At 54.2% G+C, this 54852-nt stretch carries 61 protein-coding genes, 1 tRNA gene and 1 pseudogene (2 of these 63 running past the window's edge); 12 read left to right on the plus strand and 51 right to left on the minus strand.

Features of this window, described 5'->3' with window-relative positions:
- Positions 1-1717 carry the 3' portion of an ethylbenzene dehydrogenase-related protein gene (locus TRICHSKD4_RS19840; protein ID WP_009468727.1) on the plus strand. The gene continues 47 nt to the left of window position 1, outside the view, so 1717 of the gene's 1764 nt are visible here — the last part of the coding sequence; its start codon lies beyond the left edge, outside the window; its stop codon occupies positions 1715-1717.
- A 33-nt stretch (positions 1718-1750) separates the two neighbouring features.
- The gene (locus tag TRICHSKD4_RS19845) at positions 1751-2779 is read left to right on the plus strand and encodes a 2Fe-2S iron-sulfur cluster-binding protein (RefSeq protein WP_009468728.1); all 1029 of its coding nucleotides are present in this window, start codon (positions 1751-1753) and stop codon (positions 2777-2779) included.
- A 76-nt stretch (positions 2780-2855) separates the two neighbouring features.
- Here the strand turns inward: TRICHSKD4_RS19845 and TRICHSKD4_RS19850 are convergent, their stop codons facing one another.
- The 7 genes from TRICHSKD4_RS19850 to TRICHSKD4_RS19885 all read right to left on the minus strand — a co-directional run bounded on the left by TRICHSKD4_RS19850 (position 2856) and on the right by TRICHSKD4_RS19885 (position 13330).
- Complete coding sequence (locus TRICHSKD4_RS19850; protein ID WP_208993139.1) at positions 2856-5777, minus strand: bifunctional diguanylate cyclase/phosphodiesterase; 2922 nt, start codon at positions 5775-5777, stop codon at positions 2856-2858.
- A complete protein-coding gene (locus tag TRICHSKD4_RS19855; protein ID WP_009468730.1) occupies positions 5752-6555 on the minus strand; it encodes a PstS family phosphate ABC transporter substrate-binding protein in 804 nt (267 codons plus the stop codon). The genes TRICHSKD4_RS19850 and TRICHSKD4_RS19855 overlap by 26 nt, the downstream gene beginning before the upstream one ends.
- Positions 6556-7033: 478 nt before the next feature.
- Complete coding sequence (gene serA, locus TRICHSKD4_RS19860; protein WP_040617123.1) at positions 7034-8278, minus strand: phosphoglycerate dehydrogenase; 1245 nt, start codon at positions 8276-8278, stop codon at positions 7034-7036.
- Positions 8279-8528: 250 nt separating this feature from the next.
- Positions 8529-9101, minus strand: a complete 573-nt coding sequence (ilvN, locus tag TRICHSKD4_RS19865) for an acetolactate synthase small subunit (RefSeq protein ID WP_009468733.1) — start codon at positions 9099-9101, stop codon at positions 8529-8531.
- A gap of 25 nt (positions 9102-9126) precedes the next feature.
- Complete coding sequence (locus tag TRICHSKD4_RS19870) at positions 9127-10902, minus strand: acetolactate synthase 3 large subunit (protein ID WP_009468734.1); 1776 nt, start codon at positions 10900-10902, stop codon at positions 9127-9129.
- 599 nt (positions 10903-11501) lie between these two features.
- A complete protein-coding gene (locus TRICHSKD4_RS19880; protein WP_009468737.1) occupies positions 11502-12116 on the minus strand; it encodes a DUF1826 domain-containing protein in 615 nt (204 codons plus the stop codon).
- Positions 12116-13330: a GTP-binding protein gene (locus TRICHSKD4_RS19885; protein WP_009468738.1), complete on the minus strand. Its 1215-nt coding sequence runs from the start codon at positions 13328-13330 to the stop codon at positions 12116-12118. Before TRICHSKD4_RS19885 ends, TRICHSKD4_RS19880 begins: the two co-directional genes overlap by 1 nt.
- Positions 13331-13617: 287 nt before the next feature.
- Here TRICHSKD4_RS19885 and TRICHSKD4_RS19890 point away from each other — a divergent pair.
- Positions 13618-13693, plus strand: a tRNA-Lys gene (locus TRICHSKD4_RS19890).
- A 166-nt stretch (positions 13694-13859) separates the two neighbouring features.
- On the opposite strand, the gene TRICHSKD4_RS19895 is transcribed toward TRICHSKD4_RS19890, so the two are convergent.
- The 4 genes from TRICHSKD4_RS19895 to TRICHSKD4_RS28435 all read right to left on the minus strand — a co-directional run bounded on the left by TRICHSKD4_RS19895 (position 13860) and on the right by TRICHSKD4_RS28435 (position 18851).
- Positions 13860-14786: a restriction endonuclease gene (locus TRICHSKD4_RS19895; protein ID WP_009468739.1), complete on the minus strand. Its 927-nt coding sequence runs from the start codon at positions 14784-14786 to the stop codon at positions 13860-13862.
- A gap of 521 nt (positions 14787-15307) precedes the next feature.
- A complete protein-coding gene (locus TRICHSKD4_RS19905) occupies positions 15308-16657 on the minus strand; it encodes an IS5 family transposase (RefSeq protein ID WP_009465529.1) in 1350 nt (449 codons plus the stop codon).
- Positions 16658-16739: 82 nt separating this feature from the next.
- The gene (locus TRICHSKD4_RS19910) at positions 16740-17207 is read right to left on the minus strand and encodes a hypothetical protein (protein WP_050763481.1); all 468 of its coding nucleotides are present in this window, start codon (positions 17205-17207) and stop codon (positions 16740-16742) included.
- A 48-nt stretch (positions 17208-17255) separates the two neighbouring features.
- Positions 17256-18851 (minus strand): type IIL restriction-modification enzyme MmeI, encoded by a 1596-nt coding sequence (locus tag TRICHSKD4_RS28435; RefSeq protein ID WP_371256854.1) that lies wholly within the window; start codon positions 18849-18851, stop codon positions 17256-17258.
- Positions 18852-19018: 167 nt separating this feature from the next.
- Here TRICHSKD4_RS28435 and istA point away from each other — a divergent pair, with 167 nt between their 5' ends.
- A complete protein-coding gene (istA, locus tag TRICHSKD4_RS19920; protein ID WP_009469599.1) occupies positions 19019-20548 on the plus strand; it encodes an IS21 family transposase in 1530 nt (509 codons plus the stop codon).
- Positions 20538-21329, plus strand: a complete 792-nt coding sequence (gene istB / locus TRICHSKD4_RS19925) for an IS21-like element helper ATPase IstB (RefSeq protein WP_009465782.1) — start codon at positions 20538-20540, stop codon at positions 21327-21329. Before istA ends, istB begins: the two co-directional genes overlap by 11 nt.
- Before the next feature lie 73 nt (positions 21330-21402).
- Here istB and TRICHSKD4_RS29575 read toward each other — a convergent pair.
- The 4 genes and pseudogenes from TRICHSKD4_RS29575 to TRICHSKD4_RS19950 all read right to left on the minus strand — a co-directional run.
- Positions 21403-22022, minus strand: a pseudogene (locus TRICHSKD4_RS29575) (transposase); the annotation flags it as partial.
- Positions 22023-22250: 228 nt separating this feature from the next.
- The gene (locus tag TRICHSKD4_RS19940; RefSeq protein ID WP_040617125.1) at positions 22251-22499 is read right to left on the minus strand and encodes a hypothetical protein; all 249 of its coding nucleotides are present in this window, start codon (positions 22497-22499) and stop codon (positions 22251-22253) included.
- 134 nt (positions 22500-22633) lie between these two features.
- Positions 22634-23383 carry a VOC family protein gene (locus TRICHSKD4_RS19945; RefSeq protein ID WP_009468745.1) on the minus strand — a complete coding sequence of 250 codons (750 nt, stop codon included), beginning with the start codon at positions 23381-23383 and terminating at the stop codon, positions 22634-22636.
- 58 nt (positions 23384-23441) lie between these two features.
- Positions 23442-23663: a hypothetical protein gene (locus TRICHSKD4_RS19950; RefSeq protein ID WP_009468746.1), complete on the minus strand. Its 222-nt coding sequence runs from the start codon at positions 23661-23663 to the stop codon at positions 23442-23444.
- Positions 23664-24501: 838 nt separating this feature from the next.
- Here TRICHSKD4_RS19950 and TRICHSKD4_RS19960 point away from each other — a divergent pair.
- The 6 genes from TRICHSKD4_RS19960 to TRICHSKD4_RS19985 all read left to right on the plus strand — a co-directional run bounded on the left by TRICHSKD4_RS19960 (position 24502) and on the right by TRICHSKD4_RS19985 (position 28337).
- On the plus strand, positions 24502-24753 hold the full coding sequence (locus TRICHSKD4_RS19960) for a hypothetical protein (RefSeq protein ID WP_009468748.1): 252 nt from the start codon (positions 24502-24504) through the stop codon (positions 24751-24753).
- A 323-nt stretch (positions 24754-25076) separates the two neighbouring features.
- Positions 25077-26267: a hypothetical protein gene (locus TRICHSKD4_RS19965; protein WP_009468750.1), complete on the plus strand. Its 1191-nt coding sequence runs from the start codon at positions 25077-25079 to the stop codon at positions 26265-26267.
- On the plus strand, positions 26267-26794 hold the full coding sequence (locus TRICHSKD4_RS19970) for a hypothetical protein (RefSeq protein ID WP_009468751.1): 528 nt from the start codon (positions 26267-26269) through the stop codon (positions 26792-26794). Before TRICHSKD4_RS19965 ends, TRICHSKD4_RS19970 begins: the two co-directional genes overlap by 1 nt.
- 64 nt (positions 26795-26858) lie before the next feature.
- Positions 26859-27671: a glycoside hydrolase family 108 protein gene (locus tag TRICHSKD4_RS28440; protein ID WP_009468752.1), complete on the plus strand. Its 813-nt coding sequence runs from the start codon at positions 26859-26861 to the stop codon at positions 27669-27671.
- Positions 27668-27919: a hypothetical protein gene (locus TRICHSKD4_RS19980; protein ID WP_009468753.1), complete on the plus strand. Its 252-nt coding sequence runs from the start codon at positions 27668-27670 to the stop codon at positions 27917-27919. Before TRICHSKD4_RS28440 ends, TRICHSKD4_RS19980 begins: the two co-directional genes overlap by 4 nt.
- A 124-nt stretch (positions 27920-28043) precedes the next feature.
- Complete coding sequence (locus TRICHSKD4_RS19985; protein WP_009468755.1) at positions 28044-28337, plus strand: hypothetical protein; 294 nt, start codon at positions 28044-28046, stop codon at positions 28335-28337.
- Between the two features lie 173 nt (positions 28338-28510).
- On the opposite strand, the gene TRICHSKD4_RS19990 is transcribed toward TRICHSKD4_RS19985, so the two are convergent.
- The 17 genes from TRICHSKD4_RS19990 to TRICHSKD4_RS20060 all read right to left on the minus strand — a co-directional run bounded on the left by TRICHSKD4_RS19990 (position 28511) and on the right by TRICHSKD4_RS20060 (position 42496).
- Positions 28511-29800 (minus strand): hypothetical protein, encoded by a 1290-nt coding sequence (locus tag TRICHSKD4_RS19990; protein ID WP_009468756.1) that lies wholly within the window; start codon positions 29798-29800, stop codon positions 28511-28513.
- The gene (locus TRICHSKD4_RS19995) at positions 29800-30477 is read right to left on the minus strand and encodes a hypothetical protein (RefSeq protein ID WP_040617128.1); all 678 of its coding nucleotides are present in this window, start codon (positions 30475-30477) and stop codon (positions 29800-29802) included. Before TRICHSKD4_RS19995 ends, TRICHSKD4_RS19990 begins: the two co-directional genes overlap by 1 nt.
- A 291-nt stretch (positions 30478-30768) precedes the next feature.
- Positions 30769-30915, minus strand: a complete 147-nt coding sequence (locus TRICHSKD4_RS29580; RefSeq protein WP_256377410.1) for a DUF5131 family protein — start codon at positions 30913-30915, stop codon at positions 30769-30771.
- Between the two features lie 158 nt (positions 30916-31073).
- Positions 31074-32057, minus strand: a complete 984-nt coding sequence (locus TRICHSKD4_RS20000) for a contractile injection system protein, VgrG/Pvc8 family (RefSeq protein ID WP_009468759.1) — start codon at positions 32055-32057, stop codon at positions 31074-31076.
- Positions 32058-32059: 2 nt separating this feature from the next.
- Complete coding sequence (locus TRICHSKD4_RS20005; RefSeq protein WP_009468760.1) at positions 32060-32296, minus strand: tail protein X; 237 nt, start codon at positions 32294-32296, stop codon at positions 32060-32062.
- Positions 32284-32694 (minus strand): phage tail protein, encoded by a 411-nt coding sequence (locus TRICHSKD4_RS20010; protein ID WP_009468761.1) that lies wholly within the window; start codon positions 32692-32694, stop codon positions 32284-32286. Before TRICHSKD4_RS20010 ends, TRICHSKD4_RS20005 begins: the two co-directional genes overlap by 13 nt.
- Positions 32691-32867 (minus strand): hypothetical protein, encoded by a 177-nt coding sequence (locus TRICHSKD4_RS30895; protein WP_009468762.1) that lies wholly within the window; start codon positions 32865-32867, stop codon positions 32691-32693. Before TRICHSKD4_RS30895 ends, TRICHSKD4_RS20010 begins: the two co-directional genes overlap by 4 nt.
- Entirely contained in the window at positions 32864-35842 is a 2979-nt protein-coding gene (locus tag TRICHSKD4_RS28445) for a phage tail tape measure protein (RefSeq protein ID WP_009468763.1), read from the minus strand. The genes TRICHSKD4_RS30895 and TRICHSKD4_RS28445 overlap by 4 nt, the downstream gene beginning before the upstream one ends.
- A gap of 144 nt (positions 35843-35986) precedes the next feature.
- Positions 35987-36358, minus strand: coding sequence for a phage tail assembly protein (locus TRICHSKD4_RS20020; RefSeq protein ID WP_009468764.1), 372 nt, complete (start codon positions 36356-36358; stop codon positions 35987-35989).
- A 102-nt stretch (positions 36359-36460) separates the two neighbouring features.
- On the minus strand, positions 36461-36973 hold the full coding sequence (locus TRICHSKD4_RS20025) for a phage major tail tube protein (protein ID WP_009468765.1): 513 nt from the start codon (positions 36971-36973) through the stop codon (positions 36461-36463).
- A 4-nt stretch (positions 36974-36977) separates the two neighbouring features.
- Positions 36978-38207 carry a phage tail sheath subtilisin-like domain-containing protein gene (locus tag TRICHSKD4_RS20030; RefSeq protein ID WP_009468766.1) on the minus strand — a complete coding sequence of 410 codons (1230 nt, stop codon included), beginning with the start codon at positions 38205-38207 and terminating at the stop codon, positions 36978-36980.
- A gap of 4 nt (positions 38208-38211) precedes the next feature.
- Positions 38212-38649, minus strand: coding sequence for a hypothetical protein (locus TRICHSKD4_RS20035; RefSeq protein ID WP_009468767.1), 438 nt, complete (start codon positions 38647-38649; stop codon positions 38212-38214).
- A 50-nt stretch (positions 38650-38699) separates the two neighbouring features.
- On the minus strand, positions 38700-39407 hold the full coding sequence (locus tag TRICHSKD4_RS28450; protein ID WP_009468768.1) for a hypothetical protein: 708 nt from the start codon (positions 39405-39407) through the stop codon (positions 38700-38702).
- Between the two features lie 68 nt (positions 39408-39475).
- The gene (locus tag TRICHSKD4_RS28455) at positions 39476-40273 is read right to left on the minus strand and encodes a phage tail protein (protein ID WP_009468769.1); all 798 of its coding nucleotides are present in this window, start codon (positions 40271-40273) and stop codon (positions 39476-39478) included.
- Complete coding sequence (locus TRICHSKD4_RS20050) at positions 40270-40932, minus strand: phage tail protein (RefSeq protein WP_009468770.1); 663 nt, start codon at positions 40930-40932, stop codon at positions 40270-40272. The genes TRICHSKD4_RS28455 and TRICHSKD4_RS20050 overlap by 4 nt, the downstream gene beginning before the upstream one ends.
- Before the next feature lie 3 nt (positions 40933-40935).
- The gene (locus TRICHSKD4_RS20055; RefSeq protein WP_009468771.1) at positions 40936-41592 is read right to left on the minus strand and encodes a phage tail protein I; all 657 of its coding nucleotides are present in this window, start codon (positions 41590-41592) and stop codon (positions 40936-40938) included.
- Positions 41585-42496 (minus strand): baseplate J/gp47 family protein, encoded by a 912-nt coding sequence (locus TRICHSKD4_RS20060; RefSeq protein WP_009468772.1) that lies wholly within the window; start codon positions 42494-42496, stop codon positions 41585-41587. Before TRICHSKD4_RS20060 ends, TRICHSKD4_RS20055 begins: the two co-directional genes overlap by 8 nt.
- A gap of 125 nt (positions 42497-42621) precedes the next feature.
- Between TRICHSKD4_RS20060 and TRICHSKD4_RS30900 the strand changes: the two genes are divergently transcribed.
- The gene (locus tag TRICHSKD4_RS30900; protein WP_168157050.1) at positions 42622-42768 is read left to right on the plus strand and encodes a hypothetical protein; all 147 of its coding nucleotides are present in this window, start codon (positions 42622-42624) and stop codon (positions 42766-42768) included.
- Positions 42769-42832: 64 nt separating this feature from the next.
- Here the strand turns inward: TRICHSKD4_RS30900 and TRICHSKD4_RS20070 are convergent, their stop codons facing one another.
- From TRICHSKD4_RS20070 to TRICHSKD4_RS20160, 19 genes are all read right to left on the minus strand, one after another.
- Positions 42833-43090 carry a toxin-antitoxin system antitoxin component Xre family gene (locus tag TRICHSKD4_RS20070; RefSeq protein WP_009468774.1) on the minus strand — a complete coding sequence of 86 codons (258 nt, stop codon included), beginning with the start codon at positions 43088-43090 and terminating at the stop codon, positions 42833-42835.
- Positions 43087-43596 (minus strand): phage baseplate assembly protein V, encoded by a 510-nt coding sequence (locus TRICHSKD4_RS20075; protein ID WP_009468775.1) that lies wholly within the window; start codon positions 43594-43596, stop codon positions 43087-43089. Before TRICHSKD4_RS20075 ends, TRICHSKD4_RS20070 begins: the two co-directional genes overlap by 4 nt.
- The gene (locus TRICHSKD4_RS20080) at positions 43586-44113 is read right to left on the minus strand and encodes a hypothetical protein (protein WP_009468776.1); all 528 of its coding nucleotides are present in this window, start codon (positions 44111-44113) and stop codon (positions 43586-43588) included. The genes TRICHSKD4_RS20075 and TRICHSKD4_RS20080 overlap by 11 nt, the downstream gene beginning before the upstream one ends.
- Positions 44113-44589, minus strand: coding sequence for a phage virion morphogenesis protein (locus TRICHSKD4_RS20085; protein WP_009468777.1), 477 nt, complete (start codon positions 44587-44589; stop codon positions 44113-44115). Before TRICHSKD4_RS20085 ends, TRICHSKD4_RS20080 begins: the two co-directional genes overlap by 1 nt.
- 3 nt (positions 44590-44592) lie before the next feature.
- Positions 44593-45042 carry a gp436 family protein gene (locus TRICHSKD4_RS20090; RefSeq protein ID WP_009468778.1) on the minus strand — a complete coding sequence of 150 codons (450 nt, stop codon included), beginning with the start codon at positions 45040-45042 and terminating at the stop codon, positions 44593-44595.
- A gap of 46 nt (positions 45043-45088) precedes the next feature.
- The gene (locus tag TRICHSKD4_RS20095; protein WP_009468779.1) at positions 45089-45532 is read right to left on the minus strand and encodes a hypothetical protein; all 444 of its coding nucleotides are present in this window, start codon (positions 45530-45532) and stop codon (positions 45089-45091) included.
- Between the two features lie 108 nt (positions 45533-45640).
- Entirely contained in the window at positions 45641-46540 is a 900-nt protein-coding gene (locus TRICHSKD4_RS20100) for a Mu-like prophage major head subunit gpT family protein (protein ID WP_009468780.1), read from the minus strand.
- Positions 46541-46552: 12 nt separating this feature from the next.
- Positions 46553-46951, minus strand: a complete 399-nt coding sequence (locus TRICHSKD4_RS20105) for a hypothetical protein (protein WP_009468781.1) — start codon at positions 46949-46951, stop codon at positions 46553-46555.
- Positions 46951-47985 (minus strand): phage protease, encoded by a 1035-nt coding sequence (locus tag TRICHSKD4_RS20110; protein ID WP_009468782.1) that lies wholly within the window; start codon positions 47983-47985, stop codon positions 46951-46953. Before TRICHSKD4_RS20110 ends, TRICHSKD4_RS20105 begins: the two co-directional genes overlap by 1 nt.
- 433 nt (positions 47986-48418) lie before the next feature.
- The gene (locus TRICHSKD4_RS29585) at positions 48419-49609 is read right to left on the minus strand and encodes a phage minor head protein (protein ID WP_009468783.1); all 1191 of its coding nucleotides are present in this window, start codon (positions 49607-49609) and stop codon (positions 48419-48421) included.
- Between the two features lie 7 nt (positions 49610-49616).
- Positions 49617-51146, minus strand: coding sequence for a DUF935 domain-containing protein (locus tag TRICHSKD4_RS20120; protein ID WP_009468784.1), 1530 nt, complete (start codon positions 51144-51146; stop codon positions 49617-49619).
- Entirely contained in the window at positions 51146-52789 is a 1644-nt protein-coding gene (locus TRICHSKD4_RS20125; protein WP_009468785.1) for a hypothetical protein, read from the minus strand. Before TRICHSKD4_RS20125 ends, TRICHSKD4_RS20120 begins: the two co-directional genes overlap by 1 nt.
- Positions 52782-53408, minus strand: a complete 627-nt coding sequence (locus tag TRICHSKD4_RS20130; protein ID WP_009468786.1) for a phage protein Gp27 family protein — start codon at positions 53406-53408, stop codon at positions 52782-52784. The genes TRICHSKD4_RS20125 and TRICHSKD4_RS20130 overlap by 8 nt, the downstream gene beginning before the upstream one ends.
- A gap of 5 nt (positions 53409-53413) precedes the next feature.
- Positions 53414-53716: a hypothetical protein gene (locus tag TRICHSKD4_RS20135; RefSeq protein ID WP_009468787.1), complete on the minus strand. Its 303-nt coding sequence runs from the start codon at positions 53714-53716 to the stop codon at positions 53414-53416.
- The gene (locus tag TRICHSKD4_RS20140; protein WP_009468788.1) at positions 53713-54018 is read right to left on the minus strand and encodes a DUF2730 family protein; all 306 of its coding nucleotides are present in this window, start codon (positions 54016-54018) and stop codon (positions 53713-53715) included. Before TRICHSKD4_RS20140 ends, TRICHSKD4_RS20135 begins: the two co-directional genes overlap by 4 nt.
- The gene (locus TRICHSKD4_RS20145; protein WP_009468789.1) at positions 54018-54233 is read right to left on the minus strand and encodes a TraR/DksA C4-type zinc finger protein; all 216 of its coding nucleotides are present in this window, start codon (positions 54231-54233) and stop codon (positions 54018-54020) included. The genes TRICHSKD4_RS20140 and TRICHSKD4_RS20145 overlap by 1 nt, the downstream gene beginning before the upstream one ends.
- 7 nt (positions 54234-54240) lie before the next feature.
- On the minus strand, positions 54241-54477 hold the full coding sequence (locus tag TRICHSKD4_RS20150) for a hypothetical protein (RefSeq protein ID WP_009468790.1): 237 nt from the start codon (positions 54475-54477) through the stop codon (positions 54241-54243).
- On the minus strand, positions 54470-54721 hold the full coding sequence (locus TRICHSKD4_RS20155; RefSeq protein WP_009468791.1) for a hypothetical protein: 252 nt from the start codon (positions 54719-54721) through the stop codon (positions 54470-54472). Before TRICHSKD4_RS20155 ends, TRICHSKD4_RS20150 begins: the two co-directional genes overlap by 8 nt.
- On the minus strand, positions 54721-54852 hold the 3' portion of the coding sequence (locus tag TRICHSKD4_RS20160; RefSeq protein WP_009468792.1) for an N-acetylmuramidase domain-containing protein. It continues 1092 nt past the right edge of the window; the window shows 132 of its 1224 coding nt (coding positions 1093-1224); its start codon lies off the right edge, out of view; it ends in the stop codon at positions 54721-54723. Before TRICHSKD4_RS20160 ends, TRICHSKD4_RS20155 begins: the two co-directional genes overlap by 1 nt.

Raw genomic sequence — 54852 nt, forward strand, 5'->3', positions numbered from 1 at the left:
ATTTCAAACGGACCCTAAGCAACAGCGTCAACAGACGACCGGAGCAAATACCAAACCCGGCGTCCGAAGCGACTTAGGAACAATTATTCTGCACTGGACGCTGACTATCGCGGTTTTCGCGAGCCTTGTGACCGGCCTGCGGCTTTCATCGGACGCCGAAGGGGCATGGTTCAGCCCACTTTTTGAACCCATCTTGCCGCAAGGCGAAATTTGGACATGGCATTTCCTCTCTGCCTTGTTCGTGTTGGGGCTAATTTTTTCCTACACGGCCTATATGTCCCTTGCTCGTTTGATGCGCCGGATTTCGGCGCAAAAGGCCAGCGTGATCACACAACACGCCAACCGAAAAATGAAGATCTCGGCTATTAACGTGATCAGCTACTGGATGCTCTTTGTATCCATTATCGTGCTGACCGTGACCGGCATCCTCCTTTATATTGGTAAGGGTGGCCTTTGGGTTGATGTTCACTACATCTCGGCCCTGTTTGTGTTCGGCTACACATTTGTGCACGTTGTCTTGCACTACATGTATGGCGGCCTTCAGGAACTGCTGCGGCTCTTCCGCCCAACCGGACTCCGTCAGGTGCCCGGAATGGCAACTTACCCTTTGGCAAAGTCACTGGCCTTGGGTGCGATTATCATGGCCGGCGTTTATGCATTGGATATCGGAACGCGAGATCAGGTTATCGTTGCTTCCGGCGACAGTCTTCCAACGCTTGACGGCGAACTAACCGACGACATTTGGCGTCAAGCACGTGTCACCACGGTCACCACAAACCAAGGCGTTGACCTTGATGACACAGGCGAATCCGATGTTGAAGTCCGTGCCGTCCAGATAGGAGACAAGATAGCCTTCGCTTTCCGCTGGGAAGACAACACCCGTTCACTTAAACGCCACCCGTTGCAAAAGACCGAAGAAGGCTGGCGGATGCTAAACAACCGCGGGAATTTATCCGACGAAACAGAGTTTTACGAAGACAAATTCTCGGTTGCTTTCGGCAAGTCAGACGCCTACGGCGGCGGCGGCTCCACTCACATGGGCCCAAAACCTCTTGCTGACCAACCAGAGACATTCCACAAGCGCGGCCTTCACTATATGACCGATGGAAGTCTGATGGACGTTTGGCAATGGAAAGCCTCTCGCGGCGGAATGCTCGGCCGCGTAGACGACATGTATTTTGGTCCACCGAAGGATGCCAATGAAGCTCAACGGGCAGGAACGAAGCGCTACAGCGCAGGATATGCGGCTGATGAAGGCAAATCCTTCTACGTTTACAATTACAAAAAGAAGCCGGGGAGCGATTATACAGGCACAGTCGACGTACGCCGCCTACCCGCTGATTTCAAAGCCATCAACGCCAAGATGGGGGAAATCAACCTTTCCATCGACGTATCTGACACAGCCGGGTCCCAATGGTGGATGTTCGACAATGAATCGATCCCATACTCCGAAGAAGTCGACGCCGAAATCCCTGTTGGCACTGTAATTCCTGGTGTGTTGATTACCGGTTCTTATGAGGGCAGTCGTGCCGACCTCGTCAGCGGAGCAAAATGGAATGACGGTTGGTGGACCTTGGAAGTTGTTCGCGATATCGACACAGGCCACAAACAGGATCTTGCAATGGAAGATGGCTTGTTCATGTATGTGTCGGTCTTTGATCACAACCAAACCCGCCACACACGTCACTCCCGGCCCATCAAGCTGGTTATGAACTAAACCACTCGCCCACGAACCGCAGGAAGTCGCATTATGTCTGGAAGCCGATGCACCTTTACAGTCAATGGAGAGGAAATTCAGGCAAATGTCGGTGACACTCTTGTAGAAGCCGCATTGGGAGGACGCATAGTCCTCCCGCATGACTGCTGCACAGGAACCTGTGAAACGTGCCGTGTTCGCGTAGTAAGCGGCGAGATTGATGATATTGGCACAGCCGAGAAAGGAACAGTTCTAGGCTGCTTATCTGTTCTACAAGGCGATGCTGAAATCACCTTTGACCCAGTCCCTCTTGTTTCAACTATCAAAGGCAAGGTGGAAACGATCAGGGACATTTCCCCGGGCTATCTGGAAGTTCGCGTTCGGATGGAAAAGAAATTTACCTGGCTTGCAGGTCAATACATCCGCGCAACTTTTGCTGGATTTCCATCCAGGGATTACAGCCCAACAACACCACTGGCACTCGATGCCGAAGAAGACGTGCTTCTGTTTCACATCAAAATTTATCCAAACAGCATCGTCTCATCGCAATTCAACAACAAGATAAAGCCTGGGCACGATGTCAAAATCAAAGGCCCATTTGGAAACGGATTTATCCGAAACCAACCCGAACCCATGCTTTTAACCTCTACGGGAACAGGATTTGCCCCCATTTGGGCGATTGCTGTCTCTGCAGTCTTGGGCCAGCCAAGCCGAGAGTTGAAAATGATCGTGGGCGCGCGGGAAACCGAAGGCCTCTACATGAAAGAGGCTATCCGCTGGTTACGAAACAGAGGTGTTGATGTCTTGGTCACCGCGAGCGACGGAGACGGAGCACAAGTACTTACCGAACGCCCATATGAGCTTATACAAGGCCTAACCGAAGATCATGTGGTCTATTCTGCAGGAGCCCCGTCGCACGTTGAGGCGACTAGACAAGTCGCCCGCATGGCTGGGGCAACGTTCTATGCCGACCCCTTCTTTGTGGCCGAAAAGAGCTCCTCCCTTTCAGGCTTAGTAAGCTCGTTCTTCAGCAAATTGAAATCACCCTTCTCACCACCACCTCAAGATCCCGATCAGAATTGACAGGACACCAAGATCTGGTCACTCAGGGGTTTGAGTATTCAAGATCAGCTTGGGTTTATGAAAAAGCTACGGTCTCTTAGGCACTTACGGCGTGGTGGCTTTCGGGGAAATGCTCACCAATGAGCTCAAGCGTGTTGGCTAGCGGCATTGGTCGTCCAAAATAGAACCCTTGGACGTCCGTACACCCAATCTCCTTGAGAATGTCGAGCATCTCACGTGTTTCTACGCCCTCGGCAGTTGTCGTCATCTTCAGGCTTTTCGCAAGCTCAATGACTGTTCGGACAATCGCCACCGCTTCTTCGGAATCGCCCATTGACCTGACGAAGGTCTGATCAATCTTGATTTTATCGAACGGGAAGCTGCGCAGGTAACTGAGCGAGGAATATCCCGTTCCAAAGTCATCCATCGACACACGAACCCCAAGAGACTTCGCCTGTCGCAATATGGAGAGGACTTCTTCTGAGTCTTGAAGCAGAACCCCTTCCGTCACCTCCAACTCCAGACGGCGCGGATTAAGACCAGAAGAGGCCAATGCGCCAACGAGTTCGGCACCAAAGCCAGCTACCTTGAGCTGGCGTGGAGACAGGTTCACTGCAACCCGGATGTCAGACGGCCACTTGGCAGCCTGCATACACGCTTCGCGCAGCACCCAAGCGCCAATTGGAACAATCAAGCCAGTCTCTTCCGCCAGCGGAATGAAGTCAGCGGGTGACACCATGCCACGTTCTGGATGATGCCAGCGCAACAGAGCTTCAAAACCACATACTTGGAAGTTTTCCATCTCGAATTGCGGCTGGTAGTGCAACTCGAGCTGGTTATGCGCTATCGCGTCGCGTAGGGCATTAAGCAGCGCCTGCCGCTCGCTAACAGCCTCACTCATATGCGGCTCAAAATACCGGTGGGTTTTCCGGCCATCATCCTTGGCTTTGTAGAGCGCAAGGTCCGCCTGTTTGAACAAGTCATCTGCAACAAGGTCATCATTTTCGGCAAATGCGATGCCGATACTCGTACCAACCGTGACTTGGTGATCAGCCAGTTGGAAAGGCTGCGACAATTGACTGATGATACAGCGCGCAAGCTCATCAACTGATTGGCGATCAACAGGAAGCTCCGTCACCACAGCAAATTCATCGCCGCCCAAACGTACGACGAGTTCGTCATTTTCCGTGATTTCAGTCAATCGAATTCCGACCTGCCTGAGCAATTCATCTCCGACCGGGTGTCCGAGGGAGTCGTTGACGACCTTGAATTCATCTAGATCTAGGCAGAGGATTGCAAACTCGCCGCCCTTCTTGCGTCGGCGCGACAGCAAGGCTTCCATGTGTTCAAGGAACTCAACACGATTTGGCAAATGTGTCAGAGGGTCATGGCGAGCAAGGAACGCAAGGCGATCCCGTGCCTCCTGTCGCTCGGTAATATCTTCCGAAATCTCAATCCACCCGCCATCAACAAGGGGCTGATTGGTTTTCAGAACAATTCTGTCTGACGGCAATTTCAACATGGACGTGCTGACAAGCAGATCGCCATTGTCCGTAGAATGGCGTTCGCCCTGCAGCTCATGACCAGAAATCTCGGTGCCGTCTTGGAGCGCCTCCAACTGCGAAGCGGTCATGCCAGGCTGAACCTGATCGTCCTTGTGCCCGAACAGTTCACCATATCGGCGGTTGGACACAATCAATTTGCCGGTCGCATCGAACATGCAAAGGCCGTGGGACATATTGTTCAAGGCCGCGTCGAACAACATGTTCTGGTCGCGCAGTTTGGTCTCCTGAGCCTTGAGCGTCCGGTTTTTCTCATGAACGCGAACACGAAGCGCATCACGCTCCTTCACAGACCGCTGCAAGAGAACAACAGATCGGGCAATGTCACCGACTTCATCATGTCGGCCGGTGCCGGCAACATCACCTTCGAAGTCGCCACCAGCAATGCCCGACAAGGCTCTGGTGATATTTGTCAGAGGTCGCGTCACCTGCCGAGCCAGCAAATAGGCAACAGCTGCAAAGGCCAAAAGAGCGGAGAATCCGATGAAGATCAGCCATTTGAGTAGTTTCCCACCTTCTTCGCGTCCAATTTCGGTCAGCTGATTTTGTGTTTCCGTGAGATATTTTGTCGGTTTGAGCGCACAGAGCTCAAACATTTGGATTGGGCGGCCGCACTTCACAATGTGCCCACCCGACGATTTTATATAGCCAGACAGACTTGCCGTTCTCCCATCAAGAACGCCGCTTGTCATTCCAGCGCTCGAAATCACTCGCCCGTCGAAAACGACTGCAATTTCAAACCCGTTGATCTTTGCCAGATCAACGAGAATCTGTTCCTTCTTGCGGAACCATCGCTGGGCCAGGAGGCCACCGATCACATCTCCAAAATCGTCAAAAACCGGAACAAAGATGACCTCAGACATCGCATTTTGATGCTCACTAGGCGCGAATGCGGAGGTTTGGGCGACCGGAAGAAGTCTAGAGAAAGTTTGTTTTTCACCTGGAAAGCTCTCCTCCATTGAGAGCATCACGTCCTTCATAAAGGACAAATTTCCAAGGGTTGTTCCTATAGCAACGAGATCGGCTTCATAAGATGAGGCACCAATTACATGCCCGCGATTGTCTAAAACTAAAATGCTGTCGACATCAGCCGTTTTAGCTGCAGGGCCAAGCAGCTCAGACATTGCTACGACATTTCGCGACTCCAAAGCAGTTTGCGTATCCGTACGCAAAGACAACGCTTCAATTCGCCTCAAATGGTCGCCAAACTGGAAGTTAAGTCGAGCTGCAGCCAGATCAACATCGGCTGCGAGCGTTTCAAGAAGGGCTTTTTCCGAGAGTTGAGCAAGCTTTGCTTCTTGCTCTCTCAGACCGTGCTCCATCTGATAGGCCACCACGGTTATCAAACCGGCAAAGGCCAGCAGGGCAGTAAAAACCGCCCCGTAGGTATAATGCCAAAGGATTGAATTGTGGCGGAACATCAAGACCAACTCAGTTGCCGATGGCGACGCCGCCATAATTTGTAATCAACTCGCGAGCTTCATCAGATGAAGCGTAGTCAATGAATGCCTTCATTTGATCATTCATTTGTTGATCCTTGTAGATCAACGCGAGTGTGACAGCGCTCGGGTAGTCCTCACTTGTCGGATGGAAACCGTCGATCTTAAGAACCGACAGTCCCTGCTCCAGCAAACGCGAGTACGGACCAAAAGCAATCGCCCCTTTCACAGAACGAGCGGTTTCAATGGCTTCCTGGGTGGTCACAGCCGTTTTCGACCGAGGGCTGATTTCAAGAACATCCCAGCCCGGCATCGATGCCCGCAAGACCTTCAAGGTGCTGTCTGCATCTTCACGGCGCACCAGACGAACCCGAAGATCAGCTCCGCCCAATTCAGCCCAGTTGCGCACCTCACCGGAGTAAACCCGATAGAGGTCTTCTGCAGTGATAGCGCTTAACCCAACCGAGGGGTTGACGAAGAATGCACTCGGTATCTTCGCAAAGGGCCTGTATTCTAGCCCCGCTTGTTGCTCGCTTTCCTTCAGCGGCCGCGCAACCCGCGCCAAACGTTCTTCATCAGAACTCACTGCAGCAATGCCACCACCCGAGCCGATACTAGGCGGAATGGAAAGTTTCACTTCTGGGTTTTTTGAGGAAAAACCTGCGCCGATTTCGCGCAACATTTCCAGACCATCGCCAGTGCCAACGACAGTTAGCTCACTTTGCGATGCGTAAGTCTGCACTGACCCAGCCAGCGCACCAAATGCGATCAATAGACCAACACGAAGTACTCTCATAACTATCACCCTTGTTAAAGGTGACTATAGACTGACTTTAGGGGGGTTAATGTTTAGTGAAAGAGATATAAAAAAATGATTACAATTACCTATAGAGTAAATCTAAAATGCAAAATAGATTTCAAAACAACTAGTAGCACTTCGATGTATTTTTTTAGGTCGTAAGAAAACAAACTCGCAAAAATCAAAACAAATGATAGAAAAACAAACAAAACACAACCATTAGCAGATATTTCATATGCCGTTGGTGTTTCAAAAAATAGCGGCCAAAAGCAACGCTAGGTTTAGAGCCAAAGAGAAAGCAATTTAATCTACAAAAGCACTATGTATTTCATCAGGTAACTATTTCGGTACTGGCGCAAAACTATAGAGCAAAAGTTACAGCGTAAGAAAATCAGAATTTAAAACAAAAGCCGCACCATCGGAAAAATGGTGCGACTTTGCTTTGCAGCATTACGTCCACGTTACCCGCCCCGCGTCAAACCCTGTTAAGGAGCCGTGCCCGGATCGTATTCGGCAGCGCCCGAATTTCTTCAAGAATCTGAACTGGGTCAGCCACAACACTGTCGACATCCAGAACAACGTAGCCGATATCCTGGTGTGACTGCATGAACTGGGCATGGATGTTCAGATCATGCCGCGTGAAGAGATCATTGAGGGTTCGCATTGCGCCCGGCGCATTATGGTGCACCTGAATGAACCGAGTGGCGTCCGTCCCTTTCGGAAGCTGAACTTGCGGGAACGAAACTGCCCCGAGCGTTGAGCCCACATCGGAATACTCAACCAAACGCTTGGATACCTCTTCGCCAATCCGCGCCTGAGCTTCTTCAGTCGAGCCACCGACATGCGGCGTCAGGATTACATTATCAAGACCGCGCAACGGGCTGATGAACTCATCCTTGTTCGACTTCGGCTCAGTTGGGAAAACATCAATAGCGGCGCCAGCCAAATGACCGCTTCTCAAAGCAGACGCCAGAGCGTCGATATCAATCACCTTGCCGCGGGCGTTGTTGATCAAAAACGCGCCCTTCTTCATCTTGGCAATCTGGTCGGCGCCAAACATGTTCCGCGTGTCATGTGTGTCCGGAACATGGAGCGACACGACGTCTGATGCTTCCAAAAGAGCATCAAGGCTTTCGGCAGGCGTGACATTGCCGTGTTGAAGCTTGTCGATGGTATCATAATAAATCACACGCAAGCCCATGGCCTCGGCCAGGTTGGACAGCTGCGTCCCGATGTTTCCATAACCGACGATGCCCAGCGTCTTGCCACGCACTTCCCGCGAGCCAACAGCCGTCTTCATCCAGCGCCCTTCGTGAGCGGCTGATGACTTCGGAAACACACCACGAAACAGCATGACAATTTCGGCAACGGTCAATTCGGCGACCGAGCGCGTGTTGGAAAATGGCGCATTGAAGACCGGAACACCCCGGATCAAAGCGGCCTCAAGATCCACCTGATTGGTGCCAACTGAAAAACAGCCCACTCCGACGAGCGTTTGAGCTGCGTCCAGCACTTCTGCGGTCACTTGGGTACGAGATCGAATGCCGAGCATGTGAACGCCCTGCAGCTTCTCGATCAAGGCATCCTTGTCGAGCGCTGTCGACAGCACTTCTATATTCTCGTAACCAGCCTTATCCAGAACAGCGTGAGCCGTTGGAGAAATGCCTTCAAGCAAGAGCCAGCGAATTTGGTTTTTCGGCCGGGAGAGACCGTGGATCATGACGGCAGACCTTTTGTCCGGTGTCGGTAGAAGATGAAACTGGCGCAGAGGAAGCACCAAACCTGAAACCGCCGCCTCCGACGCTCTCAGGCGCCGGTGTCGTATACGCGTTAACCCATGACGCGTCTAGGCAACTTGAGTAATCAAGTGTCCAGAATGGCAGGTATGCAGTTTTCTCAAGGGCATGCCCTTCAAGCCAATGAAAATCCCGGCCACTTGGGCCGGGATCAGAATTCTCATCAAGAGAACCTCAGATGCCTTCCGGGCCGCGTTGGACGGCGGCGACGCCGGTGCGGGAAACTTCCGTTAGGCCCAGCGGCTTCATGATGGAGATGAACTGCTCGACCTTGTTGGTGCGACCGGTGATCTCAAAAACGAAATGCTCGGTTGTTGCGTCAATCACCGTCGCGCGGAAGGCCTCGCCAAGGCGCAGGGCTTCCAGACGCTTTTCGCCGGTTCCAGCCACCTTCACAAGCGCCAATTCACGTTCCAACGGCTTGTCTTGGCTGGCTATTTTTGCCTCAACGGTCAGGTCCGTCACCTTATGTACCGGCACCAGACGATCTAATTGGTGGCGGATTTGCTCAATGATCATCGGCGTACCGGTTGTCACTATGGTGATCCGGGACAGGTGCTTTTCGTGTTCGGTCTCAGACACGGTGAGGCTGTCGATATTGTAGCCACGTCCGGAGAACAGACCGATCACACGGGCAAGCACGCCCGGCTCGTTGTCAACGACAACAGAGAGCGTGTGCGTTTCCTGCTCATTGCTGACTTCAGCCAGGAAATATGCAGACGGGGCGGAGAGGTTTTGTGGGTTCATGTTCTTGTCCTTCAGTCCCGTGAACTCAAACCAGCGCCTTGCCGGACGCATCAATCGCGTTGGCAACAGCTTCGTCGTTCGCCTCATCCGGCAGCAGCATTTCGTTATGCGCCTTGCCTGACGGGATCATCGGGAAACAATTGGTGAGGTTCGCGACGCGGCAATCAAAAATGACCGGTTTGTCGACGGCAATCATTTGCTCAATGGCACCGTCCAGATCACCCGGCTTGTCGACCCTAAAGCCAACACCCCCATATGCTTCAGCGAGTTTGATGAAGTCCGGCAGACTCTCAGTGTAAGAGTGAGACAGGCGGTTGCCATGCAAGAGCTGCTGCCACTGACGCACCATGCCCATATACTGATTGTTCAAGATGAACACCTTGACCGGCAGACCGAATTGGACCGCTGTCGACATCTCTTGAATATTCATCAGGATGGAGGCATCCCCGGCAATATCGATACAAAGGGCATCACGGTGCGCAACCTGCGCACCAATGGCAGCTGGCAGGCCATACCCCATGGTGCCCAGACCGCCAGAGGTCAGCCAACGGTTTGGCGCGTCGAAACCATAAAACTGGGCCGCCCACATCTGGTGCTGGCCAACTTCGGTTGAGATATAGGTTTCCCGGTCCTTGGTCAGCTCGTAAAGACGCTGGATGGCGTATTGCGGCATGATGACATCGTTATTCGGACGATAGGCCAGCGAATTGCGCGCGCGCCAGCTGTCAATCTCCGCCCACCATGCCTTCAGCGCAGCTTCATCCGCTTTGGCAGATGACGTGCGCCACATGCGGACAAGATCTTCCAGAACATGGGCAACATCGCCGATGATTGGCAGGTCCACCTTGACGATCTTGTTGATCGAAGACGGGTCGATATCGATATGAATTTTGCGGGAGTTCGGCGCAAACGCATCAATTCGGCCTGTGATGCGGTCGTCAAACCGCGCCCCGATATTGATCATCAGGTCACAGTCATGCATCGCCATATTGGCTTCATAGGTCCCGTGCATGCCCAGCATACCCAGCCAATTGTCGCCAGACCCCGGATACGCCCCCAGCCCCATCAAGGTGGAGGTGATCGGGAAGCCCGTCAGGCTGACGAGCTCGCGCAGCAATTGGGCCCCTTCCGGGCCGGAATTAATGACGCCGCCGCCGGTGTAAAACACCGGCTTTTTGGCTGCCGCCATCATTTCAACAACCTGACGCAGCGCGCCTGCATCCCCCTTCAACTGCGGGCGGTAAGACTTGTGCGTAGCAGACGGGTTTACAGTCGGGCCTTGATACGTTCCGGTGGCGAACTGAACGTCTTTCGGAATGTCGACAACAACCGGACCCGGACGGCCGGAAGTGGCGACATAAAACGCCTCGTGCAGAATACGCGGCAAATCCTCAACGTCTTTGACCAGCCAGTTGTGCTTGGTGCAAGGCCGGGTGATGCCAACCGTGTCACACTCTTGAAACGCGTCAGACCCAATCAACTGGGTTGGAACCTGCCCCGTGATGCAGACCAGCGGAATGGAGTCCAGCAAGGCATCCGTCAACGCCGTAACCATGTTGGTCGCACCGGGGCCGGAGGTAACCAGAACAACGCCCGGTTTGCCGGTAGAGCGCGCATAGCCTTCAGCGGCATGTCCTGCGCCCTGCTCATGACGCACCAAAATGTGCTCAAGGCCTTCCTGCTGAATGATTTCGTCGTAAATCGGAAGCACAGCGCCGCCCGGATATCCAAAAATGGTGTCAACACCTTGATCCTTCAGCGCCTGGATGACCATTTCTGCGCCGGTCATTTCGCGTGTCATTTCGTGCTTCCTTCGGGTTTGCCCGTTTCTTGTTGGGCGTTTTACTCGTTCAACTGTCCTCATGAGCCGATGGCAGCCAAGCGCCGGTCGGACGGGAGAAAACGTGCTGCAAGGTGGAGAGATCAGACAGTTCGGGGCTGAGCTACAAAAAAAGGCTCCTGAGGAGCCTTGTCATGCGCGCCAGCGATCCGAACGGGTCATCCCGCTCCGATGGAGCGCTTTCCTACCACTAGAAGAATAGACATCGGCATGGCGACGTTTCATCCTGTCCGGCCAGATACTTAAGCTCAGGCGCCACTCTTCAGCGAGGTCGCCGATCGAAGGCAGCGGCCCACCACCCTTCGATGCGCTGCACACTAGTCAGCGGGCGCAACAGGGTCAAGACCCAAAATTTCAATTATTGCGCCGAATTTGCTCCATCTTTTTGATTATTGCTCGACGTATCGTTTCTCAACGGCTTTTCATGGTGTCTCCCGGCAAGGGACTCACAATTTCCAACGCCCTTTAGATTTGATGCCAAACGAAACCAAACGGATTCATGACATCCACTCACAGCCTGAGTTCAAGGCCGTGCAAGCATTAGAGCCAAAAACCACGAACTAGCCCGCTTCAACGGGATCCAGAACAAGCAGAAGACGCGTCAAATCTCCGTCCCCCATGACCGGTGAGCGATGCAGCAAGCCGCAGCTTTCCGGCGCCGGGAAGTCCAACCCGCGCAACAAGGCAACCTGGCCCGTTTTCACTTGCCGGTGCCGAGATGCAATATCCGCGTGGATATCGCGAACATACTCAGTTCCCTGCCCCCTGTATGTGCACAAGAGACGCGCTTTCACCTTGTCGATGTGGAATTTCGGGCAGGTCGTTAGAGAGGCCGTTTCAAGCCGCATTCGAACAAATTCACCGCCCATGAGCTTTGAAAAAGCGCGTGCCAAATAGGCCAGATCAGCCACCAGTGCCTTTTGGAAATCCGAAGCCTCCAAACCTGATTTTTCGCAGGCAGCTGTTAGGGCATTTTCCAACTGCTCAACATGCACAATTGCGCGCATCTCCGGCAATTGGCTGTGGGGAATACCCGCCAGCCAATCGGCAAAGGCGGGACCCAAAGTGCGTTGCCAAATAACTGCGGCAACGCCAGGGTCGCCAATAGCATTCAAAATCGAAAGCTCATTGCCGCGGACGACATCGCACGCCGCAGCATCTGCCTGCATCAGCATTATGCCGCCTCCTGATGGCGTTTCCAGATCGGGAAGGGATCCGGCATGGACGCAAAGCTTGAGAGATCACTTCCAGCCAGTTCCGGCACAAGGCAGCTGTTGAGTTGGCCAGTGAGCCAAGCCAAATCAATCCCTGTTCCAATAAAGACAATTTCCTGCCTGCGATCCCCAAAGGGTTCTGCCCAATTCGACTTTGCATATTCCCGGGCGCGCGGGTCCTGTGGCCATTGTTCTTCCGGCACAGAAGCCCACCACGTGCCCAGAGGGCTAACACTGGACAGCGCCCCGGCAAGCGAGAACTCGGCCACAAAATCCGGACGTGTTGCGATCCAGAAATGCCCTTTTGCACGAATGACACCGGGAAGCGGCCCATTTAAAAGGGCATGGATCTTTGTTGGGTCAAAGGGACGCCGCGCCCGATAAACAAAAGACTGCACTCCGTATTCCTCGGTTTCCGGAACATGGTCCGCAAAACCATAAAGCTCCTTGGCCCATTGCGGATGGGTGTGTGCCTTGTCAAAATCGAACAGGCCGGTATCCAGAACACGCTTCGGCTCAACTTGACCAAAGTCCGTTTCGATGATCTTCGCATCCGAATTCAGACTGCGAACGATTTTGCGGGAGGCATCCAGTTGAGATGGGCTCGCTGCGCTGACCTTGTTGAGGATCACAATATCCGCAAACTCCATTTGATCGGTCAGCAAGTGGACGAGGGTCCGCTCGTCTTCTTCGCCCAGCGTCTCCCCGCGATCAGACAGAAAGTCATGACTGGAATAGTCTTGCAGAAGGTTCACTGTATCGACCACGGTCACCATCGTATCCAGCCGGGCAACATCCGATAGACTTTGGCCGTTCTCATCCCGAAACTCAAAGGTCGCTGCAACAGGCAGCGGTTCGGCAATACCTGTGGATTCAATGAGCAGATAATCAAAGCGCTGCTCTACGGCGAGCCGGCGCACTTCCACTAACAGATCATCCCGCAAAGTGCAGCAAATGCAGCCGTTGGACATTTCAACCAGCGTTTCATCCGTCTGGCTGAATTCCGCCCCACCTGCTCTCACCAGGTCCGCATCAATATTCACCTCAGACATGTCATTGACGATGATGGCAACACGCAGACCTTCGCGGTTGTTCAATATCTGGTTTAAAAGAGTTGTTTTCCCGGCACCCAAAAATCCGGAAAGGACGGTCACTGGCAAACGGCGATCAACCACGGCTGGCTCCATCAATTTTTATGTTATGTTATTTAGTAACGTTTTTAGTTTTGAAGCACAAGAGAACAATCGGATCTTCCACATGAGCTAGGGTCGGGCCAATTAGTTTGGATGGAGGGCAACGAACACCAGAAAGTCTCGCAAAGGGACGCCCCTCAAATGTGCGCCATCGGTGAAACGGTGAGAAAACCGTCATTGATAAAAAAATGTCATACTAGGGATTGCACGCCCGATGAGCGCACTATATACACCCCGATCTGACCAGCGGCCCAGAAGCCGTTCGGCATGGGTGTATAGCTCAGTTGGTAGAGCATCTGACTCTTAATCAGACGGTCCCGGGTTCGAATCCCTGTGCACCCACCATTATCTTATTGATATAAAAAGGTAATTTGACCTCCCACAACCCTGAAAGTAGGATCGGAAAATTTCAGGGTATGCCTGCGGGTGTGTCAATTTTCGGCTGTTTCGACATTGCTTGGGCCTGTGAATCCTCTCCAGAGGGCGCTCAATTGAACACGAGAGTGTGAAATTAGACCGACCCAAACCAGCCCGAGTCGATGGCAACCTCTTCGATCATGCGGGTTCGAACACCCAGTTCGTACTGTTTGAGAAGGTCGCAAAGTCGATCTCCGTCTATGAGATCGATTGCTATAGCGCCATCACGGGTGGCTTCTTCAGAGGCTTGGCTGGTGAAGGTTCCGGTGGTGATGAACAGCCCCTTGTCTGCTCGGCCTTGCAGAGCTCCGCGAAAATCCCGAATCTCTTTTGAACCTACGCTGCCTTTCCAACGCTTGCATTGGAAATAGACCTGAAATGAAACCAGATTGACGCGCAGAACACCCACACCATCAATCCCGCCATCACCTGTCTTGCCTCGCACCTCCACCTTTATAAAACCGGCTTCCCTCAATAGCCGCTGAGACAGACGTTCAAACGCGGATGGGTCCATTAAGCGCAGGGTATCAAGAAGGTGAACCTTCCAGTCGCTTGCATCGCCATTGTCATCTTCCTGCACCAGTTCTATTTGACCGGTTTCAATTTTCTGCTTTGAATTTTCGGCAGCTTCCTTGGCAAGTTTTTCTCTGCGTTTGGCTTTTTGACGCTCCCGCTCCTCTTCATTCACTTGTCGATATATGGCTCGTGTTTGTTCAAGGGTCGCGATCGCCTCGCCTTCATCCGTCAGTGCCCAAACTCCACGGGCTGAATTTTCCAAAGCGCCACCACGCTTCAGGAAGGTTCTTGCCCAACCGAGAAAGTAGGCCACACGAGTGCGATCATCACCTGGTTGAGCATAGGACTGTTCTTCTTCTGACAGACCTTCAATCTCAATGACCTTTTCATCCAGCTCGTGAAGCGAAGCGGATCCGCCAATCTGTTTCAAAGCTTCAACCGTAGCCAACATCATGCCGGGAAGGTCAGGCATCCCGGTTGGTTCAATGGTAAAACGACGTGACATAAATTATCGCTCCAAATTGATCCACTTAGAATCGGGAAACGCCGGGAACTGACGCAAACAAGACTTGGGCGTCCATTTCTCGACCCCAGAAAAACTCGCCACCCAAGCTTTCGAGCTTAACAGCGGTTTTCTTGAAAATAGCCTCGGCATCCTCGGCCGCCCTTCGCGACGGAAATTGTCCCTGCATGCGCAGTGCCCAGCGCCCAATCGCAGCCGGTGGAATTCCTGCATTCAATTGATGCATTCTTGAAGCCGGGTCATTTGACACACCGATTTTCATAGCAACTGTCTTGTCGCCAAAATGTGCCGGCTTACCCAACAAAGCGGCCCCGTCCCCTTCAAACACCGCAAGGTAGAGAACCGTTTCCCCATCGACATAGACAGAATTTCGCTCACCACTTGAACCGGGAAAAGCTTTTGACGGAGAAAAAATCTCTTTTAGCGGCTGAGGAGATGCAGGCCCTTGGCCAATCGGAGGTTCACCGAAAACGTTAACCTCAGTAGTCCGCCCTGAACAACGTCTAAGCCATTGATGTTGCGCGTGGCCGAAGCAATACGCAAATATTCGATTTGACCGGTTTGGGGATGGGGTTTGTGATCCAGAGCAGCAAAATGATCAGTGCATTGAGGATCAGACGCAGGTTATGACCGGCTGCGGCCAGCAGGGCGTTGATGGCATCGCCATTTTTGCCATTGAGGAAGTTCCGGTCAAGTCGTCCATCTGTTTTCATGTGGCCGATGGTGGCCTCGATCGCTGATCGTCGTTTCAGCTCACGCTTCATCTGTGCCGTCAGCCCGCGCTTCTGGCCGGAGATCATGACCTTGGCGTCGCCCTCATAATCATGCCCCCGATAGCCACGGTCCACATAGACACGCTCAGCTTTGGTGCCGCAGACTTTCTCAGCCTGACTGATGGTGTCATTCAAGGTGTGCCCATCATAGGGATTGCCCTCAAAAGCCCTCGCCGCAAGAACCAATCCTTCCCGATTGGTCGTGGCAATGCCAACCTTGGCCCCGAACTCGTAAGGTGTTCGCGCCTTGCCCTTGGCAATACAGGCCACTTCCGGCGCATGCATGGAATAAATCTTGTTTTTGTCCTTGGGGGTCTGGGCCAGAAGCCGCTCCACCAGTCCCAGCAGACGGGAGAACCGGTGCTCAAGACCTTCGTTGCCTGCGATCTTGCGGGAGATGTCGCGATAGACCCGGCCCAGATAGGTCTTCAGCTTTTTGAGTTCCCGGCGCATCCGCTTGAACTGTTTGGCATGGGCATAACGGCCCGCCATCAAGGCCGCCTTTTTGGCAACTCTGGTATGGCTGCGACGCAAGATGATGCCGGCCCTCTTGGCCTGGCGCACCAGAAGCTGCAAGGCCTTGTGATAAAGACGGCTATCGGTGGGATGGGCAATGGCTTTGGGTTGAACGGTCGTATCAACCAAGACCCGCTCAAGGCTGCTCTTCTTGATCGTCCCGCTCTCAATCGCAACACCTACCGTAGCAGAAAGAAGCTTTTCCATTCCCTCAGGACCAATCCGTTTGCGCCAGCGGGTCATGGTTGAGGGATCAATGGGGAATTGGTGCTGGAAAAACTCAAAACCGCAGAAAGACTGCCAGTAGGGGTTTTCAACCCAACGCTCAACCGTCTCTTCATCGGAAAGATCGTACATGTGCTTGAGAAAGTGCAGCCCGGCCATCAGACGCGTTGGTTTGGCCGGTCGTCCCAAGGGGCGATAATGCCTGCCGAACTCCGCATCAAATTCATCCCAAGGCATCAGACCAGACAGCCGCACCAACGAATGGTTCATATCGATGATTGCGGCCAGGCGTTCCTTGAACAGATCGCCACACCGTTTGTTGCGTTTTGAAGGTCTCATGAGAATATGCCAGAAAATGCGTGCTTCGGATCAACTAACCGGCATATTCACACATCCAAAACCCAATGGGTATCCATACTCTTCAATCAGTTAAGGGGTTTTTCAGCGCGAACTCAGTAACCTTGATCTTGAGTGCAGTTGCAATCTCATCTGGTGTAAGAGGCTGCCCCCAAACACCAATCCCCTGTCCAGCTGCTCTGTTGTAGGTAACTGGGGCAATGCGTTCGATAGATAATTTGTCAAGTGCCCGCCATGCCCTGTGTATAGGCAATGCATATGTCCAAAGATTAGCTTCACCCGAGTTCTTTTTTTCAAGCTGAGATGCTTCAGAAGCCTTTTCGAAGTCCCGAATTGGACGCGCCTCGATTTCCACGAATCCGAGAACGTGCGATCGCATATGTTTTTTTGTTTGAGCCGACGACGCTCCATAGATCAACATCAGGTCGCCATCATTTAGCTCGCGCAAAGCCCGCACCTGACCGCTTTCGTTTGTCCAACCGACATATCCAGCTTCTTCAGGATTGAAGTCATAAAAAGCACGGATCCACATGTTGCGCCCATCGGGTAAAACGGAGCTCATTGCAGAATACTCCTTCCCTTACGCGGCATACCGGCCGTCTTCAGTAACCTGAGCTTGACCGAGGGCCGCCAAGCTGGCGAGCAGCGGTTCGATCGCAGTGGTACGAGCACGCTGGAATCGACGGGCAATCTGTTCCGGACTCGCCTCGCCCAGTTCTTCAAGCACTTCCCGAACAGCCGCGATCTGTTCTGGCAGAACCTTTAGCCAAGGTGCCTTTTCGATCTTGATCACAGCACCAACATCCAGTTCCGTCTGTTTGCCCTTGGCTTCAGCTTTTTTGCCTTCCTGGTTTTGATAGTCGGGGCGCAACCAGCGAATATGACCGGCGGCCTCTTCCGCCGCACGTTCCTTGTTGAGATCGACCAGCTTGAACAGGATCTCCTCGTCGGTGAGATCCACCGGCCAGCCATAGGCATCGGCGACGGCAGCGTCGATCCGGTCGTGAATGTCCTTCAGGATCCCGATCAGCCCCTGATCGTAGATTTCCTTGTCCTTGCCCTCGATGGTCTCGCCCGCGCGCAGTTTTTCCAGAACGTTGTACATCTGGGTCAGCGTCAGCTTGGGATGCGCCGACTGTTGCCGCTTGCGATGGGCGTCCAGCTCTTCGCCGAGTGTGCGGAGGGCTTGTTTTTCTGCTTCATTGAGTTTTGGGAAGGGAAACGGATCGAAGCAACGCGTCTTGTTGTAACGAGGTGTAGCACCCAAGTCGCCGCCTTGAGCAAGCGCCCAAACATCATGAACGCGACCAGATAGAATTGCGACGAAGTGCGCATCAGACAGACCTATCCCATAGGCACCATGTTCAACATCGGTATTCGGCCCTTCAAAGAAAAAAAGGCGATGCTTTGATGTTTCTGGGGCGACGATGAATCTGTCTAAACCGGATTTAAGTGCCCTGTAGTCCTGATTAGATCGCCTAAATCGCCACCACTCGCGCCGCAGTTTTGGGTCATTATTTTCTGCGCGCTTAGGGAATACTTTCTCAAGTAATCTTTGGCAAACCCAAGGTGCAGTTTCCCGAAGTTCATTCTCCGATTCAATATCCCATGCATCTATGACGAAGCGCTGTTTTCGCTGTTTCGTAATCTCATGTGCAGAGAGGATTTGGCGGAGGAAGCGCTTTTCGTCTTTAGGCATCGATGATGCTTCCGCTGGGCTCAGAAAGAAGCCTCTAGAGCCAGTGGCAAATCCCATCGAACAAAGGTCCTGGTTCGAACGAAGTGGTTTTGCTGAGAGCACGTCTGCTCCAAGTCGTAGATTGGGACGAACTTTCCCAATATCGGTCTGAAATGCAACGTCCCAACCATCATTCGAATTCAGTGCTCGGACTTCGGAACTGGTCGTAACGAGGCTGCCATTTCGATTTCCAGGCGCTACGACACTCATTGCTATTCGAACTTTTGCGGCGAAGACCGTATCTACCCATGGATGGTCGGGAACTGCATAAACGATAGAAACGGGGTGCTTAGGGTCAACAGTATATGCTTGAATGACGCGGACATTGAAAGTTTGCTTTGCAGCCCTGGTAGTGATCAGTCCAAATCTTCTAGTACCGCTATTTCGCGAACTTCCGCGTTTCTGAACAGACTGTGCTGCCTTGTGCCACCAATACATTACGAAGTCGGCGCTTTCGGGCACCGTCGGATAGGCTTTTCTGAGGGCATGGACTGTTGATTTTCACTGAGAACTGACCCGGTGGCCCCATAAATTGTCACTGAGAACTGACCCATGTGAACACACTACCCCGACGTTTTTGGCTCGGGGGATATGGAGTGATCGACATGGGATTTTTGAGTGTCATTCGACGCTGGGCATTGCGTGACAAAATGCCAATCAGAGAGATTTCCCGTCGCACGGGTTTATCTCGCAACACGGTGAAGAAGTATCTGCGCGAGGGCATTGTTGAGCCGAAGTTCAAAACCCCGCCGCGACCAACCAAACTTGATCCGTATGCGGACCGTTTGTCTTCTTGGCTTGTGGCCCAGACGCGCAAGTCGCGCAAAGAGCGTCGAACCGTCAAACAGATGCACGTGGATCTGGTGCAGTTAGGGTATGATGGCTCCTATGAACGTGTGGCGGCCTTTGTCCGTGCGTGGCGTGCGGACCGGCAGCGGGCGGAACAGACGACAGGGCGCGGCACATTTGTGCCTCTGATCTTCCAGCCCGGCGAAGCTTTCCAGTTTGATTGGAGTGAAGACTGGGCCAATATTGGCGGCGAGCGACTGAAGCTTCAGGTCGCGCATATCAAGTTGTCACACAGTCGGGCGTTTTTGGTCCGGGCTTACCTGCTGCAAACGCACGAGATGCTGTTTGACGCCCATTGGCACGCGTTCCGCGTGTTTGGCGGCGTTCCTGGCCGAGGGATCTATGACAATATGAAGACAGCGGTTGATCGCGTCGGCAAAGGCAAGCAGCGGGACATCAACGTCCGTTTCAAGGCGATGGCTAGCCACTACGTCTTTGAGCCTGAGTTCTGCAATCCGGCTTCAGGTTGGGAGAAAGGCCAGGTCGAGAAGAACGTCCAGGACGCGCGCAATCGGCTTTGGCAGGTCATGCCCGTCCTTGCAGATCTGGCTGAACTGAACCAATGGCTTGAAGATCGGTGCATCGCCCTTTGGGCGGAGACGCCGCACAAAGCCTTGCCGGGGTCTCTCGCCGATGTGTGGAAAGCTGAGAAGCCAATGCTGATGGCTCTGCCGCCGGCCTTCGATGGATTTATCGAACATAGCAAGCGAGTGTCTCCCACATGCCTGATCACATTCGAACGCAACAGGTATAGCGTGCCCGCCAGCTTTGCGAACCGCCGTGTCAGCCTGCATGTCTACCCTGACCGACTGGTCGTTGTGGCCGAAGGGCAAACAGTTTGTGAACATGCACGGCTCATTGATCGGTCCTGCCGCAAATCAGGCAAGGTTGTTTATGACTGGCGGCACTATCTTGCTGTCATTCAGCGCAAACCTGGCGCCCTTCGCAATGGCGCGCCCTTCACCGAGATGCCGGAAGCCTTCCAACGGCTGCAGGAACGCATGTTACGCAAGGAGGGGGGTGACAGGGAAATGGTCGACATCCTCTCATTGGTTCTGCAGCATAACGAAGAGGACGTGTTACGCGCCGTGGACAAGGCGCTGGAAGCGGGTGTGCCAACCAAGACGCATATCCTGAACCTTCTACACCGGTTGATCGACCGTAAGCCGACGGAACATCCAGAAGTCGACCCACCGGACGCCTTGGCATTGCAAACCACGCCCGAGGCAAATCTAAATCGTTACGATGGCCTGAGACAGGCTGGGGAGAAGCGCCATGCGTCATGACCCAGCCGGAGCCTCTATCGTCATCATGCTGCGCAGCCTCAAGCTCTATGGCATGGCAAATGCCGTCGAAGACCTGGTCGCCCAAGGTGCCCCAGCCTTTGAAGCCGCGACCCCGATGTTATCACAGCTGCTCAAGGCTGAAATGGCGGAACGAGAGGTTCGATCCATCGCTTACCACACAAAGGTCGCCCGCTTCCCTGCATACAAAGACCTCACCGGCTTTGATTTTGCGTCCAGTGAAATTAACGAAGCGAAAGTCCGGCAGTTACACCGGTGTGAGTTCATCGAAAACACCGAGAATGTCGTTCTGATCGGTGGGCCCGGCACGGGCAAAAGCCACACCGCCACAGCAATCGGCGTTCAGGCGATCGAACACCACAGGCGCAAGGTTCGGTTCTTCTCAACAGTGGAGCTGGTCAATGCACTGGAGCAAGAAAAAGCGATTGGCAAGGCTGGGAAAATCGCTGATATGCTGACCAAAGTCGACTTGGTCATCCTGGATGAGCTCGGTTACCTGCCGTTCAGTTCATCAGGTGGGGCACTGCTCTTTCACCTGCTCAGCAAGCTCTACGAGCGCACAAGCGTCATCATCACAACCAACCGTAGCTTCTCAGAATGGGCGCAGGTCTTCACAGATGCAAAGATGACCACCGCTCTCTTAGACCGCCTCACGCACCGCTGCCACATCTTGGAAACAGGCAACGACAGCTACCGCTTCAAAGCCAGTTCCAAGGATACAAAGAAAACTAGAAAGGAGACCCCAACATTGACCGCGTCATAGACCACGACGCATAACTAAAGGTGGGTCAATTCTCGGTGAAAATACCGGGTCAGTTCTCAGTGAAAATCAACAAGAGTTCCGGTTCTTCCAGGGCCAGATCAATGACCTGTTGGCGGATATCATCGGGGATCCGGTTCCAGACCCGTGCAGGCATGGGGGCCGTGTCCTGCAAGGCATCTATGCCACCGGTTTGATATTTGTCATACCAGACGTAGAAGGTTGACCTTGGAATACCCAGCCGATCCAGCGTCTGTCTGACTGGAAGATGGGACTGCTCCACCAGTCGAATGATTTCAAGTTTCTCGGAGGCGGGATATCTCATTCGTCGTCGACCCCATCCCCGATCATGCTTTTTTTGAGAAGGCGAAGTTCCAGAGCCTGTTCTGCAACCACTTCCTTCAAGTCCCTCGTCTCTTTGCGAAGAGACTTTACTTCATCAGAACTGGCTTCACGAGCTGCGTCCCCAGCAAGCCGTTTCTTGCCCGCTTCCATGAAGTCCTTGGACCAGGAATAATACTGGCTCTGGGCGATACCTTCCTGGCGGCAAAGTTCTGCAATGCTGTCTTCGCCTCGAAGACCAGAAACCACTATGCGGATCTTCTCTTCAGCGGAAAACCGACGGCGGGTCTGGCGTTTGATGTCTTTTACGATCCAATCCGCATCGTCGGTCACTCGGTCCTTCTTTCGTCTCATCATTTGCTCCTGAGTTAGCAATGATGAGCCAAAATCACTCCCTTACGAAATCAAACCAATTTGTCCATTAGGCGCTGACGGAGGACATCCGTCGTGCAAACCAAACGTTCGCTCCAACGCTTCGGCTTTTCTACAGGCCTAATATTCTTTGCAATACGAAGGAGTTCCTCCTTCCAATAAAATGACTCTATGGCCATGCGAAGTCCTATTCGCCCCTCAATAATCAGGTCACTTGTAAACAAAATTCAGAACGGCCATCAACGCTATGACGAAACTTGACGCTGTTGCGATTGACGCCAACAACCGCTCTGGCCAAGCCAGCTTAGATGCTATTTTGAGTTTTTGGCCATCCCAATAAAGCTCCCGGGTTTTCGGATCGATGCCTATCAAATCCATTTGTTCTAAAGATATTATTTGAACGTTTTCGGGCCACCCTTGTCGGGTCTTACCTATCCCCTTCGGCATGTCGGCCATCATCCGCTCCTCAGTTTACATCTGCGAATTTCTGCAACACCGGTTCCGGCCCGTCGAATGGCCCGCGCATTACCGGGTCTCGTGTCAATAGACCTTGGGCCGCGCGCCACGCCTGCTCTTTATCCGCTCAAGTTCGGTCATGCCCGCTGGCCGGTTATTCGCAACGCTTCGCAATCAATCATAACATCCACACCTGTGACGCGAGTGGCAGAATACCCGGCAGTCTTAACCGGTATACCCGTCATCGGTGCTGAACCATGAACTTCCTGAATTTCCAAAACGGTATACGGGCGCTGATAGAGCCACTCGCGATTTTTAACAGCCGTCAGATCTGCGCTCGGTGGTGTGTCCTCAGTGAAGGCAAAGAAGTGCAGTGTAAAACCGTGGCTTTCTACCGATTGAACGGACAAGGGTCTCATACCCCACGTCAGGCATGCGTCCCGTATCGGATTAATTTCGTGTGTCCGCAACGTCAACAGATTCAGGCTTGCCCCACCTCCAAGGCGCGACGGATCATGATTAATTGAGGGCCTATTTCCTTGAAACCAATGTTCAATAAGCTCGATTGTGAAGCCTTCAGGATCCTGAAAATGCGCAAGATAGCCAATATCCCGAAACTGATGCGGCACCCCCACTGCGAGCCCTTGGGTTGTGAGTTGTTCATAGGCCAATTCGATGTTGGGAACAGCAAGTGCAATCTTCCAGTAAACATCACCAGCCGAATGCCGATATGGGTACTCGGCCTTTTCGAAGATGATGCCCGCTTGGGCGGGTCCGTATGACACCGCTCCATCCTCTCGTTGGTCCATGCCCAAGATATCGATATAGAACCGCCTCATCGCTTCGGGATTGAGACAGCGCAAGGTAATGGTCTCAATCTTGGGCATAAGCTTTCCTTCGCTCACGAGTAATGTGCGAAAAATGCATACGGCCCGCTCCTTAGTTTTATGTATGTTTTCCATCAACAACGCCGCCAAGCTCGGGGAATAGCGCGTCAATCAGGCGAATTCGATCCCAGCAAGATTCAACAATTTCATACTGGGCATTCCACCAAGGTTCTGGTTTGTCGTTAGGCTCTGCATCAATCTCAGCTTGAGCGAAATCCCGACGCGCAGCCGCAGCATCTCGCCACTCTTTGGCCTTATCCATCCGCTCCGCTTCGGTCATGCTCGGCTCCTTAATTTTTAGCTGTTTCTGAAACACCGGACGACCACTTCCCCGGACAAAACCTTCCTAATACCCAACACCAAATTTCCGCAGGTGCCCCAATCTCCTATCACGCAAGATAGCTAGACTTTCACGCTACAACTTATTTGAATATCGAATAACTTGAAAAGGAACATAAAAATGGGAATTTTCTTTTTAGTTTTGCTGTTTTGGTTTTCTGCCCTGTTGTTGTTCATTGTCCACGGTGTGACGAGATCGAGGCGATCTTTCAAACAAAAATACAATGACCCTCTAATCGGGCGCGATGTCGCATTTGAATATAAACTCACTCATGACCAACGACGACAATATGAAGGAGTTATAACTGGAACCTACATCAGCGACATTGGTAAATACATTGTTTGTGAAATAGAGCCCGACCGAACCGAGTTGACCTTTAATATTTCTAACGTAGTAAGTATTGAGGACTTCAAGTATGACGCAAGTTATAGTGCCGAGAAAGCACGGCGGTGGCTCGACAGTCAGATTTAGCTGCTTCCTGCACCAGAGTTACCAGCTTTCATGGCTCGAAAGGTCCGAGCTGCGATCAGTGCAAGCGCTGGATCATACCCGGCAGCGATTGCTGCACTCTGCTGCGTATTGACGGCAAGCCTACGGCCTTTGCGAATGGCGAATATGCCCACGGTTTTTTTGCTTTTTCATACCTCGGTTTTAATTCGATCTCGAACTTACGGCAATATTTTTAAAAATACATATTCGGTTTATTGAATAGGCAAACTAGCCGTGTGAATCTCTGGTTCAGATATTCGTTTTGAGTTTATGAACAGAGGCCCGATTGATGGATATCCAAGGCTGCAAACTAGTTCAGACCTGCTCTACTTATCCAGAACAGTATGATGTCTTTAAGGGCAAAGTGCAGATTGGATATCTGCGACTGCGATATGGCGAGTTCACGGCGGAGTATCCCGACTGCGACGGCGAAACTGTCTACACAGCAGAGCCGGAGGGCGACGGCTATTTCATGGATAGCGAGCGTGACTTTTATTTGGAGAAGGCCGTCTGCGCCCTTCTCAGCAAGTGTGAACATTAGAGGCCCGATAGATGGCTGGTGACTACATGATCCATGCGCAAGGTAAAGCGCCATCGGTCGCGTCATGAAACTCGCAGGCAAACCACGATCACGGCAGTGGGTCGCGCTTGCGCGTAGGCAACAATGGTCCGGTCCGGATAACAAAGCGCAGTTTGCGACCAAAAGAGAAGCTGAGACCTGGCTACTCGAACAAGCAGAGGCTGCGAATTTCCATTTCGCAGAAAGCTGATAACAAAAAACAGAAAGTAGAGGCCCCTCGCCTTTCCCACATTTAACCCCGCTCCAGCTCCAGCATCCTGTTTGGGTAAGATTGGAGCCGGGTTATGTCAGATCCTCATTTGCTTGAACGCAGCGCGCGCCAAAGCGCACCGACCTCCTTTGATGGTGTTACACGAGCCTTCGGGCCGTTTGACTTCCAGATCTATGATCCGGCTGATGTGGCCGTGGAAACGCGGGAAATTGGCGCTGTGAACTGGTTGCCGGCAACCGGTGTGACAATCCAAAAAGGCGCGGCGGATCCGGACTATTTTTCTATTCGTTTCGATGACGCGCAGCCGGCAACCCACGAGTTTCGCGTGCGCGGCAAGCGGGTGCATGAGCGCTCTGCCAGCCTCTACAGCGGCAAGGGATTGAGCGTTGCAGCGCTTTCCCGAGAGCTGCAACAATCGGCCATGGTCATGCAGGAAGTGCGCCGGGATGTTAATAGCGTCAACTTGGAAGAAGCTGCGGAAATAGTCTTTCTTGCGCGGCAAGAAGCACAGGCGGCGCAGGAACATGCCTCTGATGCCTTGGAGGCCAGGCAAGGCATTGAAACTGCCCGCGACACGGCGAAAGCCTACGCGAACGCCCCCGAAGATACCGAAGTCGAGCCCGAGCCATACTCCAGCAATCATTATGCAGCCAAGGCGCAGAAGGCGGCAGGTGAAGTCGCAGGTGTTACGCAGGAAGTTGCGTCGCTGGTAGGTGAGACAGAAAAGCTAAAGCTGGCCGCGCCGTCGATTATCAAGACCATACCTGAAAACGACCGCTATCTTATCATTCCGATTGAGGATTACTTGCAGGGCAATTTGGCCGACATCGAGTTGGCGCTTTATGGATGGCTGCCCTCGATCAATAACCCGGAGATTGTGTTTCAGGTCAGCACGGACGGCGGTGCGAGCTGGGTCGCGTCAACGAGCTACACGAGTGCGTCCCTCTACGGCGCAAGCAATACAACGAACGCTAATACCCAACCAAACACGACTACATCAGGCCGCGTTTCGTACCGAGGGACCACATCGAGTTCAGCCAAGTGGGGTACTTTCGGGCACCTTAGGATTTTCCGAGATCTAAACCTGTTCACCATTCAGGGGCAGGTCGGGGAGTTTGATGAAACGGGGGTTTTGCGGGCGTGGCACCCTAACGTCCGTATCAGGGAACACACTGTAACGCATTGTCGGTTCTACTACGGAAGCAACGCTCTGTTTAGCGGGGCCAGCCGTTACTCCATCAAAAACAATCTGAGGCAGGTCTGATGCACAGTTTTGAGCTTCCAAATGGTGACCGGCGCACTGTGGACACCCTAGAGGTTTTGGGCGGCAACAAGTACCGCACGGCCAATCTCAAAGGTGAGCCGGTCGTTATCGACCCCGCCGATCCTGAAAGCCCGTACTTCGGCGCGATGTATCTGCCCGATGGGTTCCCGCCCGAGCCAGAACCAGCGCCAACAGAAGCGGATATTCGGACCAGTGCCGACGCCCGTGCACTTGCGCTTGCTGGCCAATATTCCGATGCAGAGCGGGAAACATGTCCGGTGCAAATTGCGGAAGCCGAAGCACTTGCGGCAAACCCAGAAGCCTACACGCCATTTTTGAACATGCGAGCTGAGAAGCGCGGCATGGATGCAGCGTCATTGGCAGAAATTGTTCGCCAAAGGCAGTCAGCCTACGCGGCAGCAATGGGGGCTATCTATGGGGCAATGAATCAAATCCTAGCCAATCCGCCCGCCACGGTTTTAGAAATGGAAGCCGATCCGCGCTGGCCAACTTTTCCGACCACCTGACACCTCGCAGTTAACCCCAGCGCCAGCCGCCTAGACTTGTGATCAAACAACCGGAGATCGCAAGATGGCGCTGAAAACTTTATTTTTTTCCTTGAGCATGTGCTGTTTCAGAGGGCGGGTATGTCATCACCCCAAAGACCCGGCGGGCAACAACCGGGGTGTCATCCAGCGCACCTATGACGCTCATCGTCGGCGCATGGGCTTGCCCGTCCAAAGCGTACGGCACATCACAGATGATGAAGTACGGGCCATCTACCGCGAGCAATATTGGAATGCGGTAGCGGGCGATCAACTCCCCGCCGGGGTTGATTATGCCGTGTTTGACTATGCGGTGAACTCCGGCCCACGGCGGGCCATCAAGGAATTGCAGCGGGTGGTTGGTGCCAAACCAGACGGGATTATCGGCAATGAAACCCTGAGCAAGGTTGGTGAAGCGGTAGAGGCGACTGTCATCGTCAACCTTTGCGAACAGCGGATGCGGTTTGTGCGTGGTCTGCGCCATTGGCCAATATTTGGCAAGGGATGGACAAGGCGCATCGTTGGGCAATTTGAGGGCGCGCAAGACGACGATACAGGCGTTCTGGATCGTGCGACACTTATGGCAAGGCGCGCGTTGCCAGCCAACAAGAATGTGCCTATCCCTGCGCCCAAGGCGGCTGCTCCCGGCAAGGCTCTAGAAGAAGATATCAGCGCCGTTACGGTTGCCTCCGAAGTTGCCAAGGATCCCAAGTGGCTCGGCATCCTTGGGGCTTTTGGATCCACGCTTGCGACGGTCGCAACAAGTTCTGGTCCCATCGCCTGGGCGGTGGCTGCGGTGCTGATCGGTGGCGGGATCTATCTTGTCTATCGCACTGAGCGCGGGCAGCTCACTACATGATTGCTCGGCTCGTTTCCTTCTTCACCGGTTGGAAAGCCAAGCTCTTGGCTCTCAGTGCCATTCTGGCGGCTCTGGGGGCGGTTTTGGCGCGTGTCTACCTTTTGGGAAAGGCAGCTACTCAGCAGGCGGCAGAAAGGACTGCAATCAAAGCCATGCGCAGACGCAAGGAAGTGGATGATGAAGTTTCCGCCATGGATCACTCCGATCTTGATGAGCACTTTTCTAAGTACATGCGCGACCGCGAGTAACTTCTGCGATTTTGCAAATCCCATTCGGCCATCTGTGCATGATGTTGTGACGGATGGGACCAAGCGGCAAATCGTCAAGCTAAACGAATTTGGTATCCGCGAATGCGGTTGGGAGTTTTAAGCAATGGCTGAACAGAAAGCGCGTTTGATCCAGCCGGGGATCTCGGTCGGTAACGTGGTCACAATCCTGATCATGCTGTGTTCGCTGGCTCTCGGGTGGGGCCGCATGGAAAGCGCTCTCGGAGATCATGAGCGGCGCATTCTGGCAGGCGAAACAGAGCGGAAGGAAATGCGCAAAGCACAGAGCGACTTCTCGACGGGATTTGCAGAGCTGCGGGCTGACATGCGCCACGTTCTGACAGAGGTTTCCAGAATGCGCCAAACGGTGGAGCGGATTGAGTGTGAGCGGCGTCAATAGGCTTGCCTGCAATCAGAAATTCTTGTAGCGCGCAAAACCAAATGGCAAATTGCGCAAAACCAAATGGCATCCGATTACTGACGTATGATTGGAGTGTCTATACGAGAATAGTAGCTCAGGTAACTCAGATAATGACTTCAGGTTTCATTGCCTTTTTTGAGGTGAGCAAAATGTCACTCTTCCCCGTAGTTGAGTATGCTTTTTAGATTGTTATAGTCGATTGATTTGAAACCGGTTGTTTCACGCACTTCATCGAGGCTCTGGCGGTTTACTATTGCCGACAGCAATTCCATCTTTGAATTTAACTGACGAATTCGTTCAATAACGGCCGCCCTTTTTTCCTTCGTAAGAGATAGCTCTTCCGACTTCATTCCAACCGCGTTTAGTAGTCGGGGCGTATTGTAAGGGCCTGCTTGACCATAGTAAATCAGATGCTCGAGATCCTCATAGTTTGCCGATATATCAGCGAGGTAGGCTATAGAGTAATTCAATAGCCCGTCTATCAGGTCTGCTACCTGTTTCGGTATCCGCTCCTTGCCGTAAACGGAACGGAAGAAAACCTCCCAGTTTTTTAGTTCATCAAGCTGCCAAGTGTGAGGATCAAAAGGGTCCACATGTTCTCGATCGAACCGCTTCAAGACAGCTGAATATACGTTGTCATTTAGTTCACGTTGAACTTGAGCCATATCAACGGCGTTTCGAAACCGTATTTGTAGTTCCGCAACAGCTCCATTCGGAAACAACTGAGCGTATCTCTTCAGCTCCGACTTAGGAATTGATAGCCCTTTTGACCGCAATTGCAGCGCAAAGCGTGTTAAAAAAATTGAGGTTTTTGATTTGTTTCCGATAGCAATTTCGGGGGCTTCTAGTATCTGCTCTAAGCAGACTAAGGGGGCCTTATTCGAGAATCTTCTTATCCATTCCTTTCGCTGATTGCGAAAATAGATCTTCCGTTTGCTTGACAACCTTCCATTGTTTGATGCGGAAGTCACTGCGGCACGAAATTTCGAAACCCAGTATCTCGAACTCACAGGGATCTCTAAGAAAGCATTATCTACTATTTCTTCGTCTTCCCGCGGATCGTTGTAGGATTTTTTTAGGATACGTTCTCGAAGTGATAAAAATGCCTTGATTGTATTTTGAGCTAATTTCGGTTCGAATTTCTGTATTTGTTGGACTGACCAATTGGGATCAACGAAGTAAGAGTTGTTTCCTTCCAGCAACGGTACGCACGCAAAACTCCCAATATCGGTTCGAAGTAAATTTTGGTCCCGAACCTCCCCAATTAATACTTCGTATGCGCCTTCATCGAGTGAATAAAAATCGAGAATAAGAAATCTTGCATCTGTTTTGGGGACGAACAGCCTGTTGGAGCGATCTCGCTGGTAAACGGGCACAGTTACTGGGTAGGTAGAGCTTCCAAATTTAAGACAGCCGTAAAGCCGATACTTTTGGTGTACCATTACTCAAGACGTCCCAATTTTTTGTAAAGTTCAACCGTCAGTGAATAGATCTCAGCAACATAGTGTTCTGATTTTAGTGGGTACAAATCGTAGTGCTTTACATCAATTCCTAACTGTTTAAAGCAGCTTTTCACGTCGGCGTCGTCAAAATAAGGGCGAGGTACTATTGCCCCTATCAAGTTTTCTTGGAGTAGAACATCATTGGAGGTTTGCACCTCGATAGCAGCTGCCCGATCATCGCTTTTGCGTTCAAAATTTTGTTTGCAAAGTGCTTTAACGCACGCATGTTTAACATCAAGCCGCCTCCTTGCCCGTATTTGTTCTTCTGTTCTTGGCGTATGCGACATGTATTCTGCATCGCCTCCGAAGAAGACATCAATCAAGAGATCGAGAGCGTTAGGAACCGAAGAAATTTCGAATTCCTCTCTACCCAACTCAGTTAGATATTTGGGGTAGATGCCTCGGTCAAAGGCACCGCTATCAAATGGAAAAATGCGCGTGACCGCCGAAACACACGTACTTTCAAATATAAGCGAAATTGGTAGCTGCCAATCTTCAGGATCTTCATAAACCCTACGAAAGGCAGGGCGACCATAAAAAAAATAGGCAAGATTCTCTGACGTAAATGTATCACATTCACTAACTGAGACCTTACCCTCGTCAAGGATATACAACATTTGATTTGCTGTAGTTGAATGCACGAACGGTAATGATGCGCTGTTATTCGAACTGGATCCGGATAGAAAATCAGACAGTGATATCGGTCGTAAACTTGACATTTGTTTGTACCAAAATTTCCAATTCAATCAATTTGTGAAGAGAAGCGACTTAGAAGCAGACGCGCCGTTTTCCAAGTTGATAAAAATATTCAGAGCCTAAACATGTGCAGTAGTGGTGTCAGTTTTCGAATTGATGACACTAATACAGCAACAATCGTCAACATCACAGGGAGCACCCATAGTGAATATTTATTTGACGTGAATTTGCCTGTCATGGCGGAACCTCGTAAAAGAGATGTTCATTGCACAACAATTTGTACATCCGGCTGACATGATCGAACAACCCGCTACAGGGTTCCAAGTTGCGTCTGTCCACTCGATCTGTGTTTCGGCCATCTCAATCAATTCCGAGTTAGTGACAATAGTTGAATCGGCTAACACCTAACTGCTTTTGGTCGAAAAACCGTGCCTTCAAATTTCAAAGTACTCATCCATAATAAAATCCTTGAAGGCAAGAAGATACTCACGGGCTGTTTATCAGGCCACCCGTACTCCTATTCCCTGACCCTTTCGCATTCGGCCTCAGTCGTGTAGCCACTCGTGCTGATCTGATGGACCGCCCTTTGAACGGTCCAGTCTCCACCGATCTCGGGAACAAGCGCCGGGACGGTCAGCTTGCTCTCGGCGAGGATTGCCGTGTTGCCGACATCGGTCACCTTCAGCCGTTCCCCTGATGCATTGCCATCCTTGAGGGCAGCCTTGGCTGCCCGTTCGGCCTCGTCCTTCGTGGCATAGGATTTGGTGAGCGTTTTTTGCGGCGAGCCGGACCCAACAACGACTTCCTGTCGCTTGGCAGCCTCCTGATCGTGCCAGGTCGCCTTGACGGATTTGTAATTCTCCCGCTCTCCGGCCTCATATTCATATGAGATCGTTCGGGGCAGCTCGATCGCGGGCAGCTGAATGCCGCTGGCCGTCTTGGTGGTTCCTCGATCGACAAAAAGCAGATCCTTGTCCGAGATCTTGAACGTTGCCCCGACATCCCCGGCAAGCCGGGTCAGGAAGTTCATGTCGCTTTCCTGTGTCTGGTCGATATGGGGGATCGTGATCGATCCGATCGATCCGGAGACACGCGGTGTGAGGCCGTTGCGTCCGGCCACCTCCTGGACGATCGCATTGACCGTCTTGCGGTCATAGGATTTCGTGCGCTGTTCTTTTAAGGACCCGGACATGTCGGCAGCTGTACCGGTCAGGCGCATTGTGTGACCGGATGTCGAGCCGCTGGAGCCCGGCTTGTCCAGGAAGAACATACCAAGGCTTTCCCGGCCTGTTTCCAAATACCCAAATTCGCCAATGATCTCCGCTCCCACCGGTGGTAGGGCCATGGACGGATCGCGGACGATGGTGAACTCGATGGTGTCAGCTTCATTACCGGAATTGTCAGTAATTGTGGCCGAGATCAGCCGCCCGAATCCTGCCTTGTTCAAGGCCGCTGATGAGACAGGTTTACCATCAATGGAGATCAGCCAATCCGGTGTCATGGTCAGTCCCTCAACCGGATCCGGCGCGTCTGATTAACAGGCTCTTTAATGGCCGATAAATCAGGAAGCGTGACGACGGTGCCAAGTGGCAAGACTTGCCCGTGCGCGGCAAGGCCCTTGTTCTCGGGCAGTTCCAGTGTGGCATCGATAAGACCACGATCCTGCCGCTTGAACACATCGAAGATGATGCTCTCGATCGTGTCGCCCTGTTTGGCTCTTACAGTGGTCAGAACGGCCATCCGCCTATGCCCCCTGTATATTTGGAAAGGTAGATTTCATATTCGATCGCCCCGGGAATACCCCATTCCTCGATGAGGGTGTCGCGCTTGTGGATTTGCTCCACGCACCAAAGGCCGAAAACCGTCCCCGAACCGGAGAGGAAGACCAGTGGAACGCCGAGACCTGCAACTTTCGCAAGGCGGTCGATCTTCCATGTTCCAGATGGCTGGATTTCAGGCCAAACGCCGCCAATGATGGACAGTTCTTCGTCCCCTTTGCCCATCCACTGTTTGACAGGCGGGGAGCCAATCGGATCAGGTTTTGCCCATTTGAAATTCCAGGTGTGCTCCAGCTCTTCATAAGAGCCGATGGACGGGGCAAACAGGAACATGCCAAGGGCAGCAAGCGGCCTACTCATTTGCGTCCCCCTTCCAGCCCTTGAAGAAGATCGCCGCCTGAATAATCACATTCACCGGCGCAAATCTCGACGTGAATGTCTGTCAGATCGAGTATTGCCATCAAATGTGCGCCGACAAGTACACCGAACCAGAACGAACGTCTCTTGGTCTGCTTACAGGTCTCACAGCTCATGAGTCGCTCAAGCTCCCCTGCAACTTGCGCTCAAGCTCGCGGAAAAGATCGTCTACAACCTGTCGAGCGGATGGATTTTGGCCGCTCATATCGAGTTTGATCTCAAACGTCGCTGACTCGATCACCACACCCCGATTTGTCCCGCCTGGTTGCTGGGCACCGGGTGTTGCCGCACCACCCCGTGCTCCGGCTGCTTCCAGTTTGGGCAGAAGGGGTGGCGCCGACTTTGCAGCTGCTGCACTGAGCGGAACTGCGGCGACCTTACGGACCTTTGACGACAGGCGCGCCATTTCCCGAAGCTGGCCGTGATGGGCGATGAAATCCCCTTTACTGGCATAGTGAAGCTCCGGACCTCGTTCACCAACGAGCTGAAGGCCGGTTGCCCGAACGGTGCCACCATTGGCATAGGAGCCGACACCAGTGGAGAATTTGGCGGTATTGTCATTTGCGGCCTTTGCAACATCCGACTTTGCAGCCTCGCCACCACCTCCACCGAGTATGGGCGGCCAGCTGATAATGTCGGTCAAATCGATGTTGCCGATCGCCGAGACAACCCGCGACGGGATGCTCTTCAGGTAGCCCACGAACTCGTTGAACTTCGCAGCCGCCCCGTCCCATAGAGACTGGATTGCCTGACGGCCCTTGTCTGACAGGCTGACTTCCGGGATCCACGTTGACCAGTCGAGAATCGAGAACTTGTCCGACCAGCTGAAGGACGGGATATATTCATCCCAGCCGAGCGGCTTGATCAGCAAATGCCAGAGCAGCTCACCTGCCAGCAGGGCCCAGCCGATACCGGGGATCAGGCGCGCGGTCCATTTGAGCGGCATGATCAAAAGACGCCACGAGAGCTTGGGCAGGAATGACAGCCATTTGATCGCTGTCAGGAATGTGCGCCAGGAGAGTTTGACCAGAACACTGGACCATCTGAAGGCTGACACGATACCGCGCCATGACAGCTTGGTCAGGAAGGCTGCCCACTTCAAGGGCGTAATGAAGGCGCGCCATGCAAATTTCAGCAGATAGGCTCCCCATTTCAGGGGGAAGATAAACGAGCGCCACAACAGCTTGGGGATCAGCCGCGCCCACTTGAGCGGCTTGAGTTTCGACAGGAGACCGAACGCCCGGCCCATGAGACCGATTGACCTGCCTGCCCCAAAGGCGCGGGCCCCGAGCATGAACATGCCAAATCTAAGTCCACCGGTCAGGATCGTGGCCGTTCCCAAAAAGGCAAGCAATGTTCCACCAACCAACAAGAGACCGGTGATCGCAATGGCAGAAAAGCCGATGGCCTTTGTGAGGCTCGGATGATCCTTCAGCCAGGCCGCGACAGATCGGGCTGCATTGGTCAGGTATTGGGTGACGGATCGAAGGACCGGATCCAGCTCCTCGCCGATGGTGAGGGCCAGTTCGCTCATGGCAGACTGGAAACTCTTCCAGTCACCCGACAGGTTGTCACCCATTTCGGTGGCGACTCTTTCCGCCTCTCCGTTGGCAACCGACAAATCACCAAGAAGCTGTTTGAAGATCGCAAATCCTTTTTCATCGGCAAGTGCAGAGAAAGCCGAACCGGCTTCTACACCGATAATGTCCTTGAAGATCTCCTTCCGATCGGCGGTGCCCATTTTCTCGGTCGCTTTGGCGATCTCCAGAATCAGCTCCGGTACCGGGCGCAGATTGCCCTTCAAGTCCTTGGTCTGGACGCCAATCTTCTTGAGGGCCTTTTCCCCGGCTGTGGTTGGAGCGGCCAAGCGCTGATAGATACCGCGCAAGGATGTGCCCGCCTGCGAGCCCTGAATACCGACATTGCCGAGAAGTCCAGCCATGGCGGCGGTCTCTTCCAGTGAGACACCAAGCGCCTTGGCTTCCGGTGCAACGTATTTCATGCTCTCGCCAAGCATGGTCAGGTCTACATTTGCGCGTGTCGTCGTGGCTGTCAGAACATCTGCAACGCGCAACATGTCAGACGGTTCCAACCCAAAGCCACTTAGAATATTGGACGAGATGTCGGATGTTGCCGCCAGATCCGTCTTTGTTGCCTTGGCAAGGTTCAAAATGTCTTTGATCGACGTGTCAATTGCAGGTGCCTTAAATCCGGCCATAGCGAGGTACTGCATGCCTTGCCCGACTTCCAAGGCCGAATAACTGGTTGTTGCCCCAAGCTCGCGGGCTTTGCCGGACAGGGCCTTATACTGGTCGCTGCCCTGTTTGACGCGGGCAACAGCGGCAACGGCGTCCATCTGTTCTTCAAAGGACGCATATTGAGTGATAACGGATTCAACGGGCCGTTTCAGCTGGTAGCCAGCGACAGCCGCGCCAGCACCGCCCACAGCCATGGCCCCGCCAATCCCCGCCAATCGGTCTCGCTGATCGCGGCGTCGTTCCGTCAGCCGGTTTAGTGCCTGTTGGCGGCGCTCCACTCTTTGAAGCTCGGCGCGCTGGCGTGACAATGCTTCAGTGGCCTTGTCAATATTGGTGCTCGCTGTCCGTTGGGCAGATCCAAGATCCTTTGTCGAGACACCGGCCTGCTTCAGGCTGCGCCTGGCGTTCTCCAGCTGCCTGTTCTGGTTTTGCAAACTCGTCTTTAGGTTTTTCGCCTTGCGCTTCAGGGCATCGAATTCCCTGCCACTGGCCTTTCCCTCTTTCGCAAGTGCTGCCAATCTCGATTGGGTTTCCTTCAGCCCTTCTGCTGTTCGACCGCTTTGCTGTTTGAGGGATCTAAAGCGGCCAATGAGTTCGTTCTGGGAGGTGGCCGTGCGTAGGGTCTGACGCGCATGATCAGCAGAAATCTGACTGGTCTTTTGAAGGCTACGGCCAAACTTGTCGGACTCAGCTCCCGATTGCCGGAACGACCGACGCATGCGTCCAGCTTCCCCTTCAAGATCACGCAAGTCCTTTCGAACCTTACCTGCTGTTCTCGACAGGCGGTTTTTCAGGGCAAGGACCACTTGGGCTCTGAGGTTAGTCGCTGACATTGCCTGCCTTCTTCATGGCGTCCAGTCGTTCCTTCAAGAGCTTTCGAGCATCCAGCCAGTGGACATAAAGCTCGGACCAGGGCATCGCCTTCAGATCGCCGATCGGCCAGCTGAAGGCAGCCGTGATTTCATAAAAGACCTGATTCAGGTTTTCTGGGCGCTGGCTTTGGAACTCTCCGCCTGCGTCGAGGAAACTGGCGAGGCTGGTGTGCTCGGTGATGTCTTCACCGTCACCATCTCGTCCACATTCACATGTTCCAAAAAACCGCCGAACCCATTGGCAAGGGCCTGCAAGTTGCTGAACCCCATCTCCTTGATCTGGGCATCGGAAATATATGGGCTGGCAATGCGGGGTACGACCTGTTGCAGGGCGCGCCGATTACCTTCCATCAGATCCATCGGCGTGAACCGGCCCAGATCCTTGCCGGTTGGTTCGCGGGTGTAGGTGATGGTTTTGATCTCAGAGCCGTTCACAGGAACAGGAGACGGCAGGGTGATTTCAACTTGGGTATTCATGGCTGAGTGTCCTGATTGTTATGGGCCAATTAACGGCCCGTTATCGGGGAGTAATTGGAAGAACTGCCAGCGGCCATATGCCAGCCCGGCAGCTCAATTCAGTTATGAGCGGCCAAGCGCGGCATTCGCTTCAGCGGTTTCGTCAAAGCCGTTCATGCGCACGATGTTGTTGCGAAGATCGATGTATTTGCGCTCTTTCCCGGCATACTCATGGCGGTAAAAGATGAGAGCGAATTCCAGTTTCAGCTCCAGATCCTCACCCGACTTCCACTCTTCATCGAAGTCCGGATTGAGACAGCGCCCCCGGATTTCGTGGACGACGGTCTCGGTGGTGCCTTCGAACTCATCGATGACGGCACCACGGGCAAAGAGCGCATGCTGACCGACCTTCTGTCCGACCAGCATGTCGAACAGCTTCGGTTCCATAGTGTTGAAGGTGAGTTCCATCTTCAGCTCTTCAAAGCCATGGGTTGTCACAAGTGGGCCGCGTGTCCCGCCCGGCCTGCGGCCCTCGTTCTTGCGCTTGATGGTGGGCTTGACGTTGCTGACGGTTCCCCCGAGATCTGCGTCATCGATCCAGACGGTGAAGTCAGATAGTTTCTTGCCGAATTCCATGGGATCAGGCTCCTACATCAGAAAGACTGGCGGTGAAGGATGTCCGGGCGGCGGCCAGAGACAGGAACTCTTCATAAAGTTCCGGCGTCCGGTAGCCCCAGATTTCAATGTCGTGGATGGGCGCGGCCTCAATGAACTTCAGCCGGTAGAACAAAATGCCTTCCGCGATCTGCTGGGGTGTGTTGAGATCTTCCGGCAGCTCAAACACAAATCCGTTGAGCGCACCCTTTTGCATCAACTCCAAACCGAAGTTGTGACCAAGAGAGCCTATATGGCGAACAGCCTGCAACTGCATCGGATGACCGATATAAAAGCGCAGGCCCTGTTCCAGGGCATCATAGAGCTTGTCGGCCACCCTGCGTCCGACAATGGTGCCGCCCATTTTGCGGGCCGGATCTGTTGAAAGACCGCCCCAGCTCCAAAACCCCTTGTCCCGGTAGAAGGTGGAGACCTGTGAGGCATTGAGGCGGCTTGCCTCTGCATTGGTGTCGGAGATCCGCCAATCAATCGGACGGGCCAAACCCTCCACTTCCAGGGGCTTGTTGTCATTTGACCACCAAAACCCCTTTTCCAAATCAAGGCTGGACTGAACACCGGCAATGATCGCCGAGCCTGGAATGGACAGAGTGTCAGCATGATCACTGTCAAATACCAAGCAATGCGGATCAACAAGCTGTAACCGATCGGAATTGTAGTTCTGACGGGCCGAGATGGCATCTTCCGTGGTCGTATTTGGTCCATCGGCAAAGACAAAGGATCGGATCCTTTGCGCAACATCGATGAGACCATTGATCACCGGATCAGCCTGGTCTCCGGGCATGGCATTGGCAAAGCCGGGTGCAATCAAGAGATCCGGTTCAAAATCATGTAGCGCCCGCACATTCAAGGCTGAATAGACACCGCTCTTGTCGATCGCATCCCCCAGGACAGCAGCCTTTTGTTGTGCTGGATCCTCTTTTTCCTCAACGCGAACAACAGCAATCTTGCCTGATTGGCGATCATATTGACGCCATGCGGCTTTCAAGGCCGCCTTCAACGTGCCATTGGTACCAAGGCTGTCGACCTTTGAAATGTCGCCTGCAATCACCTGAGGCACATTGAGGGGCCACTTTTCGGCGTCCGCATCGGGTGCGGTGCCAATCATGAAAATCTCACCGGCTTCACCAACGCGGATACGAGGCGTCGGTGCGGTCTGATCTGTGGCGAACACGCCGTGTCTATAATTTGTCGTCATGACGTTAGTCCTCTTTCAGGGCAACAAGGGGAACGTCCTGATCAAGCCAGGACTGGACGAGGCTGGTCGGAGTGTGAGCGGGGAAGTACGGGATCCGGGCGGTTATGTGCGCCTGGACACGGGCTGCAAATTCAGAACAGATGTAACCGCTGTTTGAGGGAGCTATCCCCATCCCGACACGAAGTGCATCCACGTAGGAATAAGGCTTTCCAAGCTTTGACAGAGCGGCGGTTTCTGCGTTCTCCGTCCAGCCCAGATCGCAATGAAGCCAGTCACATGGCAGACAGGTTGAAAGCGCCCGGATCTGAACGCCGCGTCCTTCCCGCGCTTCCAGTAAGAACACGCGCCCCCGAAACACCCAAGCAATACCGACATGGGTGTGACGCCCGCCCGTTACATGACGAATGATCCGCGAAACAAACCCTTCGCCCCTGAAGGCCATGAGGTCTCCTGACTTGATTAAAGGACGGGCGTCGCAATAGCGCATGGCCGTTACCCGTTATCCAGAGCGGCCTTACGAGCCAGCAAACCGGCGGCTGTTTCTACCGCCTGTTGTTTCAGCGCGTTCAAGACCTCTGCCAGCGCATCCGCATCAGAAGCCGCTTCAATGCGCTCTTGCGCTTGCTGACGCATATGTGTGACGGCAACGGTCACATCTTCAAAGAGATCCGAGCGAGATAGAATAACGTCCTTCAGCCCCGCCACCAGAGCAGCATCCCCTCCGGCCAGTTTCATGAGATAGGTGGCATCTTTGGGCAAAATGGCACCGCTCTGAATTGCGCGCGCTTCATTCTCCCGTTTCACAAACGTACTCTGTTCAGCTTCTGTGTATCCGGCGACGAATTGCGCTGCCAGCCGATCTGCCTCCGCCAGAACAGATTGAATGGCATCCAGTTTCAGGTCAGCCAGTGGAACTGGAGGAAGTTCGGCGATCAGGTCCTTTTCAACAGGAGAGCCCAATTGTTTGATAACAACCGGATTGCGTTCAAGGTCGAACCACGTCTCTCCCCGATGATCAGGAACCTCTTTCCATTGTGTGCCGGTAAAAACACGGGCAAAACCCTCCTTGATAGCGGGCGGCTTCAAGGTGGTCGCATGTTGTGGAACCAGAACCTTGTCCGGTTCCAGCGGGTTTTGACGCGCATTGGAAGTATGAACGAACTCACCAGTTTCTGGATGATAGTTATGGATATGGGTCATTGCAGCTCTCTTGTTCCATTCACTTCGTTGCAGACACAAAATTCGCGCCCACTTGCGTGACAGTTCCCTCAGTATTTGATGCAGATCATCACAGCGATATTGCGCGGCCGGGTTTCCGAACCGCCAAATCCACCAGTGGCGTGACCGGTGTTGTTGCCTGGTCGAACACCCGGCGTTGGTAAACTGGACATGCCGTAAGTAGAGGAATGCGGATAGCCGTAGGGGTGAGTGTGTGCCTCGATCATGTGGCTTTGAGGTGACCCCAACACCCGGTCTGAATCAACGCCCCGGCCATGATCCCAGCCTCTGAGGAACTCGCCGCGCAAATCGGGGATGTTGAACGTGTCGGCACCGTCGCCTGCGCCATAAGTCGTGCCGATGGCTGCGAACAAATCTGCATAGGCGGTCCGAGACAAAGCCGATCCGTCACACTCAAGAGTTCCCGGCGATGGTGTCGATCCTGCGCACAGAACCAGATCGCCTGCCGCCCCTGCATTGGCCTTGATAACTGGAATGAGTTTGTCGGCTGTCACCAGCACTTCATCACCGTTTACAACTTGCTCGGCGGTTCCAACATCTGGCAGTTTTTCGAACATGTGTGCAGGCAGCTTGTCAGCACAGACAAGAACGTTGTCACGTGCTGCAACTTGCTCGGCGGTTCCGATCTCCGGCAATTCAGCCCAAACCCTGTCAGGTAGAACATCTGCTGTTACCAGAACCTTCTGCTTCTGGCTCACTTCATCAGCTGTGCCAATTGCAGGCAGTTCTTCCATCTGATCCATCAGCTTTAGCCACTGATCCGTGGCGGCCTGGTGGGCATCGGCAGCAGCTGTCAAGCGCTCCAGCTGTGTTGCTACATCACTCATAAGGAAGTGCCTCCCGTGTTAAGCCCCATCAATCGGCGTTGGCGATTGTCCAGAACAACCTGATGGGTAAGGATTTCGGTAACGCGGGCAAAGCCAGCGATCAGCGCATCGCTTTGTGGTCCAAACTCTTCATGGATCTGGCGAATGCGGGGGATGTTGGTTTCATTGGCTGGATCTGCAAAGTGCTTATCCTGCGCCCAGGGAAGGTGCTGAGACAGGGTTTCTGGCGTCAGCCCTGTGACCGGCGATGTTTCAACCACCACATTCTCGGTATCGGAAAAGACCACCACGATCCGGAACGTGTTGTCGGAGAGGGACGCACTGTCCGGCCCGAACTTCGGGACCGGTTGGTCAAACCGGGAAAGCGCATAAAGAACGCCGTCCTCATCAAAGAGACCAATCTCCTGCGCGTAGAACGTCGCAACATCGGCAGCCACATAAAGATCGAACCAAACCGCGTTCGGCTCACCTGCCATAACGCCGGAGCCGGTAATCTGGCCCCGGTGGACTTCTGCCTGAAGCGTGGTTTCACCGCCAGCTGGATACCGGTTCCCGGACCCAAGCGCGATCTCGGTAAAGCGCACTGGCAGGTTCGCTGCCTTTTGGGCAGCTTCCTTGTTGCGTCCGGTAACAGTGACAATGGAATGACGGGCGGCCATGAATTACACCTCAAGGCTGGCTGTAAAGGTGCCGCCATAAAGACTGGCAATGGCGGGAAGAAGAACGGCTGGAACTGGTTCCGGATCATCGATTGGAAGCGCCGCCGTATACCGGGAGCCCGTCTGGACATAGGCTCCGAGATAGCTACCAACCTCGCGTTCAATTCCGAACCGGATGGCATAGTGACGGGATAGGGGTTTGGAACTGTTGATGGCGGCAATCACATCCGCCTTGAAGGCAACATCGGGAACCTGGAACACCTCGAACCGGCTGCTGCCCACAAAGGCCACGACATCAAACGTGCCGCGAGGTGCAGGTGGCTCGGCCTCAAACCACTCCACAATTTCAGGGCGGACAGACAAGGAAGCCATCGCTGTTTCCACCGCCTGAAGTGTGCCCTTGTAGATGTGAATCTCTTCGGCAAACTCCACGACTAGGCGCTTGGTCTCGATCGGCCACTTGTCGTTCCAATGGTCGACACTTTCCTCCCAGGCAAGGAAGGGCAGCTCCTCAACTGGACAATTCAAGGGAAGCGTTACAGTGGCAAGCGTTGCGATCGCGGCATCGAGCTGGGCAGAATATCCGACCGATGCAACGCGCCGCTCATGATCATCTGCGTAAGGGGGCAAGAGGCCAGCGTGGTTCGATAACTCAACCATCGATCACCTCCACCGACAATTCGACATCGATGTGAGCGGCTTCAAATTCGCCGATCTCGATTCCGGATCCGATCGGATTGCCATCGAGAAGCAGAATGACTTCGTGAACACCTGCCACCTGAAGCGAGGCGTGAAGCGCAGAAACCGGAAGCGATTTGGCGATCGAGCGGCGGCTTTCAAGATAGGTGTCGATATTCGCCTGTGCGGTCTCCTCGACCAGCTTCCAGGACGGCCCCGGAAACACCCGCAAGATGGCACTTAAAACATGATGACGAATGGTAGCCGACTGGACATTCACCCTGTCGGCAAGCGGCCTGCGGTTCTTTGCCGTGGTTGCTTCAACGACCATGGCGAGCAGCTCTTCAGCGGCAGTGCCATCTCCAGCTTCTGCCAGAATGGTAATCAGGACATCACACGGCTCCGGAGAGACTGCCGTTGCATCCGCAACACCTGGTACCGACAAGGCCCAAAAGACATAAGCCCCTTCAGGCCCAGCCGTTGAATAGCTTTCAGGGCCGAGCTGGATCCGACGACGATAGTCTTCATCACTTTCATAAACCGGTTCGCGCGGCGGGTTGGCTGTCGGATCGCCTGCATCCAGAACAAGGCGTTTGATCTTGCGACGGCGCGAAGCCCCGATGATATCGAGATCGGACCCGGTGGCGGTGGCAAGACGGGTTGCGCTGGCTGCTTCATTGATCCGTGTCCGGAGCAGACTTTCCACCCAGGCATCAGTGCCGAAATGCGCACGCACCGGCTCAAACTCGGTTTCATCTTCGAAGTCCGGATAAAGCTCTGCATACTTGTCGCGCTGGCGCTGTTGCAAGACATCGACATGAACCGGCTCAACCAGCTTGGGAGCCGGTAGCCCCGGCAACTCAATGATGTCGTCAAACCGGCTCAATGGATCAACTCCGACAGATCAAGAGGTTTCCCGGTTTCCCGGCTGGTTGCTTCCAGAGACAGTTTTCGGCGCCCGTCCGCGTCCCCATCGACAAAGAAGATCCGGGTCAGCTCACAGCGCTTTTCATGGGTGGTAATTGCCCCGGCGATGGCGGCGCAAATGGCAAGCTCGTAAAGCGCGGTGCCGGGAACACCGATGGCCTACGGCAGGGAACAGGCAAGCTCGCGGCGCAAGATCAGGGAATGACGGGTCACGATCAGGCGGCGGATTGACTGGACAATCCGTGCATCACCGTAAAGCGGCTTTCCTGTTCTTGCGTCATAACCCGCCATTTACTTATGACCTTGGCTTTGAGGTTTTGGAGCCAGACGATCGGGACGAACTGTCCGATTTGGGTTCGCCAGCCTTGCTAACGTTCTGGTCAGAACGGCGTTTCAGGATCCCGTTCAAAACCGCAAACCGCGCCTGGGCCTCCGTCAGCTGAAGGCCGTTTTTCTGGACCTCTTCGTCCTTCGGATCGACCCACACGCCCTTGTGGTTGAATTTCTTCAAAACGTCATAGGTGTGTGTTTGAGGTTTGGTGGTCTCGCTCATAACGGAACTCCGGTTGGGGATGGGCCGGGCACAACATCCTTGTGCTTGTGGTCATGGCCGACATTCTTGGCGTTGTGGGTGAAGCTTGCGCCGGTCACATCGAACGCACCGTCGATCGTCACGTCGCCGACAAAGGCAAAGCCATTACCATCGATCGTGAGGGTCTTTCCTTCAGGAGAAATCAGCTTCAAGATGCCGGTATCGGTGGAGGCTGCGGGATCGGCATCGCTGGGAAGGCCGGGAAAGAACGTGCCCTGGGCCGGATCGCCGCCTGCGCAAAGGAGAATGCCTTGCGCTCCTGCTCCTGCCGGGGCATCTACCTTCCAGCCACCCGCTGACATGGAGGCTTGGGGAACTTCTCCGGAGACAAAGCCGGTATCGTCCTCAACGATCAGCTTGCCGTTCCTGTTTTCCTTCACCCGGACCCGGCGCACGACATTCGCCGTAACACGTTCCAGCTCGACAATGCGGGCGTTCATTTTTCGCAAAAGGTGATCAAGAGGCATCGGCAATCCCTCCCACTTGAGGCCCACCGCGAAGAGCATTGTCGCTGCCAAAAATATGGAAGCTTTGCGTCCACTCGATCGTCCAGAGGGTCGAACCCTTCCGGTCAAGGCTTTGCGAATAGTTGTTGGCAGCTGTCAGGTTCTTGGGAACGCTGGCCCCGGATATCCCGAACCGGTTGCCACCTTGCCCGGTAATGAAGTCCACCATCTCAAAGGCCGCGTCTGACAGATGAAGCGCCTGAGTGTTCCGTTTGTCCGGTGCCGGAATGAGGAACACCCCGAGACGAAGCGTGTGGATCGGGACGCCGTTTGCGTGTCTGGCGACCTCGACCAGGCGGCCAATGGCAACCAGTGCGCAGCCCTGATTAGGAACCGTATTGTTCACCAGCCACTGTTCGCTCAAGTGTCCGGGAGCAGCTTTGACCATCGCACCTTTGCGGAACAGGCCCGCTGCATCGATGGCGGCAACAATTGCGATCTGGATGGCGCTATAGGATCTGGGCTTCAGGAACTCCATCAAAGCAGCTCCCCAATAAAGCGAAGCGCCATGGCCTCATGTTCACGGCCATCACGATCACTAAGTCCCAGATAGGGCCGCGCCGGGATCGTGACAGACTGGGCAAAGACGGTTGCCCCACCTGCGGTGAACACCAGAACCTTGCCCTTTTTCGGCGTGATCGTGCCACCTTCCTGATGGATGGCAGCATAGACCAGCGCTGACCCCCAAGCGACTTCACTGCCGCCTGCAAGTTGGTGGTCAATGCTGTCGGCAAGCCCGCCTTCGCGAAACAACGTGGACGTGCCTTCCTTGTTCGCCTTCCAGGACGTGCCATCGGGAGCGGCCTTGTCCTCCTCGATCCGGCGTTTGGTCTGGCTTGCGCCGAGCGCGCCGTGACTGTCCAGCAACTCGCGCTGGTCAAGATCTGCAAGCCGCCCGATCGCTGCGATCGGTTGCTCAAAATCGAGTGTGGTGATGAAGTCGATCCCGGACATGGCTCACCAGTCCTTCAGGCTGTCGCGGGAGAACAGCTTTTCGCTGGACGTGAACTGGACATCAGCAGACGAGGCCGGGGATGTGCTGCCAGCCTCGCCGCCGCTGCTTGAAGCCACAGGCATGGGCAGGTCCGCCTTGCCCGCGCCGATGGCTTTCAGATAGTCGATCGAAGACTTGTAACGTGTCTCGATCTGTTCGCTGACCTGGTTGGCCGTGCGCGCCATATGGTAGGTGCCAATGGCAATGCAATGAACCTTCAGAACCCGAAGCGCACCCTCATGGCGAACCGGGATCGTGTAGCGGCTCGCAAGCCAACCATTCATTTCTTCAGAGGCAGCATCAAGCGCGTGGTCAACCGCAGCAATATCCGTCTCGCCGTCGCCGTCGAGATCGCCAATATAGGACTGGCTGTGTTCAGCCTTCAGCCAGTCGTCTGCCGTTGCATATGCCATTTTAAAGTGCCTCGTTGGATTAATGGCCGCTTAAATGCCGGTTAAATCAGCTGTCGTTCTTTGGCGGTGCCCACTTGGCGACAAGCTCGTTGCGCTTATCTTCCGAAAGCGAACCGAGCGCTGTCGTGACTTCCGCCTTGGTGACATCCCGGCCAAGACGCTTCTTCAATTCGCCAAGGTTCGGACTGCCGTCCTTGTTCAGATCCTTTTCCGGATCGAGTTCGAAGAACACAGCTTTCAAGGCTGCCTCCAGATGGGCGGCAGCTGCACCTGGTGTCGGTTCCGGCTCTGCCGATGGCTCCGCACGGCTCACCTTTTCAAAGCGCAGGGACAGGACCGGATCATCTTCCAGCTGCTTCAGCTGGGTTTCAGTCAGATCAGAGATTGCGATCGCAATGTCTTTTCCAGCCGGGAACTTACGGCCAATGCGCCAACGCTCGCGCGCGGCCTTGACCATGACGATCGAATTGGAAGGCGCGTTATCATCCATTGGAACTTTTTCCTTCAGTTCGAAGAGCTGCCCCTGCGGCCCAAACGCCACACATGAAGCCAATGAGGAGGCCGCAGAGGAATGTGAGAAAAACCAGCATCAAGGGTCTCAGTCGAGATAGGCGCTGACTTGGAGCTTGACGGCTCCCTTGAGGATGTTGTCGGATCCGTCCTGTTTGCGCGCCGTTTCCAGAAGCTCACGTGCCTTCCACTGGTTGGAAGACCCAACGACCAGGAGTGTCGGCCTGATGGCGAGCTTGCCGCCTTCATCGTTCTCAAGGGATGTCATGGCAGAGACAGCGGCCTTGAAGTTTTCCTCGTTCAGCTCCGCCCTGGAACCAAATGCCATCTGCCAGAAGCTGTAACCGGCATTCGCGCGCGCCTCGACCCCGTAGAGGAACTTGTTCTTCATAAAGACACGTTCAGAGCTGTTCGGGTCGATCAGCTGACTGAACTCGGGCTTTAGCCGCAACTGCCACACAATTGGCTTCACGGCCTGGCTGAGATCAAGGAGGAACCAGGCTGGGCCATTTCCGTCTTGCATGTTGGAAACGGTGCGACGTTTACCAGACTGTTCGGATCCAACCGGGTGGTCGGTGTCAAAGAAGTTCTGACCATCGTAGCAGGTGGTGGAGAACCCGGCTGAAAGCACCGGCCAGACCACCTCATCCGGCCAGCGGGAGACCGCCCGGCCCATTGCCTTGAAGCGACCGGCATAGACGCCGATATTGTCGTCCTGGATTTTGTACTTATCCACCTCGACGGTTGATTCAAACGGCTTGTTCCGGATCTTGTAGCTTTCGCCGGAGAGCTGTTTAATGACACGTTCGCCGATCCACTCACGAAGGGACGGCCAGTCACCCAGCCAACCATATTCGTTTTCCGAAGACGTTGACGGGATCTCGTCGGCGATCATGTTCCAGGTTGGCGTGTACTCTGTAAGGCCGTCCTGGTAATTCTTACGGAAGCCAACGCTCAAGGCGTTGAGGTTCTGTGCTGTGATATCCATGTCCCGCTTTCCTTAAAACTCGATCCAGACGCCGCCGTCCTGGACGTCACGCACGGTTCCCGCCTTCGACCGGGTGCCGCCGCCATCGGTTGCCGCGACCGTTTCATCGTCAACGATGAAGCAAGGCTGGTTGATTTGGACACGGGTGATCGGATCCGCGTCATCGATGACGAGGAAAAACCAGTCATCGCGCTCAACCAGAACACTGGTCTCCCCATCGGCCTTGCCGGAATTGTCGGCAGGCTTCTCGGCAATCCCGATCGCGGTCAGGCCAACGGCCTCATGGCCCGGTTTGGCAAGACCATTTTCCAGAACGACCAGAGCGCCACGGTGAATGACGCTTCCAGCTGCAACTGGAGCGGCGAGCTGGCGACCAGCCCGGCGATTGACATTCTTGGATGAAGACAGCATCAGTCAGCCCCTCCATTGTTCGAAGCGGCCTTCAGCTCCTTGGCATACTCCTCTTCGGGTATACCGAGCTGGCTGGCGATCGCCTTTTGATCTCGGGACAAGGTTGCCTTTTGGGCCGGATCCTTGTCTTCAAGGCCCGAACTGTCGGCAAGACTGGTCGACGCCGTTTTGCCAATAAAGTCCTGGAACGCTTTCAGGCCATCGGCGCTGGCTCGGCAGGTGGCAAGGTGATAATCCTTGGAGGCTGGTGTGATCTTGCCATCCTTGATGGCCTGATCGACAACGCTTTCGGCATCTTGAGCAAGGCGTTCCTTTGCAGAATTCTCAGCCTTTTCCAGATCGCCCTTTACCTTGTCGTAGTCCGCGCGCGGCACGAACTTTTGAAGATCGGGATGCTCGGCCCTGTTGAGAGCCTTGTCCCGATCTTCGGCAAGGCCGCCAACCTTGTCTAAAATGGCATTGTCGGACGCTTCATCCGCAAGGCCGAGCTTGCGGCACAGCGCCTTTCGCTGCTCCTTGTCCATGGAGGATGTTCCTTCACTGTCGTGGTGGGTGTCTAAGTCGACTGAGCGCTGAGACCGATTGAGCGCCGTCAGCTTCAGGTTTGGGTCAAGGGTCAGGGCCGCTGACGTCAGTTCCAGAAGATGACCGGACCGATTGAACCAGAATGCAGGTGAGATATGCCGGTACTCACGGCCCTCGACCTTGTTGCGACCAAGCTCGCTCCAGTCGGACTTGCCCCAGATCGATCCGCCGTCTCTGATTTCCAGCTCGGTGATGTGACCTGCAACATCAATTGCCCGCCCGTCCGGCTCACGTTCACTTGCGTGTTCAAAGTCGATGGGGAGTGGTGACGGGCGGGCGGCGAACCTGTCGATCAGCTTTTGCGGATTGTCATTGATCCATGTGCGGCCATCATATCCGACAATGGCCTGACCTGCTGGCAGCAACTCGATCCAGTCAGGAGCCTGACCGGAAGCGGTGCTGTTCAGGGCAAGACAGAGATTGCCGAGCTGGGTGGATTGATTTGCCATGAACGGGACTGTGCCCGCTCACCAACCCGCCATCTATGGTGACACATGTCACCAAAGGGATGAGATCACGATGAAGATATGGATCTGGAAGGCAGGGAAAGTTCAAGCCGTGATCGGCGAATCTTCGTCCAATCTGCCCCAAAAGTGGTCCCGATTGCAATCGGGCCTCTAACAAACACCATAACAGCGCCAGTTAAGGGGGTAGTAAATAGGCAGAATGCGCGAGAAGGAAAATTTCGGGGCTTCGTAGCCAATTGCCCTTCGATGCGCCTCAGTGGCCGTTTTTTAAGGTCGCGCTCCCATGTGCAGGATTGGAAGGATAAGCATGCATGTGGCAAAGGGACGATAATCCTGTTATAAAGGTCTTGCGGTCGTGCAAATCGATGGTGGCCTCGAAGCCACGGAAGATGTCGTTGTCCTTCCCTCGACCGTCTTAATCTCCCTGCCACAATCCGTATCTCTTGATGTGCTGCTTCCGTCGTCCAGGGCTTGCCTGGAACAGTGTTGCAACATAGAGGAAGCCGTCTGCGCTCTTTCGGACAACCGCCCGCCATGTCAGGCCATCAATGCGGGACCAGAAATTGAGCCCGAGATTTTCGGCCCGCCGATCGGTCACCTCTTCACGATCCAGTATCTTCTGCACATGGGCAAAACGGGACAAGTCAATGCGATCATGTTTGCCAAGCTTCGCGCGGATCGTATCGCTGGACACAACGACAAGGGCAGATGGCGAACCAAGCTTTTGTGCAAGCTCCGGCACAAAAGCCACCGGCAAATGAACCCGTTCCCTCATCTTCGAATAGGCCAAGGGGGCATCGCTCTCCCATAATTCCGATATCACTTGCTGCGCAACGCCAGGGTCATTGGTGCCTGTTTCGGCAAGGCGGGCATTCAGGTGATTGACCAGGTTGCGGGCACGCGCCTTGCCGGGATTGGAGTTCCAGCCCGGATCAATCCCCACCGGGACTTTCTCAACTTCGCCGGTCCGGGAATTCGTAACCTCCCGATAGTCAATCTCCAGCTCGTCCGACACGCCGCCAAGTTCTTCAGCTTCTGATCCTGTTATCTGCCGGATCCAGCATTTGCAGCCCCAGCCATTTGGCGGAAACCATTCATTCCAGATTGGATCGTCGACCGGGCGGATCGTACCTTCACGCGCCACATGATGGGGACGGTGCCGCTCACTCGGGCCAAGACGATAGACAAAATAGGGTAACGCCCGTTTGGTCCGCTGTGCCCGTTCCCAATGCCCCGCTGCTCTGGCAGACCTCAAGTTGGCCCAATAGATGGTCTTAAGACGGCGCGGGCTTCCAAGCTGGACAGGATAAGTCTGACCTGTGCGCGGATCCGTCATGGTCTTTTTGCCCCACCAACCCTGTTTTTGCAGGATTGGAGTCAGGTTCGCCTGGAATTCCTGAAGGGTCTGACCGGACTTGATCGCGTGATCTACGGCCTCACGGATTGAACTCAGGACATCGAGCCTGGTTGCCTTGGCAACCGTCAACGCAAAGGCGTGTTCTTCAGCGCTGATGTCCCGGTAATGAAATGCCGGTTTGAGAGCCTTTTGATCAAAGTACCGGGAGATCTCCGGTGCAGGCGTGGTTTTGAAGGAGTATCCGGCCATTCACCCGTCAATCCACTTGATCGCCCACACCGCGCGCCTTCATGCGGGCACGGTAAAGGGAAGCGGCAAGCTCAGCGTCATCCATCCGATCCGACATGTGTTCAAGCCCGTCGAGGATCTCCGCATAAGAGCCAGCTTCGGCAACCAGCTTTCGGATGGGAGCCAGTAGCGGATCCATCTGATCCTCCCAATTGGCCTGCTCATCAACGCCGATCTCGTTAAGCAGCTCATCAGCTGACTGACGGGTGTTGAGACCCTTTTCGATCGGCACCGTTGCAGCGTTCGTTTGCACCGCAGACAGCAAAACGTCTTTCTCACCAGGAGCCGAAAAACCAATCCGCTCGCGCACCTCTGCGGCAGAGACCTCAAGGCCAAGCGGGACAAGACGCTCAACCACCTGAGACAGGAGATCAAGATCTTCCGGCTCGGTAACAGGCAGGCTGCAATGGGGATAGCGCTGTTGCCGCCCGAAATTGATATCCACGAACGGGCGAATAATGTCCTTGTTAATCGTCGCTTCAAGATTGCGGGCATCGGCCTGTTTGATATCGAGGCGAACTTCATTGTGAACTTCCGCCTGTGACTTGGACGAGCCATTGTCAGCGGTCATGGTTTGGCCGAGAATGATCTTGGAGACCTGTTCGTCAAGATATCTGGCGAACTGACCAAAGACCGCTTCGCCGCCGCGCACCTGTGCCTGGACAAGTTCAATATCGGCGTTTTGGGAAACAATCCCGGCAGCATCGGACGCAATCCCGACCAAGGCCCGCATCAGGGACTTCTTGTCCTCATCGCTGGCTGAAGGATGGAACTTGCCGATCCGGATCGGCATTCCGAAAGTCTCGCAGAAGGAAGCCCAATCCTTGATCGTGTAGGACTTGAGGACAAACGACCAGACCGCAACACGGGCTAGAGCTGCCCGGATCGGCTTGCCGCTTTTCAGTTTCGGCATATGGGTGATGAACTTGCCCGGCTGCAACGCCAGACCCTCTTCATGATCGTCCGAGCGCTGCCGCAAACGCCGTCGGTGAATCTTGTCAAACTGGAAATGGCGCTGATCCTGCCAGATAAAGTCCCGTGGCATCCATGGCGTGGACGAGGTATCCCAGACCATCTCGATGACGGAAAATCCCTTGCCAAGCCCGTCAAGGGCGTCGTCCAGCATGTCAATAAAGTCAGGCTGGTCGATCAAAGCCTTGCAGGCAGCGGCAATTTCCCGATCACTGTCACTGGTCGTGCCCGCCTCGATCGTCATGGCGATCGAGGAGACTGCCCGCTTTCGGGTACCAAGCACGGACATGTAATGCGGCTCACGCTCCTCCATCTCTTCAGCCAAAGTGATGAAGTCCTCAAAATCCCCCTCAGATGCCCGTGACAAAATGCCTGGTAAGGCTTGGGGCTTCAAACCTGATGCCACCGATCCGTCGAACGGTTTGGAAAGTTGGCGCACCGTCGAAACACTGCTTTCGCTGGAGAGTGCCTTCGGGCTGACCCGCATTGGAACGCCGGTGCTGTCATAGATAACGGGAGCGGCCATTACCACAATCCTTCCCTTCGCGTTGGTATGGACCCAAAGCTGATTTCATCATCGTCATCTCGCCCAAGCCCGCTCAGCTGCCGGGTCATCTCGCCGCTGGAAATAAACTCGTAAGAAGGAAGATCCTGACGGCTGGCAAAATAGGCAAGCGCACCGGCAATGGCCGTGTCGCCGTGCCGGTCAAACCCATCCGATCCCTTGTTGCGATGATCATCCGGGACTTTGATGATCCCACCGACATAGGCGAGCGCCTGGTGATCGTTCAAAATGTCCTCATCTCGTGGAAGGATGAGGGTCCGGTCACCAAAAGCCTCGATGTAAGGCGGCATGTTGGTCAGGTACCATGACTGGCTCAGTTTGACTTCGACAATGGTCGCGCCATATCGCTGGGCCGCTTTTTCGGCAAGATACTGACCATTGCCAGTCGCATCCAGCGCCCCGCCTGAAAGCTTGGGAAGGCGGTCGCCAACATAATAAAGAACCTCGCGCTGCTGGTCGAACGGCACATTGCGCATCTCGACAATCAGCACACAGCGGCGAACCAGATCCCGGCCAATCTCAAAGACAACAATACTGGTCAGGTCACCCGATCGCGCAAAGTCTTCACCGAACACATGACGGCGCTCGGGATTGAGTTTTTTAAGGATCGGCAAAAGCTTGTCATTGCAAAAGACAATCTGTTCAGCGCGCCGGATACCAGGCGGTGCGCTTTTAAAGGCATCGGCCAATTTCCAGCGCACGACCGGAATGCCGCCTTCCATGCAGCTTTCGATCTGAACCCGTGTCAGGGCAGCCCCTTCCGCTTCTGCCGGGATCGCATCCAGCTCCTGGTGCATCTTGGATGTTCGGGTGCCATAGGCTTTGCGGATCCCGGCTTCCCAATCTTCTTCGGCCTTTTTGGACCAGACCCATCCCTTCATCCGGCAAAGACGCTTGTAGAGTCCGTTTTCAACCGCTGCCTTGAAGGGAATATGATGGACCTCAAAGAGGTTCTTTTTCGCCCGTGCTTCGCGGATCAATTCATTAAAAGGATTGAGAACACCGTTATGGGTGGAGATCACCCGGACCTTGCCGCCCCAGATAAGCAGCGCATTCACCGCATCAAGAACCTCGTGAACATCCTTGTGAAAGGCTGCTTCATCAATGACCACGACACCCTGAAGGCCGCGAATATTGGCAGGGCGTGAGGACAGAGCCTCGACCCGATAGCCTGATTTGAATCGGATACGGAAAGCAGAAACATGCCTTGAAGATCCATCGGCCTGCTGATCTTCAAAAACAAACTCTTCAATCTGAACGGCCTGCTTTGCGATCAGCTTGGCGAACTTGGCGACATAGCCGATGAACTCCCGGCCTTTCTCCTTGGTATCGCCAATATAGAGGACGTTATCCCCGCCATCTTCCCGGCTGGCAGCTGCAATCAAGGTATCGCCAAGGGCTTCGGCAAAGGTGATCCCGGTGCGCCGACCCTTTTCGGCGATCTTCATCCGGCTTTCATCGGCAAGCCAGTCGCGCTGGTGTTTCATCAAAACGCCGTCCGCGAAGGGATCGTCATCGGGAACATCTGCAACACCGGGCAGATCATCCGGCAAGTCGTCCGGGTTTCTGGAAATGGCCTCAAGGTCTGGGGTATCGTCAACCATTGTCCGGCAAGCCCAAAAACTCGGTTTTCAGTTCCTTGATCCGATTGGCACCCAGATTGAGTTCCTTGCCAACGGCCTCAATCATCTTCTTGCCCTTCTTGAACCCGGTGTCGGTACGGGCAAGACGCACTGTATGGGACACTTTCTCCGCAGCATTGGCCGAGCGCAGGGTTTCAGCCAGGTGTTTCAGATCCTTCGCATCCAGATTGCCCTTTTCAAGCGCGGTTAAAGCTGCGCTTTTCAGCGCATTGGAGATCAGGATCGTGGTGTTGTCCGGCTCGTCCGGATCAAGGCGCTCGGTAAAGGCAGCTGCAATGGCGCGCGTCCGCTCCAGCTCGCGGCTCAGCTTGGCAAGGCGAATGGAATAGCGGTTAAACACACCGTAACTGACAGGTTCAATGTCCCGCTCTTCAAGCCTTTCATTAAACTCGCGGTGGATGTCCGTCAGGTGCCGCTTGTGCGCGGCCATCTCTTCAGCTGCCCAGGCAACAATGTCATCGGCATCTTCCGGTAACAGATCGATCTTCGTCAGCCGACCACGGGCCGAGCGCCTGCGAAACCGCTTCGTGGTCTCGATCTCGCCGGAAGCATCAATGTCACCTTGCGCAGGGGTCGCCATTTAAATCAGCCCTCCGGAGATGGCCGCTGGATCCCCGGAATAACGGTCCGGCGTTCAACATGATCCTGCCCACGGCGGGTCAGGGTCGCAACCACGGTGGACCCTTGTTCCAGAACACGAACGGCACCTGCTTCATCCTGTAACCACGACAACTGAGCGCGCAGATAATCGAGGGACTTAAAGTGTCCAAACCGCTCAAGGTTCGCCAAAACCATGTCGCCGTTCAGCGAATAATCCGTTTCAGGGGCAAGGGCGCGCAGAATGATCAGTCGGATATTCTGATCGGCAAAATCCTTATAGCTACTCATTTGGACTTCTCCATCAGGTAGTCTTCAATACGCTTGTTTGTTCGCTGGATGCTTTTGATCTGTTCCAGAACCGTTGAAAGCTCGCCGCTCATTTTCGCCAGACTGAGTTCCAGTTTATGGACCGCATCGGCATCCGGCATATGCCGGAATTCCGTCTCGATGATTTGAACCCGGTTCGACAGATCCTCGACCTTCTTGGAATTGTCTCTGGATCTGTGCGTGAGGTGGTTCCAGATCGCTGTTCCAAGGGCAAAGACGGACGCAGTGATCGCAATCCATCCCTTGAGCGTGTCCATGTCCATCAATTCCATCCCTGTTCATGATCCTGCTGGCACGGGGCACAACGCACAGCGCCTGCAACAAGTTCGCGGCGGCGAAGAGGAATCGGATCTCCGCAATCAACGCAGGTTGTTCGTGCACTGACCGTTTCCATGCCGCTGGTCACATGGCGAATGCCAGCTTCCCGTTCCCGCTCTGCAAGGGCATTGGCACGGTCAACGTCATCGAATTCACTCATCGCCCGGTCAGCCCTCTGCACTGGCCGGTTTTCGGCGAGGGACAGGAATGATGGCTGGCACAATCTCCCGGTCTGATTTTGGAACCCGGCCCTGGACCTTTTCCCGATTAGGGGGAACCCAGCCGCACTCCGCCCGGCCTGTTTCAAGATTGGCAAGAAGGCCGTCGACAGTTTGCTGGGAGAGCTGGGACACCTCGCGCTCGGTTGGATAGACAGGGGTGAAACCACCACAGGCATCAACCATCTGCCCGGGCCCACTCGCGCAGGCGGCGACGACGCTCATCAGCGCCAAGGCGATCAAGTTCCGCATCTCGGATCATCCTTCGTTTCAAGGTATCAAGGGATTGGGCTTTTCTGCGCAGTCGCTCAGAGCGCGCCCCGCGCTCCATGATCTGGCGGACAATTACCCAAAAAAGGAAAAGGCCCACCAGAAAGGCCGCGAACCGCCGCCCGATTTTTGAGCCGGTAATGAGGCCAAGAAACCACATCAGACCGTCTTGCCCCGCCTGTGGTCCTCAACGCGCGCCGATCCGGCCCGCCAATGCTGGAAGGTCATAAACGCAACGACAGCCAGAAGGGCAAAAAGAGCAATGCGGGACAAACCGCCAAAGGGGGCAAT

Origin of the sequence: Roseibium sp. TrichSKD4 (assembly GCF_000148725.1) — a bacterium.
In the GTDB taxonomy this organism is placed as follows: Bacteria; Pseudomonadota; Alphaproteobacteria; order Rhizobiales; family Stappiaceae; genus Roseibium.

Coding starts and splice junctions, on each gene's coding strand:
- TRICHSKD4_RS19995 (WP_040617128.1), bottom strand. CDS start 30,477: ATGTTGTATATCCTTGACGAGGGTAAGGTCTCAGTTAGTGAATGTGAT.
- TRICHSKD4_RS19960 (WP_009468748.1), top strand. CDS start 24,502: ATGGATATCCAAGGCTGCAAACTAGTTCAGACCTGCTCTACTTATCCA.
- TRICHSKD4_RS28450 (WP_009468768.1), bottom strand. CDS start 39,407: ATGACCCATATCCATAACTATCATCCAGAAACTGGTGAGTTCGTTCAT.
- TRICHSKD4_RS19905 (WP_009465529.1), bottom strand. CDS start 16,657: ATGAGACCTTCAAAACGCAACAAACGGTGTGGCGATCTGTTCAAGGAA.
- TRICHSKD4_RS19980 (WP_009468753.1), top strand. CDS start 27,668: ATGATTGCTCGGCTCGTTTCCTTCTTCACCGGTTGGAAAGCCAAGCTC.
- TRICHSKD4_RS20110 (WP_009468782.1), bottom strand. CDS start 47,985: ATGGCAAATCAATCCACCCAGCTCGGCAATCTCTGTCTTGCCCTGAAC.
- TRICHSKD4_RS19950 (WP_009468746.1), bottom strand. CDS start 23,663: ATGACCGAAGCGGAGCGGATGGATAAGGCCAAAGAGTGGCGAGATGCT.
- serA (WP_040617123.1), bottom strand. CDS start 8,278: ATGATCCACGGTCTCTCCCGGCCGAAAAACCAAATTCGCTGGCTCTTG.
- TRICHSKD4_RS20145 (WP_009468789.1), bottom strand. CDS start 54,233: ATGAGTGAATTCGATGACGTTGACCGTGCCAATGCCCTTGCAGAGCGG.
- TRICHSKD4_RS19990 (WP_009468756.1), bottom strand. CDS start 29,800: ATGGTACACCAAAAGTATCGGCTTTACGGCTGTCTTAAATTTGGAAGC.
- TRICHSKD4_RS19945 (WP_009468745.1), bottom strand. CDS start 23,383: ATGCCCAAGATTGAGACCATTACCTTGCGCTGTCTCAATCCCGAAGCG.
- TRICHSKD4_RS28445 (WP_009468763.1), bottom strand. CDS start 35,842: ATGTCAGCGACTAACCTCAGAGCCCAAGTGGTCCTTGCCCTGAAAAAC.
- TRICHSKD4_RS20055 (WP_009468771.1), bottom strand. CDS start 41,592: ATGGTTGAGTTATCGAACCACGCTGGCCTCTTGCCCCCTTACGCAGAT.
- TRICHSKD4_RS19895 (WP_009468739.1), bottom strand. CDS start 14,786: ATGTCACGTCGTTTTACCATTGAACCAACCGGGATGCCTGACCTTCCC.
- ilvN (WP_009468733.1), bottom strand. CDS start 9,101: ATGAACCCACAAAACCTCTCCGCCCCGTCTGCATATTTCCTGGCTGAA.
- TRICHSKD4_RS20080 (WP_009468776.1), bottom strand. CDS start 44,113: ATGGAGTTCCTGAAGCCCAGATCCTATAGCGCCATCCAGATCGCAATT.
- istA (WP_009469599.1), top strand. CDS start 19,019: ATGGGATTTTTGAGTGTCATTCGACGCTGGGCATTGCGTGACAAAATG.
- TRICHSKD4_RS20010 (WP_009468761.1), bottom strand. CDS start 32,694: ATGAGTAGGCCGCTTGCTGCCCTTGGCATGTTCCTGTTTGCCCCGTCC.
- TRICHSKD4_RS20070 (WP_009468774.1), bottom strand. CDS start 43,090: ATGAGCGAGACCACCAAACCTCAAACACACACCTATGACGTTTTGAAG.
- TRICHSKD4_RS20125 (WP_009468785.1), bottom strand. CDS start 52,789: ATGGTTGACGATACCCCAGACCTTGAGGCCATTTCCAGAAACCCGGAC.
- TRICHSKD4_RS20035 (WP_009468767.1), bottom strand. CDS start 38,649: ATGGCCTTCAGGGGCGAAGGGTTTGTTTCGCGGATCATTCGTCATGTA.
- TRICHSKD4_RS20000 (WP_009468759.1), bottom strand. CDS start 32,057: ATGACACCGGATTGGCTGATCTCCATTGATGGTAAACCTGTCTCATCA.
- TRICHSKD4_RS19910 (WP_050763481.1), bottom strand. CDS start 17,207: ATGTGGATCCGTGCTTTTTATGACTTCAATCCTGAAGAAGCTGGATAT.
- TRICHSKD4_RS30900 (WP_168157050.1), top strand. CDS start 42,622: ATGGGTGGTAATTGCCCCGGCGATGGCGGCGCAAATGGCAAGCTCGTA.
- TRICHSKD4_RS19845 (WP_009468728.1), top strand. CDS start 1,751: ATGTCTGGAAGCCGATGCACCTTTACAGTCAATGGAGAGGAAATTCAG.
- TRICHSKD4_RS20100 (WP_009468780.1), bottom strand. CDS start 46,540: ATGGATATCACAGCACAGAACCTCAACGCCTTGAGCGTTGGCTTCCGT.
- TRICHSKD4_RS20025 (WP_009468765.1), bottom strand. CDS start 36,973: ATGGAATTCGGCAAGAAACTATCTGACTTCACCGTCTGGATCGATGAC.
- TRICHSKD4_RS19870 (WP_009468734.1), bottom strand. CDS start 10,902: ATGACACGCGAAATGACCGGCGCAGAAATGGTCATCCAGGCGCTGAAG.
- TRICHSKD4_RS19970 (WP_009468751.1), top strand. CDS start 26,267: ATGCACAGTTTTGAGCTTCCAAATGGTGACCGGCGCACTGTGGACACC.
- TRICHSKD4_RS20135 (WP_009468787.1), bottom strand. CDS start 53,716: ATGAGTAGCTATAAGGATTTTGCCGATCAGAATATCCGACTGATCATT.
- TRICHSKD4_RS19855 (WP_009468730.1), bottom strand. CDS start 6,555: ATGAGAGTACTTCGTGTTGGTCTATTGATCGCATTTGGTGCGCTGGCT.
- TRICHSKD4_RS20140 (WP_009468788.1), bottom strand. CDS start 54,018: ATGGACATGGACACGCTCAAGGGATGGATTGCGATCACTGCGTCCGTC.
- TRICHSKD4_RS19850 (WP_208993139.1), bottom strand. CDS start 5,777: ATGGCGGCGTCGCCATCGGCAACTGAGTTGGTCTTGATGTTCCGCCAC.
- istB (WP_009465782.1), top strand. CDS start 20,538: ATGCGTCATGACCCAGCCGGAGCCTCTATCGTCATCATGCTGCGCAGC.
- TRICHSKD4_RS20030 (WP_009468766.1), bottom strand. CDS start 38,207: ATGACGACAAATTATAGACACGGCGTGTTCGCCACAGATCAGACCGCA.
- TRICHSKD4_RS29580 (WP_256377410.1), bottom strand. CDS start 30,915: ATGGCCGAAACACAGATCGAGTGGACAGACGCAACTTGGAACCCTGTA.
- TRICHSKD4_RS20075 (WP_009468775.1), bottom strand. CDS start 43,596: ATGCCTCTTGATCACCTTTTGCGAAAAATGAACGCCCGCATTGTCGAG.
- TRICHSKD4_RS20020 (WP_009468764.1), bottom strand. CDS start 36,358: ATGAATACCCAAGTTGAAATCACCCTGCCGTCTCCTGTTCCTGTGAAC.
- TRICHSKD4_RS29585 (WP_009468783.1), bottom strand. CDS start 49,609: ATGGCCGGATACTCCTTCAAAACCACGCCTGCACCGGAGATCTCCCGG.
- TRICHSKD4_RS19965 (WP_009468750.1), top strand. CDS start 25,077: ATGTCAGATCCTCATTTGCTTGAACGCAGCGCGCGCCAAAGCGCACCG.
- TRICHSKD4_RS28455 (WP_009468769.1), bottom strand. CDS start 40,273: ATGAGTGATGTAGCAACACAGCTGGAGCGCTTGACAGCTGCTGCCGAT.
- TRICHSKD4_RS20005 (WP_009468760.1), bottom strand. CDS start 32,296: ATGGCCGTTCTGACCACTGTAAGAGCCAAACAGGGCGACACGATCGAG.
- TRICHSKD4_RS20120 (WP_009468784.1), bottom strand. CDS start 51,146: ATGGCCGCTCCCGTTATCTATGACAGCACCGGCGTTCCAATGCGGGTC.
- TRICHSKD4_RS20090 (WP_009468778.1), bottom strand. CDS start 45,042: ATGGCATATGCAACGGCAGACGACTGGCTGAAGGCTGAACACAGCCAG.
- TRICHSKD4_RS30895 (WP_009468762.1), bottom strand. CDS start 32,867: ATGAGCTGTGAGACCTGTAAGCAGACCAAGAGACGTTCGTTCTGGTTC.
- TRICHSKD4_RS20085 (WP_009468777.1), bottom strand. CDS start 44,589: ATGTCCGGGATCGACTTCATCACCACACTCGATTTTGAGCAACCGATC.
- TRICHSKD4_RS20155 (WP_009468791.1), bottom strand. CDS start 54,721: ATGTGGTTTCTTGGCCTCATTACCGGCTCAAAAATCGGGCGGCGGTTC.
- TRICHSKD4_RS20150 (WP_009468790.1), bottom strand. CDS start 54,477: ATGGTTGATGCCTGTGGTGGTTTCACCCCTGTCTATCCAACCGAGCGC.
- TRICHSKD4_RS20095 (WP_009468779.1), bottom strand. CDS start 45,532: ATGGATGATAACGCGCCTTCCAATTCGATCGTCATGGTCAAGGCCGCG.
- TRICHSKD4_RS20105 (WP_009468781.1), bottom strand. CDS start 46,951: ATGCTGTCTTCATCCAAGAATGTCAATCGCCGGGCTGGTCGCCAGCTC.
- TRICHSKD4_RS20050 (WP_009468770.1), bottom strand. CDS start 40,932: ATGGCCGCCCGTCATTCCATTGTCACTGTTACCGGACGCAACAAGGAA.
- TRICHSKD4_RS19940 (WP_040617125.1), bottom strand. CDS start 22,499: ATGATGGCCGACATGCCGAAGGGGATAGGTAAGACCCGACAAGGGTGG.
- TRICHSKD4_RS20130 (WP_009468786.1), bottom strand. CDS start 53,408: ATGGCGACCCCTGCGCAAGGTGACATTGATGCTTCCGGCGAGATCGAG.
- TRICHSKD4_RS28440 (WP_009468752.1), top strand. CDS start 26,859: ATGGCGCTGAAAACTTTATTTTTTTCCTTGAGCATGTGCTGTTTCAGA.
- TRICHSKD4_RS28435 (WP_371256854.1), bottom strand. CDS start 18,851: ATGTATTGGTGGCACAAGGCAGCACAGTCTGTTCAGAAACGCGGAAGT.
- TRICHSKD4_RS19985 (WP_009468755.1), top strand. CDS start 28,044: ATGGCTGAACAGAAAGCGCGTTTGATCCAGCCGGGGATCTCGGTCGGT.
- TRICHSKD4_RS19880 (WP_009468737.1), bottom strand. CDS start 12,116: ATGCTGATGCAGGCAGATGCTGCGGCGTGCGATGTCGTCCGCGGCAAT.